General features: G+C 72.1%; 54 protein-coding genes and 1 pseudogene (2 of these 55 only partly in view). 32 read left to right on the plus strand and 23 right to left on the minus strand.

What is annotated here, in order from left to right; genetic code table 11:
• The 7 genes from ACIPYQ_RS07095 to ACIPYQ_RS07125 form a co-directional block, all read left to right on the plus strand.
• Nucleotides 1-1,009 carry the 3' portion of an ABC transporter ATP-binding protein gene (locus tag ACIPYQ_RS07095; protein ID WP_401247690.1) on the plus strand. It extends 650 nt beyond the left edge of the window, so the window shows 1,009 of its 1,659 coding nt (coding positions 651-1,659); its start codon lies off the left edge, out of view; it ends in the stop codon at nucleotides 1,007-1,009.
• Complete coding sequence (locus ACIPYQ_RS07100; protein WP_401246974.1) at nucleotides 1,006-2,121, plus strand: ABC transporter permease; 1,116 nt, start codon at nucleotides 1,006-1,008, stop codon at nucleotides 2,119-2,121. The genes ACIPYQ_RS07095 and ACIPYQ_RS07100 overlap by 4 nt, the downstream gene beginning before the upstream one ends.
• Nucleotides 2,118-3,383 carry an ABC transporter permease gene (locus ACIPYQ_RS07105; protein ID WP_401246976.1) on the plus strand — a complete coding sequence of 422 codons (1,266 nt, stop codon included), beginning with the start codon at nucleotides 2,118-2,120 and terminating at the stop codon, nucleotides 3,381-3,383. The genes ACIPYQ_RS07100 and ACIPYQ_RS07105 overlap by 4 nt, the downstream gene beginning before the upstream one ends.
• A complete protein-coding gene (locus tag ACIPYQ_RS07110; protein ID WP_319724002.1) occupies nucleotides 3,380-3,778 on the plus strand; it encodes a cytidine deaminase in 399 nt (132 codons plus the stop codon). The genes ACIPYQ_RS07105 and ACIPYQ_RS07110 overlap by 4 nt, the downstream gene beginning before the upstream one ends.
• A gap of 88 nt (nucleotides 3,779-3,866) precedes the next feature.
• Nucleotides 3,867-5,144, plus strand: coding sequence for a thymidine phosphorylase (locus ACIPYQ_RS07115; protein WP_401246979.1), 1,278 nt, complete (start codon nucleotides 3,867-3,869; stop codon nucleotides 5,142-5,144).
• A 95-nt stretch (nucleotides 5,145-5,239) separates the two neighbouring features.
• Nucleotides 5,240-5,830 carry a Uma2 family endonuclease gene (locus ACIPYQ_RS07120; RefSeq protein ID WP_401246982.1) on the plus strand — a complete coding sequence of 197 codons (591 nt, stop codon included), beginning with the start codon at nucleotides 5,240-5,242 and terminating at the stop codon, nucleotides 5,828-5,830.
• Nucleotides 5,831-5,878: 48 nt separating this feature from the next.
• The gene (locus ACIPYQ_RS07125; protein WP_401246985.1) at nucleotides 5,879-6,250 is read left to right on the plus strand and encodes an STAS domain-containing protein; all 372 of its coding nucleotides are present in this window, start codon (nucleotides 5,879-5,881) and stop codon (nucleotides 6,248-6,250) included.
• Here the strand turns inward: ACIPYQ_RS07125 and ACIPYQ_RS07130 are convergent.
• A complete protein-coding gene (locus ACIPYQ_RS07130; RefSeq protein ID WP_401246988.1) occupies nucleotides 6,137-7,141 on the minus strand; it encodes a sigma-70 family RNA polymerase sigma factor in 1,005 nt (334 codons plus the stop codon). The genes ACIPYQ_RS07125 and ACIPYQ_RS07130 overlap by 114 nt on opposite strands.
• A gap of 169 nt (nucleotides 7,142-7,310) precedes the next feature.
• Here ACIPYQ_RS07130 and ACIPYQ_RS07135 point away from each other — a divergent pair, with 169 nt between their 5' ends.
• Nucleotides 7,311-8,681, plus strand: coding sequence for an MFS transporter (locus ACIPYQ_RS07135; protein ID WP_401246991.1), 1,371 nt, complete (start codon nucleotides 7,311-7,313; stop codon nucleotides 8,679-8,681).
• A gap of 4 nt (nucleotides 8,682-8,685) precedes the next feature.
• On the opposite strand, the gene ACIPYQ_RS07140 is transcribed toward ACIPYQ_RS07135, so the two are convergent.
• Together ACIPYQ_RS07140 and ACIPYQ_RS07145 are read right to left on the minus strand one after the other, a co-directional pair.
• Nucleotides 8,686-9,399, minus strand: coding sequence for a L,D-transpeptidase family protein (locus ACIPYQ_RS07140; protein ID WP_401246994.1), 714 nt, complete (start codon nucleotides 9,397-9,399; stop codon nucleotides 8,686-8,688).
• A gap of 91 nt (nucleotides 9,400-9,490) precedes the next feature.
• Nucleotides 9,491-10,825 carry an MFS transporter gene (locus ACIPYQ_RS07145; RefSeq protein WP_401246997.1) on the minus strand — a complete coding sequence of 445 codons (1,335 nt, stop codon included), beginning with the start codon at nucleotides 10,823-10,825 and terminating at the stop codon, nucleotides 9,491-9,493.
• Nucleotides 10,826-10,923: 98 nt separating this feature from the next.
• Here ACIPYQ_RS07145 and ACIPYQ_RS07150 point away from each other — a divergent pair, with 98 nt between their 5' ends.
• Both ACIPYQ_RS07150 and ACIPYQ_RS07155 read left to right on the plus strand, forming a co-directional pair.
• On the plus strand, nucleotides 10,924-11,865 hold the full coding sequence (locus ACIPYQ_RS07150) for a LysR family transcriptional regulator (protein WP_401247000.1): 942 nt from the start codon (nucleotides 10,924-10,926) through the stop codon (nucleotides 11,863-11,865).
• Nucleotides 11,866-11,957: 92 nt separating this feature from the next.
• Nucleotides 11,958-12,995, plus strand: coding sequence for a hypothetical protein (locus tag ACIPYQ_RS07155; protein ID WP_401247693.1), 1,038 nt, complete (start codon nucleotides 11,958-11,960; stop codon nucleotides 12,993-12,995).
• Between the two features lie 49 nt (nucleotides 12,996-13,044).
• Here ACIPYQ_RS07155 and ACIPYQ_RS07160 read toward each other — a convergent pair whose 3' ends face one another.
• Nucleotides 13,045-14,124, minus strand: a complete 1,080-nt coding sequence (locus ACIPYQ_RS07160; protein WP_401247002.1) for a LuxR C-terminal-related transcriptional regulator — start codon at nucleotides 14,122-14,124, stop codon at nucleotides 13,045-13,047.
• Nucleotides 14,125-14,324: 200 nt separating this feature from the next.
• On the opposite strand from ACIPYQ_RS07160, the gene ACIPYQ_RS07165 reads away from it, so the two are divergent.
• The gene (locus tag ACIPYQ_RS07165) at nucleotides 14,325-15,569 is read left to right on the plus strand and encodes an ATP-grasp domain-containing protein (RefSeq protein WP_401247005.1); all 1,245 of its coding nucleotides are present in this window, start codon (nucleotides 14,325-14,327) and stop codon (nucleotides 15,567-15,569) included.
• Here ACIPYQ_RS07165 and ACIPYQ_RS07170 read toward each other — a convergent pair.
• The gene (locus tag ACIPYQ_RS07170) at nucleotides 15,539-15,907 is read right to left on the minus strand and encodes a cupin domain-containing protein (protein ID WP_401247695.1); all 369 of its coding nucleotides are present in this window, start codon (nucleotides 15,905-15,907) and stop codon (nucleotides 15,539-15,541) included. The two genes, ACIPYQ_RS07165 and ACIPYQ_RS07170, sit on opposite strands and share 31 nt — an antisense overlap.
• A gap of 73 nt (nucleotides 15,908-15,980) precedes the next feature.
• Nucleotides 15,981-16,715 carry an alpha/beta hydrolase gene (locus ACIPYQ_RS07175; RefSeq protein WP_401247007.1) on the minus strand — a complete coding sequence of 245 codons (735 nt, stop codon included), beginning with the start codon at nucleotides 16,713-16,715 and terminating at the stop codon, nucleotides 15,981-15,983.
• Nucleotides 16,716-16,829: 114 nt separating this feature from the next.
• Between ACIPYQ_RS07175 and ACIPYQ_RS07180 the strand changes: the two genes are divergently transcribed.
• The 3 genes from ACIPYQ_RS07180 (at nucleotide 16,830) to ACIPYQ_RS07190 (ending at nucleotide 19,283) form a co-directional block, all read left to right on the plus strand.
• On the plus strand, nucleotides 16,830-17,978 hold the full coding sequence (locus ACIPYQ_RS07180; RefSeq protein ID WP_361757735.1) for an adenosine deaminase: 1,149 nt from the start codon (nucleotides 16,830-16,832) through the stop codon (nucleotides 17,976-17,978).
• 139 nt (nucleotides 17,979-18,117) lie between these two features.
• Nucleotides 18,118-18,381, plus strand: coding sequence for a hypothetical protein (locus ACIPYQ_RS07185; RefSeq protein ID WP_361757732.1), 264 nt, complete (start codon nucleotides 18,118-18,120; stop codon nucleotides 18,379-18,381).
• Between the two features lie 146 nt (nucleotides 18,382-18,527).
• Nucleotides 18,528-19,283: a hypothetical protein gene (locus ACIPYQ_RS07190; RefSeq protein ID WP_401247010.1), complete on the plus strand. Its 756-nt coding sequence runs from the start codon at nucleotides 18,528-18,530 to the stop codon at nucleotides 19,281-19,283.
• 37 nt (nucleotides 19,284-19,320) lie between these two features.
• Here the strand turns inward: ACIPYQ_RS07190 and ACIPYQ_RS07195 are convergent, their stop codons facing one another.
• The 6 genes from ACIPYQ_RS07195 to ACIPYQ_RS07220 form a co-directional block, all read right to left on the minus strand.
• Nucleotides 19,321-19,521 (minus strand): PspC domain-containing protein, encoded by a 201-nt coding sequence (locus tag ACIPYQ_RS07195; protein ID WP_030027611.1) that lies wholly within the window; start codon nucleotides 19,519-19,521, stop codon nucleotides 19,321-19,323.
• A 56-nt stretch (nucleotides 19,522-19,577) separates the two neighbouring features.
• Nucleotides 19,578-20,156 (minus strand): VanZ family protein, encoded by a 579-nt coding sequence (locus tag ACIPYQ_RS07200; protein ID WP_401247014.1) that lies wholly within the window; start codon nucleotides 20,154-20,156, stop codon nucleotides 19,578-19,580.
• Between the two features lie 85 nt (nucleotides 20,157-20,241).
• Nucleotides 20,242-20,880 carry a PH domain-containing protein gene (locus ACIPYQ_RS07205; protein ID WP_361757723.1) on the minus strand — a complete coding sequence of 213 codons (639 nt, stop codon included), beginning with the start codon at nucleotides 20,878-20,880 and terminating at the stop codon, nucleotides 20,242-20,244.
• A gap of 25 nt (nucleotides 20,881-20,905) precedes the next feature.
• Nucleotides 20,906-21,529 carry a class F sortase gene (locus ACIPYQ_RS07210; protein WP_362236779.1) on the minus strand — a complete coding sequence of 208 codons (624 nt, stop codon included), beginning with the start codon at nucleotides 21,527-21,529 and terminating at the stop codon, nucleotides 20,906-20,908.
• An 84-nt stretch (nucleotides 21,530-21,613) separates the two neighbouring features.
• The gene (locus ACIPYQ_RS07215; protein WP_401247017.1) at nucleotides 21,614-22,582 is read right to left on the minus strand and encodes a hypothetical protein; all 969 of its coding nucleotides are present in this window, start codon (nucleotides 22,580-22,582) and stop codon (nucleotides 21,614-21,616) included.
• A 355-nt stretch (nucleotides 22,583-22,937) separates the two neighbouring features.
• Nucleotides 22,938-23,894: a hypothetical protein gene (locus tag ACIPYQ_RS07220; RefSeq protein WP_401247020.1), complete on the minus strand. Its 957-nt coding sequence runs from the start codon at nucleotides 23,892-23,894 to the stop codon at nucleotides 22,938-22,940.
• A gap of 243 nt (nucleotides 23,895-24,137) precedes the next feature.
• On the opposite strand from ACIPYQ_RS07220, the gene deoC reads away from it, so the two are divergent.
• From deoC to ACIPYQ_RS07235, 3 genes are read left to right on the plus strand one after another with little or no spacing between them, the layout of a single operon-like run.
• Complete coding sequence (gene deoC / locus ACIPYQ_RS07225; RefSeq protein WP_401247698.1) at nucleotides 24,138-25,100, plus strand: deoxyribose-phosphate aldolase; 963 nt, start codon at nucleotides 24,138-24,140, stop codon at nucleotides 25,098-25,100.
• 5 nt (nucleotides 25,101-25,105) lie between these two features.
• On the plus strand, nucleotides 25,106-26,542 hold the full coding sequence (locus tag ACIPYQ_RS07230) for an aldehyde dehydrogenase family protein (RefSeq protein ID WP_361757711.1): 1,437 nt from the start codon (nucleotides 25,106-25,108) through the stop codon (nucleotides 26,540-26,542).
• Entirely contained in the window at nucleotides 26,535-27,428 is an 894-nt protein-coding gene (locus tag ACIPYQ_RS07235) for an aldehyde dehydrogenase family protein (RefSeq protein ID WP_401247024.1), read from the plus strand. The genes ACIPYQ_RS07230 and ACIPYQ_RS07235 overlap by 8 nt, the downstream gene beginning before the upstream one ends.
• Nucleotides 27,429-27,542: 114 nt before the next feature.
• On the opposite strand, the gene ACIPYQ_RS07240 is transcribed toward ACIPYQ_RS07235, so the two are convergent.
• Nucleotides 27,543-27,896, minus strand: a complete 354-nt coding sequence (locus ACIPYQ_RS07240) for a hypothetical protein (protein WP_361757705.1) — start codon at nucleotides 27,894-27,896, stop codon at nucleotides 27,543-27,545.
• 170 nt (nucleotides 27,897-28,066) lie between these two features.
• On the opposite strand from ACIPYQ_RS07240, the pseudogene ACIPYQ_RS07245 reads away from it, so the two are divergent.
• Together ACIPYQ_RS07245 and ACIPYQ_RS07250 are read left to right on the plus strand one after the other, a co-directional pair.
• Nucleotides 28,067-29,169 (plus strand): annotated as a pseudogene (locus ACIPYQ_RS07245) (RNA-guided endonuclease InsQ/TnpB family protein).
• Nucleotides 29,170-29,222: 53 nt separating this feature from the next.
• Nucleotides 29,223-29,855, plus strand: a complete 633-nt coding sequence (locus ACIPYQ_RS07250; protein ID WP_401247027.1) for a uridine kinase — start codon at nucleotides 29,223-29,225, stop codon at nucleotides 29,853-29,855.
• A 14-nt stretch (nucleotides 29,856-29,869) separates the two neighbouring features.
• On the opposite strand, the gene ACIPYQ_RS07255 is transcribed toward ACIPYQ_RS07250, so the two are convergent.
• A complete protein-coding gene (locus ACIPYQ_RS07255) occupies nucleotides 29,870-30,766 on the minus strand; it encodes a hypothetical protein (RefSeq protein ID WP_401247030.1) in 897 nt (298 codons plus the stop codon).
• A gap of 193 nt (nucleotides 30,767-30,959) precedes the next feature.
• Between ACIPYQ_RS07255 and ACIPYQ_RS07260 the strand changes: the two genes are divergently transcribed.
• The 4 genes from ACIPYQ_RS07260 to ACIPYQ_RS07275 are packed head-to-tail and all read left to right on the plus strand — an operon-like array spanning nucleotide 30,960 to nucleotide 36,548.
• Nucleotides 30,960-33,305 (plus strand): HAMP domain-containing protein, encoded by a 2,346-nt coding sequence (locus tag ACIPYQ_RS07260; RefSeq protein ID WP_401247033.1) that lies wholly within the window; start codon nucleotides 30,960-30,962, stop codon nucleotides 33,303-33,305.
• A 6-nt stretch (nucleotides 33,306-33,311) separates the two neighbouring features.
• Entirely contained in the window at nucleotides 33,312-34,949 is a 1,638-nt protein-coding gene (gene pgsB, locus ACIPYQ_RS07265) for a poly-gamma-glutamate synthase PgsB (RefSeq protein WP_401247036.1), read from the plus strand.
• The gene (locus ACIPYQ_RS07270; protein WP_030009641.1) at nucleotides 34,946-35,428 is read left to right on the plus strand and encodes a poly-gamma-glutamate biosynthesis protein PgsC/CapC; all 483 of its coding nucleotides are present in this window, start codon (nucleotides 34,946-34,948) and stop codon (nucleotides 35,426-35,428) included. Before pgsB ends, ACIPYQ_RS07270 begins: the two co-directional genes overlap by 4 nt.
• Before the next feature lie 49 nt (nucleotides 35,429-35,477).
• A complete protein-coding gene (locus ACIPYQ_RS07275) occupies nucleotides 35,478-36,548 on the plus strand; it encodes a C40 family peptidase (protein WP_401247040.1) in 1,071 nt (356 codons plus the stop codon).
• 152 nt (nucleotides 36,549-36,700) lie between these two features.
• On the opposite strand, the gene ACIPYQ_RS07280 is transcribed toward ACIPYQ_RS07275, so the two are convergent.
• A complete protein-coding gene (locus ACIPYQ_RS07280; protein ID WP_401247042.1) occupies nucleotides 36,701-37,405 on the minus strand; it encodes a SigE family RNA polymerase sigma factor in 705 nt (234 codons plus the stop codon).
• 177 nt (nucleotides 37,406-37,582) lie between these two features.
• Between ACIPYQ_RS07280 and afsQ1 the strand changes: the two genes are divergently transcribed.
• From afsQ1 to ACIPYQ_RS07295, 3 genes are read left to right on the plus strand one after another with little or no spacing between them, the layout of a single operon-like run.
• The gene (gene afsQ1, locus ACIPYQ_RS07285) at nucleotides 37,583-38,260 is read left to right on the plus strand and encodes a two-component system response regulator AfsQ1 (protein ID WP_063754818.1); all 678 of its coding nucleotides are present in this window, start codon (nucleotides 37,583-37,585) and stop codon (nucleotides 38,258-38,260) included.
• Complete coding sequence (locus tag ACIPYQ_RS07290) at nucleotides 38,158-39,744, plus strand: sensor histidine kinase (protein ID WP_401247701.1); 1,587 nt, start codon at nucleotides 38,158-38,160, stop codon at nucleotides 39,742-39,744. Before afsQ1 ends, ACIPYQ_RS07290 begins: the two co-directional genes overlap by 103 nt.
• On the plus strand, nucleotides 39,737-40,375 hold the full coding sequence (locus ACIPYQ_RS07295) for a hypothetical protein (RefSeq protein ID WP_361757684.1): 639 nt from the start codon (nucleotides 39,737-39,739) through the stop codon (nucleotides 40,373-40,375). Before ACIPYQ_RS07290 ends, ACIPYQ_RS07295 begins: the two co-directional genes overlap by 8 nt.
• A gap of 257 nt (nucleotides 40,376-40,632) precedes the next feature.
• Here the strand turns inward: ACIPYQ_RS07295 and ACIPYQ_RS07300 are convergent, their stop codons facing one another.
• The 3 genes from ACIPYQ_RS07300 to ACIPYQ_RS07310 form a co-directional block, all read right to left on the minus strand.
• Nucleotides 40,633-42,279 (minus strand): phospho-sugar mutase, encoded by a 1,647-nt coding sequence (locus tag ACIPYQ_RS07300; protein ID WP_401247046.1) that lies wholly within the window; start codon nucleotides 42,277-42,279, stop codon nucleotides 40,633-40,635.
• Nucleotides 42,280-42,307: 28 nt separating this feature from the next.
• A complete protein-coding gene (locus tag ACIPYQ_RS07305) occupies nucleotides 42,308-43,114 on the minus strand; it encodes a purine-nucleoside phosphorylase (RefSeq protein ID WP_319731847.1) in 807 nt (268 codons plus the stop codon).
• 350 nt (nucleotides 43,115-43,464) lie between these two features.
• A complete protein-coding gene (locus ACIPYQ_RS07310) occupies nucleotides 43,465-43,902 on the minus strand; it encodes a gamma-glutamylcyclotransferase (RefSeq protein ID WP_030290800.1) in 438 nt (145 codons plus the stop codon).
• A gap of 184 nt (nucleotides 43,903-44,086) precedes the next feature.
• Here ACIPYQ_RS07310 and ACIPYQ_RS07315 point away from each other — a divergent pair, with 184 nt between their 5' ends.
• Both ACIPYQ_RS07315 and ACIPYQ_RS07320 read left to right on the plus strand, forming a co-directional pair.
• Nucleotides 44,087-45,526, plus strand: coding sequence for an NAD(P)H-quinone dehydrogenase (locus tag ACIPYQ_RS07315; protein WP_319731852.1), 1,440 nt, complete (start codon nucleotides 44,087-44,089; stop codon nucleotides 45,524-45,526).
• Nucleotides 45,527-45,701: 175 nt separating this feature from the next.
• Nucleotides 45,702-46,652: a DeoR/GlpR family DNA-binding transcription regulator gene (locus tag ACIPYQ_RS07320; RefSeq protein WP_362232874.1), complete on the plus strand. Its 951-nt coding sequence runs from the start codon at nucleotides 45,702-45,704 to the stop codon at nucleotides 46,650-46,652.
• A gap of 210 nt (nucleotides 46,653-46,862) precedes the next feature.
• On the opposite strand, the gene ACIPYQ_RS07325 is transcribed toward ACIPYQ_RS07320, so the two are convergent.
• The gene (locus tag ACIPYQ_RS07325) at nucleotides 46,863-48,626 is read right to left on the minus strand and encodes an acetyl/propionyl/methylcrotonyl-CoA carboxylase subunit alpha (RefSeq protein WP_401247051.1); all 1,764 of its coding nucleotides are present in this window, start codon (nucleotides 48,624-48,626) and stop codon (nucleotides 46,863-46,865) included.
• Between the two features lie 551 nt (nucleotides 48,627-49,177).
• On the opposite strand from ACIPYQ_RS07325, the gene ACIPYQ_RS07330 reads away from it, so the two are divergent.
• A complete protein-coding gene (locus ACIPYQ_RS07330; RefSeq protein ID WP_401247054.1) occupies nucleotides 49,178-49,651 on the plus strand; it encodes a hypothetical protein in 474 nt (157 codons plus the stop codon).
• On the opposite strand, the gene ACIPYQ_RS07335 is transcribed toward ACIPYQ_RS07330, so the two are convergent.
• From ACIPYQ_RS07335 to ACIPYQ_RS07350, 4 genes are all read right to left on the minus strand, one after another.
• The gene (locus tag ACIPYQ_RS07335; protein ID WP_383565426.1) at nucleotides 49,632-50,261 is read right to left on the minus strand and encodes a nucleoside triphosphate pyrophosphatase; all 630 of its coding nucleotides are present in this window, start codon (nucleotides 50,259-50,261) and stop codon (nucleotides 49,632-49,634) included. The genes ACIPYQ_RS07330 and ACIPYQ_RS07335 overlap by 20 nt on opposite strands.
• Before the next feature lie 43 nt (nucleotides 50,262-50,304).
• Entirely contained in the window at nucleotides 50,305-50,439 is a 135-nt protein-coding gene (gene mmpB, locus ACIPYQ_RS07340; RefSeq protein ID WP_319725117.1) for a morphogenic membrane protein MmpB, read from the minus strand.
• A gap of 81 nt (nucleotides 50,440-50,520) precedes the next feature.
• Complete coding sequence (locus ACIPYQ_RS07345; RefSeq protein WP_319725115.1) at nucleotides 50,521-50,730, minus strand: acyl-CoA carboxylase epsilon subunit; 210 nt, start codon at nucleotides 50,728-50,730, stop codon at nucleotides 50,521-50,523.
• Nucleotides 50,731-50,748: 18 nt separating this feature from the next.
• Nucleotides 50,749-52,341, minus strand: coding sequence for an acyl-CoA carboxylase subunit beta (locus ACIPYQ_RS07350; protein WP_362232881.1), 1,593 nt, complete (start codon nucleotides 52,339-52,341; stop codon nucleotides 50,749-50,751).
• A gap of 131 nt (nucleotides 52,342-52,472) precedes the next feature.
• Between ACIPYQ_RS07350 and ACIPYQ_RS07355 the strand changes: the two genes are divergently transcribed.
• The 3 genes from ACIPYQ_RS07355 to ACIPYQ_RS07365 all read left to right on the plus strand — a co-directional run.
• Nucleotides 52,473-53,339, plus strand: coding sequence for a biotin--[acetyl-CoA-carboxylase] ligase (locus tag ACIPYQ_RS07355; RefSeq protein ID WP_401247059.1), 867 nt, complete (start codon nucleotides 52,473-52,475; stop codon nucleotides 53,337-53,339).
• 229 nt (nucleotides 53,340-53,568) lie between these two features.
• Nucleotides 53,569-54,735: an adenylate/guanylate cyclase domain-containing protein gene (locus ACIPYQ_RS07360; protein WP_401247062.1), complete on the plus strand. Its 1,167-nt coding sequence runs from the start codon at nucleotides 53,569-53,571 to the stop codon at nucleotides 54,733-54,735.
• Nucleotides 54,736-54,925: 190 nt separating this feature from the next.
• Nucleotides 54,926-55,345, plus strand: the 5' portion of a protein-coding gene (locus tag ACIPYQ_RS07365; RefSeq protein WP_361770138.1) for an enoyl-CoA hydratase-related protein. 381 nt of this gene lie beyond the right edge of the window; the window shows 420 of its 801 coding nt (coding positions 1-420); it begins with the start codon at nucleotides 54,926-54,928; its stop codon lies beyond the right edge, outside the window.

Raw genomic sequence — 55,345 nt, forward strand, 5'->3', positions numbered from 1 at the left:
CGGCACCACGGTCGGCACCGCCGACCCGAAGACCGCCACCACCAAGCAGCTCGCCGAGCTGATGGTCGGTGCGGAGCTGCCGTCGCCGGAGACCCGCGAGTCGACCGTGACCGACGTCCCGATGCTGCAGGTGGCCAACCTGACCCTCGCCGCGAGCGACGTCGTCGTCGCCGAGCCGGAGGTCCTGGTCCCCGCGGGCGCCGCGGACTCCGCGACCGTGGAGCACGTCGAGACCGGCCGCCTCCTGCTGGACGACATCAGCCTCGCGATCCACAAGGGCGAGATCCTCGGCATCGCCGGTGTCGAGGGCAACGGCCAGACCGAGCTGATCGAAGCCCTCATGGGCATGGCCGCCGCCGACTCGGGCGTGATCACGCTGGACGGCAAGGACATCACCAAGACCTCGGTGCGCAAGCGCCGCGAGGGCGGCATCGGGTACATCCCCGAGGACCGCCACCGCCACGGCCTGCTGCTGGAGTCCCCGCTCTGGGAGAACCGGATCCTCGGCCACGTCACCGAGGCGCCCAACTCCAAGCGAGGCATCCTCGACCCGAAGGCGGCCCGCAAGGACACCGAGCGGATCGTGCGCGAGTACGACGTCCGCACGCCCGGCATCGAGGTCACCGCGGCCTCGCTCTCCGGCGGCAACCAGCAGAAGCTGATCGTCGGCCGCGAGATGAGCCACAACCCGAAGTTCCTCATCGCCGCCCACCCCACCCGTGGTGTGGACGTCGGTGCGCAGGCGCAGATCTGGGACGCGATCCGCGAGGCCCGCCGCGAGGGCCTGGCCGTCCTGCTCATCTCCGCGGACCTGGACGAGCTCATCGGCCTGTCCGACACCCTGCGCGTGATCTACCGCGGCCGCCTGGTCGCGGACGCCGACCCCGCGACCGTCACCCCCGAAGAGCTCGGCACCGCCATGACGGGCGCCGCCTCGGGGCACCTGGAAGCAACCGACAATCACTCCGCCGCTGCCGACGGTGACACGACGGAGGACGAGGCCCGATGAAGAAATTCGACAAGGACCGGCTGCTCCTCGGCTTCGCCGGGCCCGTGCTCGCCCTGGTCAGCGCCTTCCTGCTGACCATGATCGTGCTGGCCGCGACGGGCATCGACCCGATCGAGCCGCTGCGCCTCATGGTGGAGAACGCCGGCTACGAGGACGTCCAGGTCCTCATCGTGAACCAGGCCGGTACGTACTACCTGGCGGCCCTGGCCGTGGCCATCGGCTTCCGGATGAACCTCTTCAACATCGGCGTCGACGGCCAGTACCGCCTCGCGGCGATGCTCTCCGCCGTGGTCGGTGCGGCCGTGACCCTGCCGGGCCCGCTGCACCTGCTGCTGATCGTCCTCGTGGCGATGCTCGTCGGTGCCTTCTGGTCCGGTATCGCCGGTGTCCTCAAGGCCAAGCGCGGGGTGAGCGAGGTCGTCTCCACGATCATGCTGAACGCCATCGCGACCAGCCTCATCGCCTGGCTGATGCTGACGAAGAACCTCGGCGTCCAGATCGAGGGCTCCAACGACCTGACGACCGGCGACATCGCCGAGTCGGGCTGGTTCCCGGCCGTGTCCCTCGGCGAGGGGCTGGAGCTCTACGGCTTCACCTTCGTGGCCTTCGCCCTCGGCATCGTCTACTGGTTCGCGCTCAACCGGACCCGCTTCGGCTTCGACCTGCGCGCCACCGGTGCCAGTGAGTCCGCCGCTCAGGCCTCCGGCGTCGACGCCAAGAAGATGATCATCACCTCGATGCTCATCTCCGGTGCGGTCGCGGGTCTCGCCGGCATGCCGCAGCTGCTGGGCGAGACGCACACGTACAACCTGGCCTTCCCGGTCGGTGTCGGCTTCACCGGCATCACCATCGCGCTGCTCGGCCGCAACAGCCCGGTCGGCATGCTCTTCGCCGCGTTCCTGATGGCCTTCATCGACAAGGCCTCGGCCTCGCTCGACCAGGCCGGGTACGCGAAGGAGATCGGCACGATCATGAAGGGCCTGATCGTGATCGCGGTCGTCGTCTCGTACGAACTCGTCGGCCGCTACGGCATCAAGCGTCAGCAGCAGAAGGTCGGCGAGGAGCTCGCCGCCGGGCACGCCATCAAGACCGACAAGGAGGTCGCGGCGTGAGCACCAGTACTGTCTCCGCGACGGCTGCCGCCCCGAAGAAGTCCGGCGGCCGCAAGAAGCTCACCCTGCCCTGGATCATGCTGATCATCGCGGGCGGGCTCGCGCTGGTCTCCCTGGTCCGCCTGATCAGCGGCGCGAACGACCTGACCTCGATCGGCCAGGTCTCCGGCGCCCTCTCGCTCGCCGTGCCGATCGGCCTCGCCGGCCTCGGCGGCCTGTGGGCCGAGCGCGCGGGCGTCGTCAACATCGGCCTCGAAGGCATGATGATCCTCGGCACCTGGTTCGGTGCCTGGGCCGGCTACCAGTGGGGTCCGTGGACCGGCGTCATGGCCGGCATCATCGGCGGCGCCATCGGCGGCCTGCTGCACGCGATCATCACGATCACCTTCAACGTCAACCACATCGTCTCCGGTGTGGCCGTCAACATCCTGGCGCTGGGCTTCACCCAGTACCTGTCGAACTTCACCTTCGCGGACGCGCCGGGCGGCTCCTCCAAGCAGTCGCCGCAGGTCGAACCGATCTACAAGATCACCGTGCCAGGGTTGTCCGACTGGATGACCGAGCTCCAGGCCAAGCACTGGTTCTTCGTCTCGGACCTCGCCGGCGTCATCGGCGGCCTGGTCACCGAGCTGTCGCTGCTGACCGTCGTCGCCCTGCTGCTGATCCCGGCCACCTGGTGGATCCTGTGGCGGACCACCTTCGGTCTGCGGCTGCGCTCCTGCGGTGAGAACCCGATCGCCGCCGAGTCGCTGGGCGTCAACGTCTACAAGTACAAGTACATCGCCGTGATCGTCTCGGGCGGCCTGGCCGGCCTCGGCGGCGCGTTCCTGTCGATCGTCGCCAGCCCGATCTACCAGGAGGGCCAGACCGGCGGCCGCGGCTACATCGGTCTCGCCGCGATGATCTTCGGTAACTGGATGCCGGGCGGCATGGCGCTGGGCGCGGGCCTGTTCGGCTTCATCGACAGCCTCAAGCTGCGCGGTGGCGCCACGAACGTCCACGCGATGCTGCTGCTGATCGCCATCGTGCTGGTGCTCGTCTGCGCCTGGCAGATCTACAAGAAGAAGTACCTGCAGGCCGGCATCTCGGCGGCATGCGCCGCGCTGCTGTTCGTCTGGTACGCGATGACCGACTCGGTGCCCAGCCAGTTCGTGGACGCGGCGCCGTACGTGACCACGCTGCTGGTGCTCGCCCTGTCCGCGCAGCGCCTGCGGATGCCCAAGGCGGACGGCATGCCGTACCGCAAGGGCCAGGGCAAGTGACCCCGGCCCACGCCGTGGACTGGGAAGCCCTGAGGACGGCCGCCCGGGACGCCATGTCCCGGGCGTACGCCCCGTACTCGGGCTTCTCGGTCGGGGTCGCCGCCCTCGTGGACGACGGCCGTACCGTCGTAGGCTGCAACGTGGAGAACGCGAGCTACGGACTCAGCCTGTGCGCCGAGTGCGGCCTGGTCTCCTCCCTCCAGGCCACCGGCGGTGGCCGCCTCACGCACTTCACGTGCGTCGACGGCCGGGGCGAGATCCTCGTGCCGTGCGGCCGCTGCCGCCAGCTGCTCTTCGAATTCGGCGGACCGGACCTGCTGGTGGAGACCCCGAAGGGGATCCTTCCGCTGGCGGAGATGCTGCCCCAGGCCTTCGGGCCCGACCACTTGAGATAGCCGTGCCGACGGCCCTTCGCCCCCGGGGGCGGAGGGCCGTCGTACTTCCGCAAACCCCTCTCTCTATGCGCGTAGAAGGAAGCACCACATGGACGTCATCTCCGTCATCCGTACGAAGCGGGACCGAGGCGAGCTGAGCCCGGAGCAGATCGACTGGGTCATCGACGCGTACACGCGCGGTGTCGTCGCCGACGAGCAGATGTCGGCGCTGGCGATGGCCATCCTGCTGAACGGCATGAACCGCACCGAGATCGCCCGCTGGACCGCGGCGATGATCGCCTCCGGCGAGCGGATGAACTTCGACTCCCTCTCCCGCCCCACCGCCGACAAGCACTCCACCGGCGGCGTGGGCGACAAGATCACCCTGCCCCTGGCCCCGCTCGTCGCCGCCTGCGGCGCGGCCGTCCCACAGCTCTCGGGCCGCGGTCTCGGCCACACCGGCGGCACCCTCGACAAGCTGGAGTCCATCCCCGGCTGGCGCGCGCTGCTCTCCAACGAGGAGATGCTGCACGTCCTCGACACCACGGGCGCCGTCATCTGCGCGGCCGGCGACGGCCTGGCCCCGGCGGACAAGAAGCTCTACGCGCTGCGTGACGTCACCGGCACCGTCGAGGCCATCCCGCTGATCGCCTCCTCGATCATGTCCAAGAAGATCGCCGAGGGCACCGGCTCGCTCGTCCTGGACGTGAAGGTCGGCACCGGCGCCTTCATGAAGAACCTCGCGGACGCGCAGGAGCTGGCCCACACGATGGTCGGCCTCGGCACGGACAGCGGCGTCAAGACCGTCGCGCTCCTCACCGACATGTCCACGCCGCTCGGCCTGACCGCCGGCAACGCCCTCGAAGTCCGCGAGTCGGTCGAGGTCCTCGCCGGCGGCGGCCCCGCCGACGTCGTCGAACTGACCATCGCGCTGGCCAAGGAGATGCTGGACGCGGCGGGCATCAAGGACGCCGACCCGGCGAAGGCCCTGGCCGACGGCTCCGCGATGGACCACTGGCGCCGGATGATCGCGGCCCAGGGCGGCGACCCGGACGCGACCCTGCCGGTGGCCCGCGAGCAGCACGTGGTCACCGCCCCGGCCTCGGGCATCCTGACCCGCCTCGACGCGTACGGGGTCGGCGTCGCCGCCTGGCGCCTCGGCGCCGGCCGCGCCCGCAAGGAGGACCCGGTGCAGGCGGGCGCGGGCGTCGAGCTCCACGCGAAGCCGGGCGACACCGTCACCGCCGGCCAGCCGCTGATGACCCTGCACACGGACACCCCGGAGAAGTTCGACTACGCCCTCGCCTCCCTGGCGGGCACGTACGACATTGCCCCGGCGGGCACGGCCTTCTCCGCCACGCCGATCGTCCTGGACCGCATCGCCTGACCCGTACTCACTCGTGCGGCTGAACGGGACCGGTGGACGCCCACCGGTCCCGTTCGTCATGCTGGGATCGGTGCCAACAGCTTGAGGAGCACACCATGAGCGCACTCACCGTCCAGCACGAGCCGGCATACGGCGACAGCTGGGAGGGCCTCGTCCGTCTCTGGGAGGAGACGGACGCGCCGGAGGGCTGCAAGGTGGAGATCATCGAGGGGATCATCACCGTGGCGCCACCGCCCGTCAACGACCACAACTTGATCGCGGAGTCCGTGCAGCGCCGCCTGTACACGGTCATTCCCGAAGACTGGGGCGTCCACCAGACCCTCAACGTGGCCGTCCCGAGCCGCCCCGGTCTCTACATCCCGGACCTCGTGGTCGTGCCGAGGGAAGAGGTCCCGGAAGGGGAGAGCTACGTTCCCGCGGGCGCCGCCGAGCTCGTCGTCGAAGTCACCTCCAAGTCGAATGCCGTCAACGACCGCGTGTCCAAACTCAAGGGATACGCCGCGGCGGGCATCCCGTTCTACCTGCTCATCGACCCGCACGCCACGGGCAGCCCCACCATCCACCTGTATGGCGAGCCCAGCGACGGCAAGTACCGCCTTCTGCACGCGGGCAAGTTCGGCGAGGCCGTCCATCTCCCCGAGCCGTTCGACCTCGTCCTCGACACCTTCGCTTTCCCTCGCCCCTGACTTCGGAGCCGCGGCGGGACCTCACCGGGCCATGGTGCGGACCCGCCGATGAGTTCCGGCGGGTCCGGCAGTCATCCCCTCGTGGAGATCAGACGACTCGTGCTGCCCGGACCCGGACCGACCCGGCGGGATGCCGCGCGGCTGTGCGCGCGGCTGGCCCGGCTGTACGAGGGCGGGGCGACGGCCGTGGAGTGCGATGCCGGGGCCGTCACCGCGCCGGACCTGGCCGCGGTCGAGGTGCTGGCCCGGCTGCGGCTGACCGCCCGGGGGCGCGGGGGCTTCACCGTGACGGGCGCGGGCCCCGCCCTACGCGTGCTGCTGGACCTCGTAGGACTCGTCGAGCTGCTCGGGGAGCCCGAAGAGCGGGAACCAGCGGGCAGTGTCCAGGAAGGCGTTGAGCCCGACGATCCTGCCCCCTGAGATCTCCAGGACCTGGAGCGCCCACGGGGTGTGGCCCTTCCCGTCGGCGGCCGGCCGGTACTGCCCGAAGGCCGGCATGCCGTTCGCCGTCGTCGGGACCAGCCGCGAGCCCTTGCAGCCGATGCCCTGGTTGAGGTGCCAGGCCGCGATGTCCTCGTGGCCGCGCAGCCACAGGTCGAACGGCGGCATCGACAGCACCGCGTCCTCGTGCAGCAGCGTGGTGAGCCGCGTGATGTCGTACGCCTCGAAGGCGGACAGGTACCGCTCCAGCAGCTTCGCCTGGTCCGGGTCCAGCGGGTCCGCCGGATCACTGTCGCGGATGCCCTGCGAGGCGAGCGTGGCCCGCGCCCGCTGCAGCGCGCTGTTCACCGAGGCCACCGTGGTCTCCAGCAGCTGCGCGACCTCGTCGGCCTTCCAGGCCAGCACCTCGCGCAGGATCAGCACCGCCCGCTGCTTCGCCGGCAGGTGCTGCAGCGCCGCGACGAAGGCCAGCCGTACGGACTCCTTCGCCAGCGCCATCTCGGCCGGATCGGCGGTCTGCGGCAGCACCCGGCCGTCCGGGACGGGCTCCAGCCAGGTCACCTCGGGCCGCTCGTTGAGCACGGCGGAGGCCTGGTGCTGCGGGGCGGTCAGGTCCATCGGGCGGGCCCGCTTGTTCCCCGCGTTCAGCAGGTCCAGGCAGACGTTGGTGGCGATCCGGTACAGCCAGGACCGCAGCGAGGAGCGGCCCTCGAACTTCTCGTAGCTCCGCCAGGCGCGGATGTACGTGTCCTGCACGGCGTCCTCGGCGTCGAAGGAGGAGCCGAGCATCCGGTAGCAGTAGCCGGTGAGCTCGACCCGGTACCGGTCCATCGCCGCGTCGAGGTCCGTACTGGTGGCGAGGTCGCTCATGTCCGTTCATCCCCCTGCTGGTTCGGCTACTCCCGAAACTATCGGAGGCCTCTGACAACGGCAGCCGGAAGCGCCCGTCCGCCCAGGTCTATCGATATCAAGTATCTTGACGTCAAGATTAAAGTGGGGCAGGCTGCCGCATGTATCTCGACGTCGAGATACATGGACGGTGGATGCGGGGGCTGGGATGCGGCGCGGCGGGGAGATCCGGAAGGCACGGCGGGGGGAAGCCGGGCTGCTGGCGCAGGTGCGCCGGCCGCCGGGCGGCCGGGACGCGCGGATCATGCTGCTCGCCCAGCTGCTGGACCGCGCCGGCACCGGCGTGTGGGCCGCGTCCTCCGTCCTCTACTTCACCTTCGTCGTCGGCCTCGACGCCGGGCGGATCGGCCTGCTGCTCGGCGCGGCCGGAGTGGCGGGCATCGCCGGATCGCCGCTCGCCGGCCACCTCGCCGACCGCTTCCCGGTCCGCGCCCTGCTGATCGGCTGCCACCTGGTCCGCCTCGGCACCCTCTGCGCGCTGCTCGTCGTCACCGACTTCGCGGTGCTGCTGACCGTCTTCGCCGTCACCCACCTGGGAGACCGCGCGGCCAAGACGCTGGAGATGCTCTTCGCCACCAGGGTCGCGGGCGAGCGGCGCGCCACCTACCAGGCGCTGTCGCGCAGTTCGGCCAACGCCGGCTACGCCCTCGGCGCCGGCCTCGCCGCCATCGGCCTCGCCGTCGGCACCCGCGGCGCCTACCAGGTGCTGATCCTGGCCAACGCCCTCTCGTTCCTCGTGGCCGCGGTCCTCGTGTGGCGCACCCGCGAGCCGCGCGGCCGCGGGCTCGTGGCCGCACCCCCCGGCGGCGCCGCGCCGGGCCCGGCCGAGGGCGCGGCCCCGGACCCCGCGGCCGGTTCGGGGACCAGCGCCTGGCGGGACCGCGGCTACCTCAAGTTCGTCCTGCTGGACATCCCGATGAACCTGGACGACTCGATCCTGGGCGTCGGCCTGCCGCTGTGGCTCGTCGGCCACACCACGGCGCCGCACGCCCTGATCCCGGCCTTCCTGGTCGTCAACACCGTGCTCGTCGTCGTCCTGCAGCTGCGCGTCTCGGCGAGGTTCCAGGGCGCCCGCGCCGCGACGCGCGCGGTCGCCCTCTACGGGGTGACGACGCTCGTGTGCTGCGTCCTGCTGGCCGCCGCGGCCGGCGGCGGGATCCTGCTCGCCTCCGCGGCCCTGCTCGCCGCAGCGGTGCTGGCCACCGCGGCGGAGCTGATGCGCTCGGTGAGCTCCTGGGAACTGGCGGTCTCCCTCGCACCCCCGCAGGCGCGGGCCTCGTACCTCGGCGTCGCCGGCATGGCCCAGTCCGTCCAGAAGGCCGCCGGCCCGCTGCTGCTCACCGGCGCGGTCATGACGGCGGGCCCCGCGGGCTGGCTGGTCCTCGGGGCCGCGGTGGCCGGCCTGTCCCTCGTACAACGGCGGGCCGGCCTGCGGCGGTTGGACGAGCTGAGGGCGGCGGCCGACGAGCGCGCCGAAGCCGAGCCCGCGCCCGCGCGGTGAGGCATCAGGTGCCGGGCTTGCGGCCGTACACGTAGACGTCCTCGCCCTTCCCCAGCAGGTTCCAGTACGCCTTGGCGTCGGCGAGCCGCATGTTCACGCAGCCGCCCGAACCGGGCGGGTTCCACATGCTCTTGGTCGTCGAGTGGAAGGCGATGCCGCCGTCGAAGAACTGCGCGTACGGCATCGAGACGTTGTAGAGCGTCGACCAGTGGTCGATGCTGCGGTAGTAGATCTTCTTCAGGCCGGTCCGGGTCTCCGTACCGTCCTTGCCGGTGCGGACCGGGACGGGACCGTACTTCAGCGCCGCGCCGTCCTGGATCCAGCTGAGCTGCCGCGTCAGGTCGACGCAGGCGATCCGCCCCCGGTTCACCGGGCAGTCGCCCGCCCTGTTCGGGGTGCTGCCCGCGGCCCGCTGGGCCAGCATCGTGCTCATCGTCTGCCAGGTCAGCGGGCCGGCGTACCCCTGCGTCGGGGTGATCCCGTGGGCCGCCTGGAACGACCTGATCGCCGTGCAGTCCGCCGCGGACTGCTTCCCGTCCACGGGCCGCCCCAGGAACTGCTCCACCTGCCGCTGGTACGGCCCGGTGGTGAGATTGCAGGAGGCGGCCGCCCGCGCCGTCCCGCCTCCCGCGACCACCAGCGGCAGCGCCAGCGCCACCACCCCGCCCAGTACCGTCGCCCGCCGCTTCACGCACACGCGTGCCGTCAGCGTCCCCATCCGGTCCTCCCCTGCTCGCACCGCTTTCGTTCTCCGTGTTGAATGCCCGGAAAACACGCAGGGGTTGCCTCGTGCGGGAGCGTAGTTTTCGTCAGCGCGCGGCCATGGCCGACGCCGGCATGCGCCGTTCCACGCGGGCCGCGTGCGACCCGTACAGGGTGATCGACACGACGCCCAGCACCGCCAGCAGCGCGATCCCGACCGTGGCCGCCCACCCGGCCCCGTGGTACGCGAGGGCGCCCAGGGTGCCGCCGGCACTGGAACCGAGGTAGTACGCCGACTGGTAGAGCGCCGAGGCCTGCGCACGGCCCGTCTTCGCCGTCCGGCTCACCGCGGCGGAGGCCACCGCGTGCCCGGCGAAGAAGCCCGCCGTGATCAGGACCAGCCCGATCAGGACCGCCGCCAGGGACTCGGCCAGCGAGAGCAGCAGCCCCAGCGCCGTGGTCGTCACGGCCAGGTACAGCGCGCCGCGCCGCCCCGTACGGGCCACCAGCTTGCCGGCGGCGGCCGAGGAGACCGTGCCCACCAGGTAGATCAGGAAGATCGACCCGATCACGCCCTGCCCGAGCGAGAACGGCTCGTCCACCAGGCGGTAGCCGATGACCGTGTACACCGCGCCGAAGACCGTCATGAACAGCGCGCCGATCCCGTACAGCCGCAGCAGCAGCGGATCGCGCAGATGACCGACGACCGTACGGCCCACCGCCCGCGGGTTCAGCGACGCCGGGCGGAAGAACCGCGCCCGGGGCAGCAGCACCAGGAACGCCACCGCGCAGACCAGCGACATCAGCGCGACCGCGCCCAGCCCCGCCCGCCAGCCCCACACCTGCGCCGCCCAGCCGGTGACCAGGCGGCCGCTCATGCCGCCGATGGAGTTCCCCGCCACGAACAGGCCGATCGCGCCCACCAGGGCCTTCGGCTTGACCTCCTCCGCCAGGTACGCCATCGCGGAGGCCGGGATCCCGGCGATCGCCGCGCCCTGGACGGCGCGCAGCACCACCAGCCACTCCAGGTTCGGCGCGAACGGCACCAGCAGGCCCACGCCCACGGCCACCGCCATCGACCAGGTCATCATCCGGGTGCGCCCGAACCGCTCGGACAGCGCGCTGAGCGGCAGGACGAACAGGGCGAGCGCGCCGGTGGCCGCGGACACCGTCCAGCTGGCCTGACCCGCGGTCACCCCGAACCCGTCGGAGATCGCGGGCAGCAGCGCCTGGGTTGAGTAGAGGAGGGCGAAGGTCGCGAGTCCGGCGGCGAAGAGCGCGAGGCTCATCCGGCGGTAGCCGGGGCGGCCGGGGGCCCGGAGCTCGGGGGCTCGGAGCTCGGGGGCGTCGGACTGCGGAAACGACGGGGTGGAGGCGCACGGGATTGGGGGCACCGCCCAGCGGTAGCTGGGGGAGGGTGCCCCGGTATGAACGGGAGGCATGTATCGAAGGTAGGCCGGTGTTTTTGATGCGTCCAATGCACAGAATCGAGATAATCGATCCACTCACGCATCAGCACAGCTCAGGGCGGCGTCTGTCAATGAACCGTTACGAAGAAGACATGGCTGTGACACGGCTGCTGGCGCCCCGGCTGGCCTACTTCGCCGCCGTCGCCCGGCACGAGCACGTCACCCGCGCCGCGCACGAACTGGGCGTACCGCAGTCCACCCTGTCGCGGGCCATGGTCCGCCTCGAACAGGACCTGGGCGTCACGCTGTTCGCCCGCAAGGGCCGCAACGTCGCCCTCACCACGGCGGGCCGCACCTTCCTGGCCTCCGCCGAACAGGCCCTGGACGGCATCGCCCGCGCCGCCGAGTCCGTCCAGCAGGACGCCGACCCGGCCTTCGGCAAGGTCGCCTTCGGCTTCCTCCACACCCTCGGCTCCGAGACCGTACCCGGCCTGATCCGCGCCTTCCGGGCCGACCACCCGCGCGTGCGCTTCTCCCTCGTGCAGAACTACGGCGAGGCCATGCTGGAGAAGCTCCGGGCCGGCGAGCTCGACCTCTGCCTCACCTCGCCCCTCCCCGACGCCCCCGACCTCGTCGCCCGCCGCCTCGACGAACAGCGCCTGCGCCTGGTCGTCCCCGAGGACCACCGCCTCGCCGTCCGCAAGCGCATCCGCCTCGCCGAGGCCGCGGAGGAAACCTTCGTGACCCTCGAACCCGGCTACGGCCTGCGCCGCATCACCGACGACCTGTGCGCGGAGGCCGGCTTCACCCCGCGCGTCGCCTTCGAGGGCGAGGAGGCCGAAACCCTGCGCGGCCTGGTCGCCGCCGGCCTCGGCGTGGCCCTCCTGCCGCCCCCGGCCGTGGCCCGCCCCGGGGTGGTCGAACTGACCGTCACCGCCCCGCGCGCCGTCCGCGAGATCGGCCTCGCCTGGCTCGACGGCCACCCCGACACCCCGCCGGTGGCGGAGTTCAAACGCTTCCTCCTCTCCAGGAGGGGGAACCTGATCCCCGCACTGGAGCCGCCCGCCGCGTGAGCCGGGCCGGCGGTCAGAAAACCGATGGCCCCCACCCGGCCCGACCGCGCAGAATCGCCGGGTACGGGGGACGAGGGGGATGCCGGTTGGACGTGTTCGTGTGCGCCGGGTGCGGTGCGGAACTGACGGCCCCGGTCTCCCGGGTCGCCCTTCCCGACCACACCCACTTCGGAGCCTGGGAGCAACTGCACCCGCCGCTGATGGAACGGGCGACGTACGCCGTCGACCCCCTGCCCTCCGGAGCGCCCTGGCGGCCGTGGGACGAGGTGGGGGAGGACCTCGCCGCCCGGCAGGGGGTCCACGCGCCGGTGTACTCCGTGTCCTTCGCGGCACGGGACAGGATCGTCATCGCGCCCGGCGACTCCCGGGACATGGTCCTGATCCCCGAGAAGTGCGCGGGCTACTGCATGGGCATCGACGGCCGCGACGGCCCCAACCTGGCGTGCGGGGGCTGCGGGAGCGCGGTGGCGACCCGGATGGACGACTGCGGGCTGTGGCAGGCGGTGTGGCTGGAACCCGACGCGGTCCGCCGCCTCCCCTCCGGCCTGCCCGCCGTCCCGACCCCCGACTGGGACGAGCTGGACCTGGAGTCGTACGTGGTCCCGCCCGTCGAACCCGACGGGTCCTGGAGCCGCCGCTGGGCGGCCGCGGTTCCGGTGGCGCTCGCCCACTTGGTGGTGGCCTGCGACGCCCGTGCGGTGGCGCTTCCCGGCCCCCTCGCCGAGCTGCTCGGCGACGCCGTCGCCGGCTACCTCCCCGCCGGGCCCCCGGAACTCACCGCGGGCCTCGCCGGACCGGGGGCGCCCGTGCTCCGTTCCGGCCACGACATCCTCCTCGTCCCCCGCCATCCGGTCACCGGGGAGCCGTGGCGGCCCCCGCACGGCACGGCGGCCGTCGTCCCGCTGGACATCGGGGTCTGGGCCCACCTCGCCCTCCCCGCGGAGACCTCGCCGCTGCCGGCGTCCGGCCGGCTGCCGGAGGGGGTCCTGCGCGACGACTACCCCCTGCCGCCGCACCCGGGGTGGGCCTTCCGGCCCCACCACAAGGCCTTCTCGCACACCCTCGTCCGGCTCCCCGCCATCCGCCGCCCGTCGCTGCACGCGTACTACGACCGGTACGCCGGGCCGTAGCGGGCCGTAGCGGGCCGTAGCGGGCCGTAGCGGGCCGAAGCGGGCCGCGCTAGGCCGTCCCTCCCGGATTCACCGGGGCCGGGGGCGGCGCAGGGGCCGGCGTCGCGGAGAGCAAGTACCCCGCCTGGAAGCGGGACTTGGCGCCCACCGCCCGCATGATCTCCGCGATGTGCCGCTGGCAGGTCCGCTCCGACATGCCGAGGCGGCGCGCGATCACCTTGTCCTCCAGCCCCTCCGACAGCAGCCGCACGATCGTCTGCCGCAGCTCGTCCGAGATCGACCGCGCCGCCTCCGGGCTCACCGAGGTCGGGAACGGCTCCGCCCCCAGCCAGGACCGCTCGAAGGCCGCCGTCATGAAGTGCACGACGCTCGGCTCCCGCACCACCAGCGCCGCCCCGGTCCGGTCCGGCACCGCCATCAGCCCCGTGCGCCCGTCGAAGACCAGCATCCGCATCAGTCCGTCGCCCAGCGTCCGTACCTGCGCGCCCAGGGCCGTCACCCGCTCGACGTACGCCGCCGTCGGCCGCGAGTACCGCGCCGTGTGCTGGTAGATCGTCCGCATCCGGACCCCGCGCGTCAGCAGCGATTCGTCCCGCCCGATCGACTCCTCCAGCGTCTCCAGCGGCCGCCCGCCGCCGGGCTGCGAGGTCAGCAGCTCCCGCTCGCACGAAGCGACCAGTTCGGCGATCAGCCCCCGTACCGCGCCGAGGTCCGTGACCAGCTCCAGGCGGCCCGACCCGCTCAGGTCCCGGTGCGCGGTCCCCGCCTCGTACGCCGGCACCAGCGTCTCCAGCCGCCCCCGCAGCCGGTCCATCTCGTCGTGGGTCTCCCGTACGAGGAGGGCCAGCGGGGCCAGCGCCCGGGCCGCCGCGGCCCGGGGCGCGACCGCGCTCCACCGCTCCGGCCCGCCGCCCGGTGCCCGCTGGAGCAGGTGCGCGGCGGCCAGCTCGGTGATCGCGGCGGCGGCGCGCACGCCCAGGGCCCCGGTGGCCTCGGCCGCGTCGAAGGCGTGCCGCTCGACGGCGTACGCGTACAGCCGCCGGGCCGCGGGACTCAGCTCCCCGGCGGCTCCGGCGGCTCCGGCAGCCCCTCCGGCCGCTCCGCCTGCTCCGGTCTCCTCTGCGGGCATATTCCCATTCGTCCCGTTGTGTGCATGTCTGTAAACCCCTCGTGTTCCCGCAAGGCGGCAAGACGACGCCTGACCCGGCGCGATCGGCATATGCCGAACCGGCACAGTGGTGGCACGGCGTGAGGGGGGAGCGCGGTATGCGGCAGCGGACGGCCTGGGGGCCCCTCCCAGCGGTAGCTGGGGGAGAGGGGCGGGGGCCCGTGGCCGTCCTGCTGAGCCCGCGACCAGCCGTGGTGGCGGCCGCCCGCCGTGCGGGCGCGCACACCGTGGTGGTCGCGCCGGGTCCATCGGTGCCATCCGACCGTGAGGGGGCGGAGCGGCGGGTACGGACGGACTGGCGCGACCACCGTCACCTCGTCGTGGCCATCGGTGGGATGGAGGCCGTCCGGCACGGCCGTGCCGCCGTCTTCGGCTTCGACGCCGCCGGAGCCCTCGCCGCCGCCCGCGCCAACGAGGAGCTGGGCCTGCCCGGCACCCCCACCGGGGCCGTCACCGCCCTCATGGACAAGGCCGCCCTGCGCGCCCGCTCCAATGCCCTGCACCCGCTCCGCCCGGTCTCCTTCGCCCGCTGCGGCCGCGCCGACACGCTCCCCTTCGTCACCGGTCTCATCGGCTACCCGTGCGTCGTCAAGCCCCGGGCGGGCGCCGACGGGGAAGGGGTCCGGCTGGTCCGCGACGAGGCCGAGGCGCGGGCCGCCGCCCACGGCTACCCCGAGGTCACCGACCTCCTCGTCGAGGAGTACCTCGAAGGCCCGGAGCTCACCGTCGAGGCCCATTCCAGGGCGGGCCGCCACCGCATCCTCGGCTGGGCCCGCCGGCTGACCGCCCCCGCCGCCCCGCACCCCGCCGCCACCGGCTTCGCGGCCACCGGCCACGGCCTGCCGGTGGCCCTGGCCCCCCGGACCGGCGAGGCCGTACGGGCCCTCGTACGCGCCGTCCTCGACCTCGCCCGCCACCGCGACGGCCCCTCGCACACCGGCGTCGTCCTCACCCCGCACGGCCCCCGCCTGGTCGAGGCGCACGCCCGCCCCGGCCCCGAGGAGTTCGCGGGGCTGCTGCGGCTCGCCCACGGCATCGACGTGCTCGGCCTCGCGCTCGCCGCCGGGCTCGGCCTGCCCGAACCGGTGCGCGCCCCCCGGCCGCGCGTCGCCCACGCCGGGCTGCGGTACGTGGACTTCCCGCCCGGCCGCCTCGACGGGGTCCGCGCGGCGCTCGCCGCGGCCCGGGCCGTGCCCGGCGTGGCCCGGGTCCAGCTGGAGATCCCGCCGGGCGCCCTGGTCCGCCGCGCCCCGACGGGCGCGCTGCACCACGCGTACGTCCTCGCCACCGGCCCGACGGCGGGCTCGCTGGCCCGCACCCTCGACCGGGCCGCCGGTCTGCTCGGGCAGGGCGCGCCGGGCGGTCTGCGGGGGCCTCAGCCGGAAGGCTTCGCGAAGTTCCCGTAGCCGGTCCAGTCCAGGACGACGCACGGTTCGTCGCCCACGACCCAGGCGTCGTGCCCGGGCGGGATCCGGACGTAGTCGCCCGCCGCGACCTCGATGCGACCGCCGTCGTTCATGACGATCTGCATGCGGCCCTGCACCACGTACCCGGTGTGGTCGGCCTGGCAGCTGTCCGTACCGGCCAGCGGCTTGATGTGCTCGGACCACTTCCAGCCCGGCTCGAAGACGGCGCGCCCGATCAGGCCGCCGTCCGTCTCCACCAGGTCCAGCCGACCCATGCCGTCCTCGAACGGCCGGGTCTCGTCCGCCTTGTCGAAGCTCTTGGACACCAGGCCGGCCATGGTCATCGCCTCCGTCGGAGAAGCCCGAGTCCTTGCTTTCACTCTACGCGCGGGCGCCCCCGGCGCCCTGTCCTCACCTGCGCAGCGACCTGCCGAAACCGGAGGCGAGCGGCATCCGCAGGCCCAGGGGCGGCGGCGCGGCCAGGGCGTCCGTCACCGGCCGCGAGTACCGCCCCGAGAACACCGCGCCGAGTACGAAGTCCACGGCCAGCGCCACCACTTCGGCCTGGTGCTCGCGCAGCCCGTGGCCGTCCGAATGCACTTCGAAGCGGCAGGTCGAACGATTCGCCTTCTTCGCCCGCGCCGCCAGCCGGAAGGAGGTCTCCGGGTCGCTGCGCGCGTCGTTGGTGCCGTGCACGATCAACACCTGTCGTCCCGACAGCTGTTTCACCGGTTCAGGGGAGTCCGGGGCGGCCGCCTCGGCTAAACAAGGGGCCATCGCCAGAACGGAGTTGACGGCAAGGTGCCCCGCGGCGCGCAGCGCGGCCAGACCCCCGGCGCCGTAGCCGGCCAGGCACACCGGCACGTCCCCGTACCGCCGCACCACCTCGTCCGCCGCCCACCCCGCCTGCTCCTCCCGCGAGGACTCCCCGCCGTGGATGACGGTGTGCGTGACCAGCCCGTCGGCCCCGCCCGCCCGGGCCAGCGCCCGCGCGAGCGGACGTAGTGGACCGGGGGAGAATCTGGACGCTCCGGGAAGCAGGAGCACCACCCCGTTGACCGGGCTTTCCGTCGAACCCGAGCCGGTTCTCGCGCCGGCCGCCCGCCCCAGGCGGGCCCCGCGCGCCGGCGGCGCATGCTGTGCCATGGCGGAACAGTCTCAGACCCTGAGGTGTACGCCATCCGTCCGCGCGGTCTCTGTTACATATCGACGCCCGTCGCGGACACCCCGCTCTACGCGCGTAGGAGTTAGAGTGCGCAGATGACGAGCGAGACCCCCAACCTGCCGACCCCGGATCAGATCCGCCGCTCCCCGAAGGTGCTGCTGCACGATCACCTCGACGGTGGACTGCGCCCCGGGACGATCATCGAGCTGGCCCGCGAGGTCGGCTACGAGAACCTCCCCGAGACCGACGCCGACAAGCTCGGCATCTGGTTCCGTGAAGCCGCCGACTCCGGCTCCCTCCCGCGCTACCTGGAGACCTTCGCGCACACCTGCGCGGTCATGCAGACGAAGGCGGCCCTCTTCCGGGTCGCCGCCGAGTGCGCCGAGGACCTGGCCGAGGACGGCGTCGTGTACGCCGAGATCCGCTACGCCCCCGAACAGCACCTGGAAGCCGGCCTGACCCTCGAAGAGGTCGTCGAGGCCGTGAACGACGGCTTCCGCGAGGGCGAGCGCCGCGCGAAGGCCAACGGCCACCGCATCCGGATCGGCGCCCTGCTGACCGCGATGCGCCACGCGGCCCGCGCGCTGGAGATCGCCGAGCTGGCGAACCGCTACCGCGACAACGGCGTGGTCGGCTTCGACATCGCCGGCGCCGAGGCCGGTTTCCCTCCCACTCGCCACCTCGACGCCTTCGAGTACCTCAAGCGCGAGAACAACCACTTCACCATCCACGCGGGCGAGGCCTTCGGCCTGCCGTCGATCTGGCAGGCCCTGCAGTGGTGCGGCGCCGACCGCCTCGGTCACGGCGTGAAGATCATCGACGACATCGAGGTCGCCGAGGACGGTTCGGTCAAGCTGGGCCGCCTGGCCTCGTACGTCCGGGACAAGCGCATCCCCCTGGAGATGTGCCCGACCTCGAACCTGCAGACGGCCGCGGCCGCCTCGTACGCCGAGCACCCGATCGGCCTGCTGCGGAAGCTGCACTTCAGGCTCACGGTCAACACCGACAACCGGCTGATGAGCGGCACCAGCATGAGCCGCGAGTTCGAGCACCTGGTGGACACCTTCGGCTACACGCTGGACGACATGCAGTGGTTCACCGTCAATGCGATGAAGTCCGCGTTCATTCCTTTCGATGAACGACTGGCCATGATCAACGAGGTCATCAAGCCCGGTTATGCGGAGCTGAAGTCGGAGTGGCTGTTCCAGCAGACCGCTTCCACCAGCGGTTCCGTCTCGGCCTAGGCCACGGCATGACGTACTGAAAGCGCCCGGGAGAGGCAATTCCCGGGCGCTTTCTCGTATTTAATGATGTTTGCGGGCGACGGTTTGAAGTGACTAGTTTGCGGAGCCGCTCAATTCCCCGTCGCAAGGAATACCTTTCATGAAGCAGTCAGCCGCCAAGACCCTCGGTGTCGCCGCTCTCGGTGCCGCCCTCGCCGCCGTCGCCGCCGGTACCGCTTCCGCCGCCCCGTCGGCCATCGGCCTCACCGACGCCCTGGGCACCGTCACCGGAGCCGCCCAGGGGCTCACCAGCCAGCAGCAGGTGAAGTCCGGGGAGGGCCAGCAGTCGAGCGACCCGGCCGCCGCGCTCGCCCCCGTCACCGGTCTGCTCGGCGGTCTGCCGACCAGCAACCTCGGTGGCTGATTCGCACCGGGAACCGTAGCCGGATTCGTACGCGTGCACGCGTGGCGCACACCCGAACGAGCAGGTGGGCGCCGCGTTGTGCCGTGTGCCACGATCACCACCAACTGCCCGCCGACGTAAGCGGTTTGAGGTCTTTGGTCATGCGCATGAAGGCACGAGCGACGATGGTCGCGCTGGTCCCCGCCCTGCTCATCGCGGCGGTGGGGTGCAGCAGCGGCACCCCCGCCACGGGCAAGGACCCGGACCCCAAGGGCTCCTCCGGCGCGCCCGGCGCCCCGGCACCGTCCGCCGGCTCGGCGGGAGCACCGGCATCCGCCACGCCGAAGACGGGCGGCACCCGGCTGGACCGCTCCGCGCTGGAACAGGGCGACCTGCCCGGCTACCAGATCTCCGCCCAGGGCAAGAACCCCAATGCCCCGGACGGTCAGCCGCAGGCCGACCGCAAGGCCTGCCAGCCACTGGCCGACATCATGGGCGACAAGCCGGACCCGGCCGCGCGCCAGACCCTCAACCGCGGCGTCGGCTCCCAGAAGCAGATGGGGCTCGCCGTGTCCGCCTCCGTCAGCTCCTACGCCGAGCGCGACGCCAAGGCGCTGATCGCCCGGCTCAAGGCCGCCGTGGCCGCCTGCGGCACGGGCTTCTCCGCCACCGTCGAGAAGCAGACCGGAAGCTACCGGGAGGTGCGGGCCGCCGCCTACCGCACGAGCGGCGACGAGACCGTCAGCTGGACCACGACCGCGGCCGCCCAGGGCGTCTCGGCACCGGTCCACCTGGTCGTCGCACGCGAGGGCGACACCATCGTGCGGCTGATGGCCCTCAACGTGGCGGCGGCCGAGAAGAAGGCCCAGGTACCCCAGGAAGTGGCCGACAAGCAGCTGGAGAAGGTCCGGAAGGCCGGCTGACCAGGCCGGCCCGGCGGTCGCCGACCGCGGCCGCCGGTCACCAGGCGGTGGAGGCGGACTTCTCGTTCGGCAGCAGCACCCACAGCGCGATGTAGACCAGGAACTGCGGGCCGGGCAGCAGGCACGAGACGGCGAAAATGGCGCGCATCGTGTTCGCGGAAATTCCGAAACGCCTGGCCAGTCCGGCGCACACTCCACCGATCCAGCGGCCGTCACGGGGGCGGACAAGGGCGCTCATGGGGTTCTCCTTCGTCAGGATCGCGGTTTCGAAGACCAGCACGGCCTTGCGATGACTCAATACTCCCGCTGGACCGCTGACAGAACGTCGGTCCAGGGACCGAGCCCGACCCTGGAAATCTTCGGGGTGTCCCCCTGATAAGGGGTGTGTGAACGCCGCAGCCGGGCCCGCAGCACCGGTACGACGGCCACGTGCGCGAACAGCACGCCGGCGGTGTTCAGCAGCACCGAATCCACGTCGACGACCTGGCCCGGGACGGCGGTCTGGAGCATCTCGATGCTCAGCGAGACCAGCGCGCCCGCGGCGGCGGTCCGGGCCACGGAGGACCACGCGGACAGCGTCGACAGCGCGAGCCGCCCGTTCACCAGCGGCAGCAGCACCCCCAGCGGGGCCAGCAGGGCCAGGCCCTCGCCGATCCGCCGGGCCGCCTCCAGCGGCCCGTAGGCGAGGTCCGTCCGGATCCCCTCCAGGGGGGTCAGATTGGCGGCCGCGGCCCAGGGCACGTCGAGCGGCCGAAGGGTCAGCCAGCCGACGACCACGAGATGGGCGACGAGCAGGACCCCGGCCAGGAGTCGGAGCCGGAGAGGGATCGCGGTGGCGGTGGCGGCGCTGCCGCCGGCCTCAAGACGCTGCACACCTGCGAGGACGCACCACCCGGTAGGCCCGGTTCCGCCCTGACGGGGGGTGTGGCCGGGAGCACCCGGAGCCGCTCCGCGCAGGTCAGCGCGTGGCGATGAGGACGATCAGCGCCAGCGCACCGACCACGGCCGGCGCGATGATCTCGTACGACCAGTGGACGCGCACGCTGCCCTGGGCACCGGCCCGCTCGGCGCCGCGTTCGGCCATCCGCTGCAGCTCGTCCACGATCCGGTCCGCCGTCGCCCGCATCGGCTCGGCCGGCATCCGGGGCTTCTCGCCGGGGCTCCGCTGCTCCCGGTCCTGGAGCCCCTCGTAGCGCAGCCGCTGCCGGTTCGCCTTCTTCCGCTCGCGCAGCGACACGGGCACCGACCACAGCTGGTACTTCGACCCCTCGGCCAGCACCTCCGCCGAGTAACCGGAGCGCACCGCGTCCACGGCCGCCCAGGGCAGCTCGATGATCCGGAAGGGGTTGCGCACGCGCATCCGGTCGTCGTTGGCGAAGACGGCCGGGCGGATCGTGAACGCCACGATCAGCGGTACGGCGCACAGCGCCACGGCCACCGCGATCCAGGGAGCGTTCCCCGAGCCGCGCAGTACGGCGTCACCGCAGAGCCACACGGTCAGTGCGAGCAGCAGTACCCCCGAGACAACGCCCATGGTGGAGCGGTAGACCCGGTCCTTGTAGACCGGCTCATCGGTCGGCTGCTGCTGGCTGCTCATGGGGTCGATTCTGCCCCACGCCCTCTCAGCCCACGAGATCGGCGTACAGGATGATGTTGTCGGGCCGGTGGCCGTCGGTGATCTCGCCGCCGCAGGTGATGATGCGCAGCTCGGGACGCGTGGTGTCCCCGTACACCTTGGCGGTCGGGAACTTCTTCTTGTCCACCTGCTCCAGCTCGCGGACGCGGAAGACGGCGGTGCTGCCGTCCGCACGGGAGACCGTGATCTCCTCGCCGACGCGCACGCGCGCGACGTCCTTCAGCACGGCCGGGCCGCGCGCGGTGTCGAAGTGGCCGATCAGCACGGCGGGACCGGTCTCGCCGGGGGTGACGCCCTTGGTGTACCAGCCGATCTTGTCCCCGTCGGCCACGGAGGGCACCTCCACGGTGCCGTCGGCGGCCAGCCCGAGCCGCAGCAGCGGCGAGGCGTCCACACCGGCCGCCGGGATCCGTACGCGTACGGGCGCGGAGGCGGGCAGTGGCGCGGCCACCGCGGGGGCCGCGGGGGCGGTGGTCGGCGTGACCGAGGGCGGGGCGGCGGAGGGGGCGGTCGCCCCGGGCGCGGGTGCGCCGGCGGTGGCCGCGCCGCAGCCGGTCAGGGCGGCGGCGAGGAGGACGGCGGCGAGCAGCGGGCGGACGCGGTGGGCCATGGAGGACTCCGGAGACGGCTTTCGGCGGGCCACCGGGTGGGTGGCCCGCCGGAGGAGGGCAGGAGAGCGGGGGACTAGGGCGCGTCAGCCCCGGGTGGCGCGGCGGCGGCGCAGGACCACGCTGGCACCCAGGGCGCCGAAGGCGGCGATCAGGGCGGCGCCGGCCGTCATGGTGGCGGTGGTGCCGTTGTCCGCGGCGGTCTCGACCGGGAGCTCGGCGCCCGCGGCGACCGGTCCCTTCGGGACCACCGAGGTCTGGCCCACGGTCTGCGGCTTCACCGGGGCGGGGGTGGCGGTGGGGGCGGGGGTGGTGGGCTTCGTCACCGGCTTGTCGTCGGTGAACTTGTAGCTCGGCTTGCACCCCTTGGGGAACGCGGGGAACGCGACGCGGCCGATCTGGTCGTTGCCGCCCTGCGTCTTCCACTCGAAGACGGGCTTGGCGCCGCTCGGGTTCACGATCCGGGCGATGATGCCCGCGGACTCGGGCAGGGAGGGGTTGGTGCGGTCCAGCTGGGCGAAGCCGCGGCCGCCGTCGCCGGCCTCGAAGAGCACCACCTTCGGGCCCAGCTCGCTGATGTAGAGCTCGGCCGACATGCCCGCGCCGATCTCCTGTCCCACCGGACCGACCCGGCAGTCCGTGCTGGCCTGGCCCGCGGGCAGCGGGTAGGACTTGGCGGTCCCGTCCGCGGCGGTGACGACGAGCACGGGGTGGGCGCTCGCGGCCTTGGTGAGTTCGAGGTCCAGGCCCTTGGCCTTGTCGTGGGGCTGGGTCCGGTCCAGCTTCGTCACGACGTGGACCATGTAGGTGTCGCCGGGCTTCCAGTCGGTGCCGACCTCCCGGATCCACGCCTCGGGACCCTCCTCCTTGTTGCGCAGCACCGCGACCAGGCCCTCGCCGATGTAGACGGGCTTGCCCTCGTAGCGGCTGTTGTCCGAGGCCGCGGCCGACTGCGGGGCCGTGGCGGGCGCGGCGAACGCGGCGCCGGCAGCCGGGACGAGCATCGCGCCGGCGAGGGCGACGGTGACTATCGAGGTGCGGAGGGCGGTACGCATAACGACTCCTGAGGCGTGGTCGGCAGGAAGGTGGAGGAGAGTCGCATGCCGCGTTGCGTCTGTTTCGGTCTGGTTCACCGGGTCAGGTGTGGCGGGCTGCTGAAGACAAATCTATGGATCTTGTGCGGCCGGACGATCCGCCTCCTGTCATGGCCGTGTAACGGGCGAACGCGTGTCGGAATGGAGGCGCCCATTCCATAGTGGATCCCCCGAAAACGGACCGCCGCCCGCCGGGATCCGCAGGCACACGAAAACAGCCCCGGCGGGCCACCGCGTGGTGGCCCGCCGGGGCGAGAAGTGTGACCGGGGCGAGAGGGGTGCACCCGCCCCGGGAAGGGGTGTGACCGGGGCCGGATCAGCCCTGGGTGCGGGAGCGGCGGCGCAGCAGCACGGCGGCTGCGAAGGCCCCGAGGCCGGCGACGAGGCCGGCCCCGGCGGCGTAGGCGGTGTGGTGGGAGGTGTCGGCCGGGATCTCGGCACCCGCGGCGACTGCGCCCTTGGGCACGACGCTCGTCTGGCCGGAGGTCTGCGCCTGCACCTTCGCCGGGGACGAGGGGGACGGCTTCGGTGCGGGCTTGCCGTCCGACCCCTCCGTGACCTTGTAGTCGAGCTTGCAGCCCTTGGGGAGCGCGGGGAAGTAGGCCTTTCCGGCCGGCACGTCGTTACCGCCCTGGGTCTTCCACTCCAGGAACGGGTGGGCGCCGCTCGGGTTCACGATGCGCACGGAGTGGTCGGAGGGCCCCTGGGGGTGCGTGCGGTCCAGCGTCTGCGACCAGCTGCCGGCCGGGTCGGAGTTGTGCAGGACGGCCTTCGGCCCCTTCGAGGACATGGTCAGGTCGACGAGCAGGCCGCCGCCCGCCTCCACCTGCTGGACCTCCGAGACGCAGGTCGTGGGGGCCTCCGTGGCCTTGGGCAGCGGGTACGGGGTGGTGACGCCGTTCAGGAACACGGTGAGCACCGGCGCGGCCGTGTCCGCCTTGGTGAGGTTGAAGATCACCCCCTGCTTGGACACCTGGGTGTGCGCACGGTCGAGGGTCGCGACGATGCCCGGCCGGGTCTCGCCGTCGATGACGACGCGGACCTCGACGCGCGGCCCCTGAGCCGCGGAGTTGCCCATGTGTGCGACCAGGTTCCCGCCGAGGTCGACCTTCACGACGCCGGAGGCGGTGGCGCCCGTCGCCACGACCCCCTGCTCGGCGACCGGGCCGGCGCCCGGCGTGCCGGACGCGGCGAACGCCGTGCCTGCGGCAGGGGCCAGGAGCGCGCCGGCGAGGGCGGCCGTGACGATGGAGGTGCGGAGGGCGGTACGCATAACGACTCCTGAAGCGTGGATGAGGAGAGTGGAGGAGAGTCGCATGCCGCGTTGCGTCTGGTCGGTCTGGTTCACCGGGTCAGGTGTGGCGGGCTGCTGAAGAGAAAACTACGGATCACGTGCGCGTGGATGATCTTGCTCCTGTCATGGCCGCGTAACAGCAAACGGGGCCCTCGGTTCCGAATGAATCCGAGGGTGGGGGTGACAGGTCGCTACGCGCGTAGATATGCTCATGTGGTGACCATGCCCACCACCCTCACCGCATTCGCTGACGTGACGACGTCCGACAGTGCGCTGCGCCGCTTCCTGCACGGGCTGCCCGGCGTCGACACTGTCGGCCTGGAGGCCCGCGCGGCCTCCCTCGGCACCCGTTCGATCAAGACGACGGCCAAGGCGTACGCCATCGACCTGGCCATCTCGATGATCGACCTGACGACGCTCGAAGGCGCGGACACCCCGGGCAAGGTCCGGGCGCTCTCCGCCAAGGCCGTCAATCCCGATCCGACCGACCGTACGACGCCCATGACCGCCGCGGTCTGCGTCTACCCCGACATGGTGGCCACCGCCAAGGCGGCGCTGAACGGCGCCGACGTCAAGGTCGCCTCCGTCGCCACCGCCTTCCCGGCAGGCCGCGCCGCGCTGCCCGTCAAGCTCGCGGACACCCGCGACGCCGTCGCCGCCGGCGCCGACGAGATCGACATGGTCATCGACCGTGGCGCCTTCCTCGCCGGCCGCTACCTGGAGACGTACGAGCTGATCAGGGCCATCAAGGAGGCCTGCGTCCGCCCCGACGGCACCGCGGCCCGCCTCAAGGTCATCTTCGAGACCGGCGAGCTGTCGACCTACGACAACATCCGCCGCGCCTCCTGGATCGGCATGCTCGCGGGCGCCGACTTCATCAAGACGTCGACCGGCAAGGTGGGCGTCAACGCCACCCCCGCGAACACCCTGCTCATGCTCGAAGCCGTCCGCGACTTCCGGGAGCAGACTGGAATCCAGATCGGCGTGAAGCCGGCCGGCGGCATCCGCACCACCAAGGACGCGATCAAGTTCCTGGTCCTGGTCAACGAGACCGTGGGCGAGGACTGGCTGAGCAACCACTGGTTCCGCTTCGGCGCCTCCAGCCTGCTCAACGACCTGCTGATGCAGCGCCAGAAGCTGAGCACCGGCCGTTACTCCGGTCCCGACTACGTGACGGTGGACTGATCACCATGGCATCTGTATTCGAGTACGCACCGGCTCCCGAGTCCCGCTCGGTCGTCGACATCGCCCCCTCCTACGGGCTCTTCATCGACGGCGAGTTCACCGACGCCGCCGACGGCAAGGTCTTCAAGACCGTCTCGCCGAGCAGCGAAGAGGTCCTGGCCGAGATCGCCCAGGCGGGCGCCGCCGACGTGGACCGTGCCGTCAAGGCCGCCCGCAAGGCCTTCGAGAAGTGGTCCGCGCTGCCGGGCTCCGAGCGCGCCAAGTACCTCTTCCGCATCGCGCGGATCATCCAGGAGCGCAGCCGTGAGCTCGCCGTCCTGGAGACCCTGGACAACGGCAAGCCGATCAAGGAGACCCGCGACGCGGACCTCCCGCTGGTCGCCGCGCACTTCTTCTACTACGCGGGCTGGGCCGACAAGCTCGACCACGCGGGCTACGGCGCCAACCCGCGCCCCCTCGGCGTGGCCGGCCAGGTCATCCCGTGGAACTTCCCGCTCCTGATGCTCGCGTGGAAGATCGCCCCGGCGCTCGCCACCGGCAACACGGTCGTGCTGAAGCCGGCGGAGACGACCCCCCTCTCCGCGCTGTTCTTCGCGGACATCTGCCGCCAGGCGGGCCTGCCCAAGGGCGTCGTCAACATCCTCACCGGCTACGGCGACGCGGGCGCGGCCCTCGTCGAGCACCCGGACGTCAACAAGGTCGCCTTCACCGGCTCGACCGCCGTGGGCAAGAAGATCGCCCGCCACGTCGCCGGCACCGACAAGAAGGTCACCCTGGAGCTGGGCGGCAAGGGCGCCAACATCGTCTTCGACGACGCCCCCATCGACCAGGCCGTCGAGGGCATCGTCAACGGCATCTTCTTCAACCAGGGCCAGGTCTGCTGCGCGGGCTCCCGCCTGCTGGTCCAGGAGTCGATCCACGACGAGCTGCTGGACAGCCTCAAGCGCCGCCTCTCCACCCTGCGCCTGGGCGACCCGCTCGACAAGAACACCGACATCGGCGCGATCAACTCCGCCGAGCAGCTCGCCCGGATCACCGCGCTCGCGGAGACCGGCGAGGCCGAGGGCGCCGAGCGCTGGTCCCCGGCGTGCGAGCTGCCGTCCGCCGGCTACTGGTTCGCCCCGACGCTCTTCACGAACGTCACCCAGGCGCACACCGTCGCCCGCGACGAGATCTTCGGCCCGGTGCTGTCCGTGCTGACCTTCCGCACGCCCGACGAGGCCGTCGCGAAGGCCAACAACAGCCAGTACGGCCTGTCCGCCGGCATCTGGACGGAGAAGGGCAGCCGCATCCTCGCGGTCGCGAACAAGCTCCGCGCGGGCGTCGTCTGGGCCAACACGTTCAACAAGTTCGACCCGACCTCGCCCTTCGGCGGCTACAAGGAGTCGGGCTTCGGCCGCGAGGGCGGCCGCCACGGCCTGGAGGGCTACCTCGATGTCTGAGTCGACCCGTCTGAACGTCTTCAAGACCTACAAGCTGTACGTCGGGGGCAAGTTCCCCCGCTCCGAGAGCGGCCGGGTGTACGAGGTGAGCGACTCCAAGGGCAACTGGCTGGCCAATGCTCCGCTGTCCTCCCGCAAGGACGCGCGTGACGCGGTCGTCGCTGCCCGCAAGGCCTTCGGCGGCTGGTCGGGCGCGACCGCGTACAACCGCGGCCAGATCCTCTACCGCATCGCCGAGATGCTGGAGGGCCGCCGGGAGCAGTTCGTCCGCGAGGTCGGCGAGGCCGAGGGGCTGTCCAAGTCGAAGGCCGGCGCCGTCGTGGACGCGGCCATCGACCGCTGGGTCTGGTACGCGGGCTGGACCGACAAGATCGGCCAGATCGTGGGCGGGGCCAACCCGGTCGCGGGCCCGTTCTTCAACCTCTCCACCCCGGAGCCGACCGGCGTCGTGACCGTGATCGCCCCCCAGGACTCGTCCTTCCTGGGCCTGATCTCGGTGATCGCCCCGGTCATCGCGACCGGCAACACGGCGGTCGTCATCACCTCCGAGAAGTCCCCGTTGCCGGCCCTCTCCCTGGGCGAGGTGCTCGCCACCTCCGACCTGCCCGGCGGCGTGGTCAACATCCTGTCCGGCAAGGCCGCCGAGATGGGCCCGCACCTGGCGTCCCACCAGGACGTCAACGCGATCGACCTGGCCGGGGCCGATGCGGCGCTGGCCAAGGAGCTGGAGATCGCGGCGGCCGACAACCTCAAGCGCGTCCTGCGTCCACAGCCTGTGGACGACTGGACCGCCGACCCGGGCACGTCGCGCATGACGGCGTTCCTGGAGACCAAGACGGTCTGGCACCCGACGGGGTCGCTGGGCTCGGGCGGATCCTCGTACTAGGAGCCCCTCGCGAACCGGCCCCGGCAGCGTCCCTCCCCCAGCTACCGCTGGGAGGTGCCCCCAACGCTGCCGGGGCCTTCCCGTACCCGCCCGCGTACCCGCTTCCCTACGCCTTCACTTCTTCGGCAGGACCGGCCCGAGCAGCGAGGAGACGGCGGCGGTGGGCAGCTCGCCGACGGACGGCCCCTGGGTCAGTACCCCGGTGACCATGCCGGTGCCGACGGCGGGGAAGTCCGCGACCTTGGTGGCCACGCCGTTGTCCAGCGGGTCCACGCCGGTGTGGGCGAGCGGGTTCACCTTGAGGTTCGCCACCGGATCGGTGACCCCGGCGAGAGCCGCCGGCACATCGAGCTCACCGGCCTGAGCACCCCCCGCGGCCATGGCGAGCGCGGCGCCCGCCATGGAAACCGTCAGACCCGCGGAACGGAGCCGGCTGCTTGCGGAGGAGGCTGCTGCGTGGCGTGCCATGGGAGTCCCACCCTGTGGTCGTGGTCGATCGTAGTCATGTGCGCACGCAGCGTAGTGGGGCGGTGCTCCTCGAGACCAGCGGGCAGGTCCCCGGGCCGATGACATCACTCGTTCGTGGAGGCCGCCGGGAATTGGGGCAGGGCGGCGAGCCCGGGCGATACGTTCGCACCATGACGAGACCGACCGATGCCGGGGAGCCTGGGTACGCCAGGTACACCTTCCGGCTCCGTGTGTCGTCTGCCGCACTCGCCGCCCTGTCGGGCGAGTGGGAGCGGTGCGTGCCCGCCACGAGTGGCTGCGCGAGGGTGGCAGCGTGCCGCAGCAGCAGGTCATCCGTGACTTCGCCAAGGCACGTACCAAGGCCTTGAAGGACATCAACGACCGGTTGCCGGTGCGGCAGCGGGCCGGGATGCCTCGCTTCAAGAAGAAGAGCCGGTCCGACCCGACGCTCAACTACACCCGTCGTGGATTCCGCCTGAAGAGCGGCCGTCTTCACCTGGCGGGTGGGGTGTCGCTGACGGTCGTGTGGTCGCGGGAGCTGCCGTCCGACCCGTCCAGTGTCCGCATCCATCGGGACGGCCTCGGCCACTGGTACGCGTCCTTCGTCGTCCAGGTGGAAGTCGAACCGCTCCCCGCGACCGGATCGGTGATCGGGATCGACTGGGGTGTGAAGGAGACCGCGACCACCACGAGCGACCAGTACGACCTTCCGCACGGCGAGTTCGGGAAGAAGGCGGCGGGGAAACTCGTCGGATACCAGCGAATGATGGCCCGCCGGAAGCCCGCGTGCGGCAGGGCCGCCTCGAAGGGCTACCGCGCGGCGAAGCGGCAGGCCGCGAAGGCGCACAAGAAGGTCGCCCGGCAGCGTCAGGACACCGCTCGGAAGTGGGCCAAGCGCGTCGTGACGGACTTCGACCGGATCGCGGTGGAGGACTTCCGGCCGAAGTTCCTCGCCAAGTCCAGCATGGCCAGGAAGGCGGCCGATGCGGCGCTTTCCGCCACCAAGCGCGAATTGATCAACATGGCGCGCAAGCACGGCCGGGATCTGCGGCTCGTGCACCCCGCGTACACCACCATGGACTGCGGACGGTGCGGAGCGAGAGCCAAGCACGCGCTGCCGCTGTCGGAACGCATCTACACCTGCACCGCATGCGGAGCCGTCTCACCACGGGACAAGAATTCCGCGTACGTGATGTTGGTCCGGGCTGGTCTCAACCCGGCTGGCGCCGATCGCGGAAGACCTGACAGCCAGCAGGGCTGCCGGGCTGCGTGAGTCAGGAATCCCCTTTTTGTCTTTTCGCGGGGGAGGATTCAAACTGGTGTCCCGTGAGCTCCTCCTCTCCTTTGCCTACGCGTGTCGTCCTTCTGACCGGACCCTCGGGATCCGGCAAGTCCTCGCTGGCGGCCCGTTCGGGGCTGCCCGTGCTGCGGCTGGACGACTTCTACAAGGAGGGTGACGACCCGACCCTCCCGCTGGTCGAGGGCAGTGCGGACATCGACTGGGACTCCCCGCTGTCCTGGGACGCGGACACCGCCGTGGCGGCGATCGAGGAGCTGTGCGCGGTGGGTCGCACCGAGGTTCCGGTGTACGACATCGCGACCTCCTCGCGGACCGGGGCGGAGGCGCTGGACATCTCGCGCACGCCGCTGTTCATCGCCGAGGGGATCTTCGCGGCGGACATCGTCTCCCGCTGCCAGGAACTGGGGCTGCTCGCGGACGCGATCTGTCTGCGCGGGCGGCCGTCCACCACCTTCCGCCGCCGGCTGGCGCGCGATCTGCGGGAGGGGCGCAAGTCGGTGCTGTTCCTGCTGCGGCGCGGCCTTCGGCTGATGCGGGCGGAGCGGGGCATCGTGGCGCGCCACATCACGCTGGGCGCGCACGCGTGCGGCCGTGACGAGGCCCTCGGACGCCTCGCCGCGGCCGCCGCCGGGCGCCACCGTACGACGACCCCGGCGTAGTCGCCGGGCCTCCGTCACCGGCGTGACCAGCGGTCCGTCAGGGTGGTGAGCGCGGTCGCGGCCCGGTCGAGGCCGTGGTCGTCACCGCGGAGCGTCTTGTTCAGCTCGACGTGAAGGAAGCGGGACTGCCGGTCGGCGGCGTTCCGGCCCTGTTCGTTCTCCCGGCCGGCGAGCTTGCAGCGCGCGGAGTACGCCGTGCAGACCTCCAGGCCGTCGCGCCGCAGCGCGGCGGTCAGCTCTTCCGCGTCCGCCAGGGCGCTGTCTCCGGCTCCCGTGGAGACCACCGCGTCGCGCCCGCGGAACGACTCGTCGGCGAACCCGTGCAGCTGGACCCCCGGCAGGTTCCGCCGCGCCAGCTCCTCCACCACGCCGTGGAAGACCGAGTCCGCGCGGTGTGCCACGTCCGCCGCCCCGTCCTCGCCCGCGTCGCGGTGGGCGCCCGCGAGCACCAGCACCCCGCCGGGTGCGCCGCGCAGCACCCGCGCTCCGAGGAGTTCGGTGCGGGCGTCGGCGACGGGGTGGGGGACCTGGACCGACCAGCGTGCGGGCCGGTCCAGGTCGACGTACACCCGGCCCCAGCCGCGGCCGGTGTGGCCCGATTCACTCACCGCGTCCGCCACTTCGGCGTACCGGCGTCCGTCGGCGCCGTCCGTGACCGTGCGGAGGGTGAAGTCGATCTCGGAGAAGCCGGTCCGCGCCGCTTCCGGATCGCCGTCGAGCAGGTGGGCGAACGCCCTGGTGAACGCGAGTCGTTCCTGGTCCGTGGGGGTGCGGTACCCCCCGTGTTCGCTGAAGCCGGCGGTGAAGCGGGCGATCCGCTGCTCCAGGCCGGGGTCGGCGGAGCGCTGGGGAGCGGGGCCGGCCGGGCGGGCCGGCGGAGCGCTTCCCGCGCTCGCCGCCCGAAGTGCCAAAACGGCACAAAGGGCGATGAAGGCGCCGCACAGAACCGCAATCGTTATTCGCCTGGTCAGTGGAGCGCTCATAGTCATACGAAAATAACGGAGTGATGCCCTCCGCTTCTCGCCTCCGAGCTCTGTAAGCACCAGATCATCGCACTCTCCAGGCCGCACCGGCTCCAGGACAAGAAACGAAGAGGAGCCCGCGTTGGCCGCGTCGCGATCGAAGCGGCGGCACCGGACCCGCCGTCGGGCTGACATGTCGCTGCTGGGCGGCATCCGTCCGCCCATCGCGGCCCTGTCCGCCCTGCTGCTGGCCCTCGCCGCCCTCACCGCGTTCCAGCTCGGCCACGTGGGCAGGCAGACCGTACCGCCGGCCGTCCTCACCTCTCAGCAGTACTTCGCCGAGGACGGCGCCATCGCCCTGCGCGCCTCCCTGGACGAGAGCATCACGGACATCGGCAGGACCGCCTCCCTGTTCAGCTCCGGCGAACCGGTCTCGCCCGACTCCGTCCTCGACAAGCTCGGCAGCGTCTACCAGAAGTGGCGCGGCACGGCCGTGATCGAGATCAAGTCGGGCCGACTGGAGGCGCAGCGCGGCGAGAACCTCCCGCTGACCGCCCTCGACCTGACCGCCCTCGACGGGGAGTCCGGCCTCGCCCCCCGCATGGTCCGGCTGGAGAACGGCGAGACCCGCCTGCTCACCCTCGCCCTGCTGTCCTGGCCCGACCGCCCCCAGCAGCTCCTGGTCGCCTCCAGCAGCCTGAAGGTCCCGGGCATCAGCCTGGGCCGGTCCCGCGCCATCGCCGTCCTCGACTCCTCCGGCCAGGTCCTCGGCAGCGACGGCGTCGGCGGTTCCGGGCAGGAGAAGAAGCAGCTCGCGAAGTTCGCGAAGACCGTCGCCCAGAAGGCCGCGCGCCACCCCCTGCAGGCCAAGGAGCCCGGCTCGGGCGGCTTCGCGGGCGTCAGCGGCAGCCTGCTCGGGGACTCCAGGGACGGTCGCCGCTCCGTGGCCGGCTACGCGAAGCTCACCGGTTCGCAGCCCGGTGTGGGCACCGACGCGACCGCCCTCGGCCTCACCGTCGTCTCGTTCGTCGGCGTCGCCGAGGAACGTTCCGCCGCCGTCGACTCCTTCTTCTGGATCGCCGCGTCCGCCGCCCTGCTCGTGCTCGGGGCACTGGCCGTGGCCCTGCTCGTCACCACCGTGCAGCGCCCGCTGCTCCGGCTGTTCCTGGAGAGCCGCCGGATCGGCCGCGGCGACCTGAACCGGCCGGTCACCGTCCCGAAGTACGGCGAGGCCGCCCGCATCGGCGCCGCGCTCGACCGGCTGCGCCGACAGCTCCTCGGAGAGCCGGGAGCGGAGACCGAGGTCCCCCGCGGGGGCCGCCGCGCCCGGATCGGGACCCGCGCCCTCCTCGGGGTGTGCGGGATCCTGCTCCTGGTGTGGTCGGCGCCGCTCCTGCTGACGCTCAACCGCGCGGGGGCCTCCGTCGCCGTACCGAAGACCATCGTCGACGACCAGCGCGAACGCACCGACACCGTGGCCGACCGGGTACGCCGCGCCCTCAACGAAGGACACGCCGACCTCACCTCCGTCGCGTCCGTCATCAGCGACAGGACCACCCCCGCCGAGCTGACCAAGCTGCTGGAGCGCACCCGGAACCAGCACGGACGCTACGAGTCCCTCTACGTCATGAAGGCCGACGGCACCGTCCTGGCCCGCGCCGGCGGCAAGCCCCACCACCCCGCCGGCAAGGGCCCCTCGAAGCAGCCCGTGACCCTGGTCGACAGCGGCAACCGGCCGGTCATCACCGAGTACGCCGAGACCCCCGGCCTGGCCGGCGCGGCCGTCGTCGGCGAGCTGGGCATCGACTTCCTCAACGCCCTGCTCAAGCGGCCCGGCCTGGGCGAGGTCCGCGTCGTCGACGCCAAGCACCGGGTGATCGGCGGCAACAACGGCTACCTGGCCTTCGAGCCGCTGTCGGACGCCAAGCTCGACGCCCTGGTGAGCTCCGCCAACGAGAAGAGCGGCACCGACGAGAAGAGCTCCGCCGACGAGCAGAGCGGCGCGAACGAGCAGAGCGGCGCGGACGAGAAGGCGGACAAGGGCCCGCGCGCCAAGAGCGCCCTGCTCCGCGACGGCGCCGTCTCCGTCGCCGCCGCCGCGCCGATGACCGGCGGAGGCGTGGCCCAGCCCCTGGACTGGACCGTCGTCACCTGGCAGCCGGCCAAGGGCCTGGAGATCCCCGCGTACACCGCGCAGAACCGCACCGTCCTGGCCGGACTGCTCGGCCTCACGGGCGCCGTGGCCTGCCTCGGCTGGATCCACATCGTCGTGGTGCGGCCGCTGCGCGACCTCGCCCGGCGTGCGGAGGCCCTGGCCGACGGCGACCGCCGCACCGTCGTCTACCCGACCCACCACGACGAGGTCGGCGCCGTCACCCGCAGCCTCGAAGTCATCCGCCTACGGCTGCTGGAGCAGCGCAAACGGGACGCCGCCGGCGCCGGCACCGGCCGGACGCCCGACCGAGCCACCCCGGCCGGAAGGAACTGATCCACCGTGCTCTTCCTCTACTGCGTACTGCTCTTCTGCTGCCTGGTCATGCTCGTCGCGGGCGTCGTCGAGCAGCGCCGGCACTACGCCAACCTCGCGCACATACCGAACCGGGTGCTGGTCAACGGCATCCGCGGCAAGAGCTCCATCACCCGGCTGTGCGCGGGAGCCCTGCGCGGCGGCGGCCTGGTGACGGTCGCCAAGACCACCGGCACCGCGGCCCGCTTCATCCACCCGGACGCCACCGAGGAGCCCGTCTACCGGAAGTTCGGCATCGCCAACGTCGTCGAACAGATCGGCATCGTCCGGCGCGCCGCCGCCTACCGGCCGCACGTACTGGTCATGGAGTGCATGGCGGTCATGCCCGCACTCCAGGAGATCAACCAGTCGAAGCTGATCCAGTCGACCATCGGCGTGCTGTGCAACGTCCGCGAGGACCACGTCGCCGAGATGGGCCCCACCCTCGACGACATCGCGCGCTCCCTGTCCCGCTCGATGCCGCACGGCGGAATCTGCGTCACCGCCGAGAAGGAGCGCTTCCACGTGCTCCAGGAGGAGGCCGACGCGAGGAACTGCACGCTCGTCTACGCCGACCCCGACACGGTCAGCGACGACGAGCTGCGCGGCTTCAGCTGGTTCACCTTCAAGGAGAACGTCGCCATCGCGCTCACCGTCGCCGAGCTCCTCGGCGTCGACCGCGAGACCGCCCTCCAGGGGATGTACGACGCCCCGCCGGACCCCGGCGTGCTCTCCGTCGAGCGGTACGTGGCCCCCGGCGGCAAGCGGGTGCGCTTCGCCAACGTCTTCGCCGCCAACGACCCCGAGTCGACGCTGATGAACATCAACCAGCTCCTCGACCTCGGCGCCGTCGACCGCCCCCTCAACGTCGTGATCAACTGCCGCCCGGACCGCGTCGAGCGCAACGGCCAGATGGGCGCGATCATCCCGGACCTGATGCCCGACAAGGTCTTCGTGATCGGGCACCCGGCCAAGAGCGCCATCGACGCGATCCCGGCCGAGTGGCGCGGGCGCGCCGTCGACCTCGGCGGCGACCAGCGCGACGGCGAGGAGTTCATGAACGAGCTGCTCGGCCACCTGGGCGAGAGCTCCTCGCTGGTCGCCATCGGCAACATCCACGGCCAGGGCGAGATCCTCCTGGAACACCTGGCGGAACTCCCCGGCTTCGAGGACGAGCCCGACCGGGAGGAGCCCCCCGCGGCGGCCCCGGACCGCGAGCCGGCCGTACCCCGGCAGGCCGCCCCCGCGCAGCCGCCGCTGTACGTTCCGCACCTCGACCCGTACGCCGACCTCACCGCCGCCCAGGAAGCCCGGTACGTGCAGCCCCCCGTACCGCGGCAGTACGTCCACCCGCCGCGGCAGTACGTTCAGCCCGCCCCCCAGGGCCGGCCGCCGTACGAGGGGCAGGGCACGTACCCGCAGCAGCCGGACGGGCCGTGGCACCAGGGCCCCTACCCGCAGCAGCAGCAACCGCACGGGCAGCCCGGGCCGCCCCACCCGTACGAGCCCGACCCGTACGAGCCGCGTCCGTACGCGCCCCGCCCGTACGAGCCGCATCCGTACGAGCCCCATCCGTACGAGCCCAACCCGAACCAGCAGTGGCAGAGCCCAGGAGACCCCCGTTGATCCCCGCAGTCCTCACCCCCGAGATCGCCGCGATCGGCATCGCGCTGGGCCTGCTGTTCTCCCTCCTGTGCTACCTGACCACGAACCTCTCGCCCGGCGGCATGATCACCCCCGGCTGGCTCGCACTCACCCTCATCGAGGACCTGCAGCGTGCCGCGCTCGTCGTCGGCATCACCGCCCTGACGTACGCGCTCACCCTCGTCACCCAGAAGTTCGTCATCCTGTACGGCAAGCGTCTGTTCGCGGCCGTCGTCCTCATCGGAGTGCTCCTCCAGGCCACGGTGGTGATCGTGCTCCAGATGAAGTTCCCCCTGCTGTACGCGAACCAGACCCTCGGCTTCATCGTCCCCGGACTGATCGCCTACCAGCTCGTCCGCCAGCCCAAGGGCGCCACGCTGCTCGCCACCGGCTCCGCGACCCTCATGACGTACGTCGTCCTGACCTCGGGCATCCTGCTCGGCTTCATGCCGCACGCCTGACCGACGCCTGACCGACGCCGCGACCACCCGCACCGCCCGGAGCACACCGATGACCGCCAAGCCCGCCCGTCGCACCCGCCCCGTCCTGCACGCCGCCGTCGTGGGGCTCCTGCTGGCCGGCAGCGCGTACTTCACCTACGAGCTGCGCAAGGAGGAGCAGGCCAAGGCCCCCGAGGTGCTGCGCGTCACCGACGTGGCGCAGAAGGGCGGCGCCCAGGAGGGCGCCCAGAAGTGGGAGCGGCTGAAGAACCCGGAGCGCTCGGTCCTCAGGGGCGCGGACGGCGCGGTCCTCGCCACCTTCACGGACGGCGCGCGCACCGCGACGCTCACCGGCAAGAGCCGTACCTTCACCGAGCCGGCCACCACCACGACCCGCGTCGTCACCGACAACTGGGTCCGCCTGCTGCCGGAGAGCTGGCGCAGCGGCGCCGAGCGCGAGCAGTGGTTCCAGGACTGGTTCAAGAAGTACTACGGGAGCGAGGAGGACGACCTCTTCGCCATCGCCTTCCAGTACGGGGACCAGGCACCGGTCAAGAAGGACGCGGCCGGCGTCCAGTACGCGGGCGACGCGGCCTTCGGCCCGCTCAACCCGAAGGGCTCCGAGGGCAACGACCTCCGCCTGGAACAGTCGGACTTCTACGACTACCTCGGCATCCCGTACACCTTCCGCAACGGCACCACGGAACAGCCCGAGAAGGCCAAGCACCGGTCCCTGGACTGCTCCGGCTTCATCCGCACGGTCTTCGGCTACCGCGGCCGCTTCCCCCTGATGGCCTCCGACACCGGCGGCAACGGACTGCCGCGCACCGCCAACGCCATGGCCCGCGCGAAGGCCGGCGTGGACGTCCTGGCCCTCAAGGGCACCGGCCCGCAGGACCGGCCGGCCTCCATCGACGTCCTCCAGCCGGGTGACCTGGTGTTCTTCAAGCTCGACGCGCGCACCGGCGACCGTCTGGACCACACCGGCATGTACCTCGGCAACGACAGCGAGGGGCACAAGATCTTCATATCGAGCCGTGAGGAGGCCAACGGCCCCACCATCGGCGACAAGGGCGGCGCCTCCCGCCTCGACGGCAACGGCTACTACGCCGCCGCCCTGCGCAGCGCCAAGCGCCTCTGAGCCATATGTCCGGTACGCCTGCGGGCGTACCGGACATATGAAAAGGCGGGATCAGGCGGACCCCCGTCCGCTCGATCCCGCCTTTTCCCCCCGCGGCCCCCGCCCCACCCCCGTAGGACGGGCCCCCTGGCCCGATGGTCTTGTGTGCCGCGTTACGCGACGAGCTCCTCGAAGGACTCCGCCTCGTCACGGCCGAAGCTCAGCGCCTCGTCCTCCCGCAGGCGGCGCAGCGAGCGCCAGATGCTCGACTTCACCGTGCCGACGCTGATGCCGAGGATCTCCGCGATCTCCGGGTCCGTGCGGCCCTCGTAGTAGCGCAGCACCAGCATGGTGCGCTGCGGCTCCGGGATCCGGGTCAGCGCCTGCCACAGCACCGCGCGCAGCTCCGTACCGCGCATCGCGTCCGTGTCGGAGGCCGTCTCCGGCAGCTCCTCGGTCGGGTACTCGTTCAGCTTCCGCCGGCGCCACGCGCTGATGTGCAGGTTCGTCATCGTGCGGCGCAGGTAGCCGCCGACGGCCGCCTTGTCGCTGATCCGGTCCCAGGCGCGGTACGTGGAGAACAGCGCGCTCTGCAGCAGGTCCTCGGCTTCGTAGCGGTCGCCGGTGAGGTGGAAGGCCGTCGCGTACAGCGCGGCCCGCCGCTCCTGGACGTACGCCGTGAACTCGGCCTCCGAGGTGGAGGAAGAGGAAGGAGTCTGCTCGGCGGCGGGAACCGCCTGGTACTGGTTTGCGTCAATGGCTACGACGTGGGCCGGCCGGGGACGGGCGACCGCCACCGTACGGACACCCGCCCGGCGGTTCACATCGTGCAGCCGCGTGACAACCGCGCTGGTGTTGGTGCTGTGCAGCGTGTTCATCTCGCGCCCCCCGTCGTGGAGTGTCTCTGCTTCGGTCCGTTGTGCGTTGATAGAAGACTGCCCCCCCGACTTAACCGGGGTGTCCGTCGACTGTCACAGCACTGTCACAGCGACCTCCGCAGGATCACCTCGCTCCGACGGTCGAACTCCCGACTGTCGATGGGACAGAATGAGCCCGTGCCTTTCCTGTTGCTGATCGAGGACGACGACGCCATCCGCACGGCCCTCGAACTCTCCCTGTCTCGCCAGGGCCACCGTGTGGCCACCGCGGCGACGGGCGAGGACGGCCTGAAACTGCTGCGCGAGCAGCGGCCGGATCTGATCGTGCTGGACGTCATGCTGCCCGGGATCGACGGTTTCGAGGTGTGCCGGCGCATCCGGCGCACCGACCAGCTGCCGATCATCCTGCTCACCGCGCGCAGCGATGACATCGACGTGGTCGTCGGCCTGGAGTCCGGCGCCGACGACTACGTGGTCAAGCCCGTCCAGGGGCGGGTGCTCGACGCCCGCATCCGGGCGGTCCTGCGCCGCGGCGAGCGCGAGTCGAGCGACTCGGCGAGCTTCGGCTCCCTCGTCATCGACCGGGCCGCCATGACGGTCACCAAGAACGGCGAGGACCTCCAGCTCACCCCGACCGAACTGCGGCTGCTGCTCGAACTGAGCCGCAGGCCCGGGCAGGCGCTCTCCCGCCAGCAGTTGCTGCGGCTGGTCTGGGAGCACGACTACCTCGGTGACTCGCGGCTCGTCGACGCCTGCGTCCAGCGACTGCGCGCCAAGGTCGAGGACGTGCCGTCCTCGCCCACCCTGATCCGTACGGTCCGCGGCGTCGGCTACCGCCTGGACTCCCCGCAGTGATCCGCGCGTTGCTCGCGGGCCGGCGCTGGACCAGCCTGCGGCTGCGGCTCCTCATCGTCTTCGCCCTGGTCGCCCTGACGGCCGCGGTCTCCGCGTCCGGCATCGCGTACTGGCTCAACCGCGAGGCCGTGCTCACGCGCGTCCAGGACGCCGCCCTCGGCGACTTCCGGCAGGAGATGCAGAACCGTGCCGCCGCGCTGCCCGTCGACCCGACGCCGGAGGAGATGCAGCGCACCGCCGAGCTGATGGCGGGCAGCAGCCCCGGCTACAGCGTGCTGCTCGTGCACGAGCGCAAGGACCGCCGTGAGGTGTTCGGCGCGGCCGGTCCCGACTCCTTCGGGCTGCAGGACGTGCCGAAGTCCCTCCAGAACGCCGTGAACGACGAGCAGAAGACGACCGCGGCGAACGACGCCGAGTACCACATGTACTGGCAGCGGACGAAGCCGAACGGCAACCCGTACCTGGTCGGCGGCACCCGGATCGTGGGCGGCGGGCCGACCGGCTACATGTACAAGTCGCTCGCCCAGGAGCGGGACGACCTGAACGCGCTCGCCTGGTCGCTGACGATCGCCACCGGTCTGGCGCTGCTCGGCTCCGCACTGCTCGCGCAGGCGGCGGCCCGTACGGTGCTCAAGCCCGTGCAGCGGCTCGGAGACGCGGCTCGGCGGCTCGGCGAGGGGGAGCTGGACCACCGCCTCGACGTATCGGGTACGGACGAACTCGCCGACCTGTCGCACACCTTCAACAAGACGGCCGAGGCGCTGGAGAAGAAGGTCGCCGACATGAGCGCGCGGGAGGAGTCGAGCCGGCGCTTCGTCGCGGACATGTCCCACGAACTGCGCACGCCGCTGACCGCGTTGACGGCGGTGGCGGAGGTGCTGGAGGAAGAGGTCGACGACCTCGATCCGATGATCGCACCGGCGGTGGCGCTGGTCGTCAGCGAGACGCGGCGGCTCAACGACCTCGTGGAGAACCTCATGGAGGTCACCCGCTTCGACGCCGGAACGGCCCGCCTGGTGCTGGACGACGTGAACGTCGCCGACCAGGTCACGGCCTGCATCGACGCCCGGGCCTGGCTCGACGCGGTCGAACTCGACGCCGAACGGGACATCGTGGCCCGGCTCGACCCGCGCCGCCTCGACGTCATCCTGGCCAACCTGATCGGCAACGCGCTCAAGCACGGCGGCTCGCCGGTGCGGGTGTCGGTGACCGTGGACGGGGAATGGCTGGTGATCGCGGTCCGGGACAACGGTCCGGGCATCCCCGAAGAGGTCCTGCCGCACGTCTTCGACCGGTTCTACAAGGCGAGCGCGTCCCGGCCGAAGTCGGACGGGAGCGGGCTGGGCCTGTCGATCGCCGTGGAGAACGCACACATCCACGGCGGCGACATCACCGCCGCCAACGCGGAGGGGGGCGGAGCCCTGTTCACGCTGCGGCTGCCGGTGGACGTGGGGAGGGTGATCGCGGGTGACGTGGATGCGTAGGGCTCTGCCGGTGGTGCCGGCCGTGGTGGTCCCGCTGGTGGCGATCGCCCTGCTCGCGACGTCGGGCTGCGGGATCCGGGCGACGACCGTTCCGGTGGACGTGGGCCCGGCCCCGTCACGGGTGTCGTGCGACACCCCGGAGGCGCCCGCCGGGCAGAGCGGGGTGCAGGGCTTCCGGGCCACGATCGAACTGGTCTGCGGATCGCAGCTGGTGGGCGTGGAGCGAGTGGTTCCGGTGCCCGAGAAGATGCCCGTACGGGAGCCCGTGGGCCTCGTCGCGCAGGCCCTGCTGGAGGCGCTGGAGCAGACGCCGAGCGGGGACGAGCGGGACGCCGGCTTCACGACCGGGGTGCCGGACGGGCTCTCGGTGTCCGCGCCGCGTGCGGGGGACCCGGCGGGCACGGTGCGGCTCAGCCGCAAGCCGGAGGATCTGCCGCCGGTGGCCCTGTCGCAGGTCGTGTGCACGCTGGCGGGCAGCGACGCGGTGTCGGCGGGGCCGGGGCCGGTGGTTCTGGGCGGGCCGGACGAGGATCCGCCGCGGGCGTGGGAGTGCACGGACGCGGTGCGGACCCGTCCGGAGTCGGTGCCAACCCTGGGCGAAATCGTCCGCCCGTCGCCTTCCCCTTCCTGACGCGCCGCTCAAACGCCGCCGGGGCTTAAAGATCGGGGCTCCGCCCCGGACCCCCGCGCCTCAAACGCCGGCGGGGCTAAATTTCAGCCTCGCCGGCGTTTGAGGCGCGGGGTCGGGGGCGGAGCCCCCGGGAACGGCGACGGCCCCCGCGCGGAGTCCGGCGAGGGAATCAGGTGCCGGTGGCTGCGGAAAGGCGACGGCCCCCCGGGCCGGACGGGGCTCGGGGGGCCGTCGCTGTCGAGGGGCGCGGGAAGGGGTCAGATGCCCGCTGCCGCCGCGAGGTCCTTCTTGATCGCGTCCAGGATCTCCTGGCCGCGGGTGCGGGCCGGGGTGAGGTCGGAGGCCTCGGCGACCGGGACCACCACCTCCAGGTAGCACTTCAGCTTCGGCTCCGTGCCCGAGGGCCGGACGATCACCCGGGCCTTGTAGTCGCCCTCCAGGTAGTAGCGCAGGCCGTCCGTGGGCGGGAGGGTCTCCGTGCCCTTGGTCAGGTCCTCCGCCGAGACGACCCGCAGCCCCGCCAGGGACACCGGCGGCTCCGCCCGCAGCGCGGCCATCGCCGAGGCGATGACCGACAGGTCCGAGACGCGGACCGACAGCTGGTCGGTGGCGTGCAGCCCGTGGGCCATCGCCAGGTCGTCCAACAGGTCCGTCAGGGTGCGGCCCTGCTCCTTGAGCTCCGAGGCCAGCTCCGCCACCAGCAGCGCGGCGGTGACGCCGTCCTTGTCGCGGACGCCCTCGGGGTCCACGCAGTAGCCGAGCGCCTCCTCGTAGCCGTAGCGCAGGCCCTCGACGCGGGCGATCCACTTGAAGCCCGTGAGGGTCTCCTCGTAGCCGACGCCCGCCGCCTCCGCGATCCGGCCCAGCAGGCTGGAGGAGACGATGGACTCGGCGAAGACGCCGGTCGCGCCCTTGTGGACCAGGTGCGCCGCCAGCAGCGCGCCGACCTCGTCGCCGCGCAGCATCCGCCAGCCGTCGGCGGTGGGGACGGCCACCGCGCAACGGTCCGCGTCGGGGTCGTTCGCGATCACGATGTCCGGCTGGACCTCGGCGGCCCTGGCGAAGGCCAGGTCCATCGCGCCCGGCTCCTCCGGGTTGGGGAAGGCCACCGTCGGGAAGGCCGGGTCCGGCTCGGCCTGCTCGGCCACCAGCACCGGGGCCGGGAAGCCGGCCCGGGCGAAGGCCGCCATGACGACGTCCTTGCCGACGCCGTGCATGGCCGTGTAGACGGTCCGCACGCCCCGGGCGGACCCGGGGGTCAGGACGGCGTCCGTACGGGCCAGGTAGGCCTCCAGGACCTCGTCGCCGAGGTCCTCCCAGCCGGACTCCGGGCGGGGGACCGAGGCGAGCGTGTCGACGCGGGCGATCTCCGCCGCGATCTCCGTGTCCGCCGGGGAGACGATCTGCGAGCCGTCGCCGAGGTAGACCTTGTAGCCGTTGTCCCGGGGAGGGTTGTGGCTCGCGGTCACCTCGACGCCGGCGACGGCCCCCAGGTGCCTTATGGCGTACGCGAGGACGGGCGTCGGCAGCGGGCGGGGCAGGACGGCGGCGCGCAGCCCGGCACCGGTCATGACGGCCGCGGTGTCGCGGGCGAAGTCCGCCGACTTGTAGCGGGCGTCGTAGCCGACGACGACCAGGCCGCCGGCGTGGCCCTGGGCCTTCAGGTAGGCCGCGAGGCCCGCCGCGGCCCGGATGACCACGCTGCGGTTCATCCGCATCGGGCCCGCGCCGATCTCACCGCGCAGTCCGGCGGTGCCGAACTGGAGGGTGCCGGCGAAGCGGTCCGCGAGCTCCGCGGTGTCGCCCGCGTCGATGAGCGCCGCGAGCTCGGTTGCCGTCTCCGGGTCCGGGTCCTCCGCCAGCCAGGCCTGGGCCCGGGTGATCAGGTCGTCCTGTTCCTGCACTACTTCCGCCTTACCTCTCGTACGTCGATCAGATGCGGGCGAGGACCTGCGTCAGCAGCGTGCCCATGCGGGCGGCCGAGTCGCGGCCGGCCTGGAGGACCTCTTCGTGGTTCAGCGGCTCGCCGGAGAGGCCCGCCGCCAGGTTGGTGACGAGGGAGATGCCCAGCACGTCGGCGCCGGCCTCACGGGCGGCGATGGCCTCCAGCACGGTGGACATGCCGACCAGGTCGGCGCCCATGACGCGGATCATGTTGATCTCGGCCGGGGTCTCGTAGTGCGGGCCGGGGAACTGGACGTAGACGCCCTCTTCCAGGCTCGGGTCGATCTCCTTGCACATCGCGCGCAGCTTCGGCGAGTACAGGTTCGTCAGGTCCACGAAGTTCGCGCCGACGATCGGCGAGGTGGCCGTGAGGTTGAGGTGGTCGCTGATCAGCACGGGCTGACCGGGCTTCATGCCCTCGCGCAGACCGCCACAGCCGTTGGTGAGGACCACGGTCTTGCAGCCGGCGGCGACGGCGGTGCGCACGCCGTGGGCGACGGCGGCGACGCCGCGGCCCTCGTAGTAGTGGGTCCGGCCGAGGAAGAGCAGCGCGCGCTTGTCGCCGATCTTGTACGAGCGGATCTTGCCGCCGTGGCCCTCGACGGCGGGCGGCGGGAATCCGGGCAGCTCGGTGACCGGGAACTCGAATTCGGGGGCGCCGAGCGCTTCGGCGGCGGGGGCCCAGCCGGAGCCCATGACGAGCGCGACATCGTGGGAATCGACGCCGGTCAGCTCGCGCAGGCGGGCGGCTGCGGCGTCGGCGGCGGCGAAGGGGTCGGTAACAGATGCGTTCACGCAGACGAGCGTAGCCGCTCCTGGCCTACGCGCGTAGATGGCACAGCTCACGGTGTTCGGATCGTTGCCTTGTCGTTTCCGCCGAATCGTCCCCGTGGGGGTTGCGGGGGCGGTGGCGGGGCCTTGCGGGCCGGGTGCGGCGCCGCCGTCGGGACTCCGCCCGGGGTCTCGCGCCGGGGCATCGGCGGGGCCGAAAGATCGGGGCTCCGCCCCGGACCTCCCCCGGACTCCGTCCGGGGGGACCCCCAGCGTCTCGAACGCCGGCGGGGCTGGGGGTGGGGCTCCGCACGGGGCCCGCGCCTTGGGACGTCCCGGGTTGGCCGAGCGGCCCCGCAGGGGGCAGCAGGGGGTCAGCAGGGGCGCTTGCGGAGTTCCATCACGTAGTCGTGCGGGGCGCCCGCGGACTCGGCGGCGTCGGCGAGCTCGCCGAGGTAGCGCGCCGAGGGCAGGCCGCCCTCGTAGCCGTTGAGCACGTAGCACCAGGCGGCCTCTTCGCCGTCCAGGGTGTGCACCCGGATCCGCATGCGGCGGTAGATGTCGAGCCCGACGCCCTCCCAGCGGTCCATCGAGTCCTCGTCGAGCGGCGCGATGTCGTACAGGGCGACGAAGACCTGGTGGCGCGGGGCCTCGACGATCGTGGCGAGGGCGCCCTCCCAGCCCATCTGCTCGCCGCCGAAGGTCAGCCGCCAGTCGTTGATCCAGCCCGTTCCGCGCAGCGGCGAATGGGGAGCGCGGCGCGTCATCAGCCGCGGGTCGAGGTTGCCGGCGTACGCGGCGTAGAGCGACATGAGGTCGAGGGTACGGGAGGGGTGGCCGTGACCGCGTGCCCGGATGGCGCACGGATGACGGGACCGGGCGCGAAGCACCTTGAACCGTGCGGGACAATGGGGCACGGAATGCATCCCCCGGGGAGACCCCCCGGAACACCGGCCGGGGCGGCAGCCGGCCGGGTAGACGTGAGGCGGACTTTTCGTGACCCGGATCGTGATCATCGGCGGCGGACCCGGCGGGTATGAGGCTGCGCTGGTAGGGGCCCAGCTCGGCGCGGAGGTGACCGTCGTGGACTGCGACGGCCTGGGCGGGGCCTCGGTCCTGACCGACTGCGTACCCTCCAAGACTCTGATCGCGACCGCCGAGGTGATGACCACCTTCGATTCGTCGTACGAAGAGCTCGGCATCGTCGTCGCGGACGACACCCCGCACATCGAGCAGGCCGCGCGCGTCGTCGGCGTGGACCTCGGCAAGGTGAACCGGCGCGTCAAGCGCCTCGCGCTCGCCCAGTCGCACGACATCACCGCCTCCGTCACCCGGGCCGGCGCCCGCGTGGTGCGCGGCCGCGGCAAGCTCGGCGGGCCGCAGGGCATCGACGGCACCCGGGACGTCATCGTCACCGCGGCCGACGGCTCGGAGACGATCCTGACGGCGGACGCCGTGCTGATCGCCACAGGCGGCACCCCGCGCGAGATCCCGGACGCGATGCCCGACGGCGAGCGGATCCTGAACTGGACCCAGGTCTACGACCTCGACGAGCTCCCGGAGGAGCTCATCGTGGTCGGCTCCGGTGTGACCGGCGCCGAGTTCGCCGGCGCCTACCAGGCCCTCGGCTCCCGGGTGACCCTCGTGTCCTCCCGCGACCGCGTGCTGCCCGGCGAGGACCCGGACGCCGCCGCCGTGCTGGAGGACGTCTTCCGGCGCCGCGGCATGAACGTGGTCGGCCGCTCCCGCGCCGAGTCCGCCAAGCGGGTGGGCGACCGGGTCGAGGTCACCCTCTCCGACGGCCGCGTCCTGACCGGTACGCACTGCCTGATGGCGGTCGGCGCGATCCCCAACACCAAGAACATGAACCTGGAGGAGTCCGGGGTCCGGCTCAAGGACTCGGGGCACATCTGGACCGACAAGGTGTCGCGCACCTCCGCGCCCGGCGTGTACGCGGCGGGCGACGTCACCGGGATCTTCGCGCTCGCGTCGGTCGCGGCGATGCAGGGCCGCATCGCGATGTACCACTTCCTCGGTGACGCGGTGGCCCCGCTGAACCTCAAGACGGTGTCCTCGAACGTCTTCACCGACCCCGAGATCGCCACCGTCGGCTACACCCAGGCGGACGTGGACGCCGGCAAGATCGACGCCCGCGTGGTGAAGCTCCCGCTGCTGCGCAACCCGCGCGCCAAGATGCAGGGGATCCGGGACGGCTTCGTGAAGCTGTTCTGCCGTCCGGGCACCGGCATCGTCGTCGGCGGCGTGGTCGTCTCCCCGCGCGCGAGCGAGCTCATCCACCCCATCTCGATCGCCGTCGACAACAACCTGACGGTGGAGCAGATCGCAAACGCGTTCACCGTGTACCCCTCGCTGTCGGGCTCGATCGCCGAGGTGGCGCGCCAGCTGCACACGCGGAAGGCCGCCGGGGAGGCGTGACCGGCCCCAACCGCCCCACACCGCAAGGGTGTTGGGGCGGTACGCTGCCGCGTGGCCGGACGTTCACCCAGACCTCGGGCCGCGTATACCACTAGTCGCCCTGCCATATGGACAACTTCGGTATTCCGGCGCAAAGAGCTGAAACCAGACGGTCGTTGGGGTTACTGTCAGTTTCGTGTTCGCTGCAGAACGTCGCCAATTGATCCTCGAAATGGTGCGGGCCAACGGAGCGGTATCGCTCCGGGAGCTCGCCCGCGTCGTCCAGACCTCCGAAGTGACCGTACGGCGGGACGTGCGGGCACTGGAGGCCGAAGGACTCCTCGACCGCCGACACGGCGGTGCGGTCTTGCCGGGCGGTTTCACGCGGGAGTCCGGCTTTCCGCAAAAGTCCCATCTCGCGACGGCGGAGAAGACCGCCATCGCCGATGTCGCGGCCTCCCTCGTGGAAGAGGGCGAGGCCGTCGTCGTCGGCGCGGGCACCACGACGCAGGAGCTGGCCCGCCGGCTCGCCCGCGTGCCCGGACTGACCGTCGTCACCAACTCGCTGCTCGTCGCCCAGGCGCTGGCGCATGCCAACCGGGTGGAGGTGGTGATGACCGGCGGCACCCTGCGCGGGTCCAACTACGCCCTCGTGGGCAGCGGAGCCGAACAGTCCCTCCAGGGGCTCCGGGTCTCCCGCGCCTTCCTCTCGGGCAGCGGCCTGACGGCGGAGCGGGGCCTGTCCACGTCCAACATGCTCAGCGCGAGCGTGGACCGGGCGCTGGTGCAGGCGGCGGCGGAGGTGGTCGTCCTCGCGGACCACACGAAGCTCGGCACGGACACCATGTTCCAGACCGTGCCGACGGACGTGATGACCCGCCTGGTCACGGACGAGCCCCCGCCGCACGACGACCGCGCGGCGACGGAGCTCCAGGCCCTGGCGGACCAGGGCGTCCAGATCACGGTGGCGGGCGCCGCGGTGGGCTCCGGCGGCGGGGACGGGGTGATCGGGCGGCGGCCGCGGCGCGACTCGCCGCTGCCGGTACAGCGGCGCGGCGGGCCGACCGCGCAGCTGCGGAGTGCACCCGGCGGGATGCTGGAGCAGCAGGCCGAGCGGGCCCGCGTGGCCGATATGCGCCGCCGCTAGCCCCTGCGGGCCGCCTGCCGGGGCGCCGCCCCGGACGCTCCCCCAGACTCCGTCCGGGGGGATCCCCACGCCTCAAACGCCGGCGGGGCTGGATGTTTCAGCCCCGCCGGCGTTTCAGGCGCGGGGGTGCGGGGGCAGCGCCCCGGAGCGGCGCCGCACATGGAAAACGGGGCCCCGGGGCGGAAGCCCCGGGAACCCCGTTGAAGGACGTCAGTCCTTGATCTCGCAGATCGTCGCGCCCGAGGTGACCGAGGCGCCGACCTCGGCCGTGAGGCCGACGATGGTGCCGGAGCGGTGCGCGTTCAGCGGCTGCTCCATCTTCATGGCCTCCAGTACGACGATCAGCTCGCCCTCGGTGACCTGCTGGCCCTCCTCGACCGCGACCTTGACGATCGTGCCCTGCATCGGGGAGGCGAGGGTGTCGCCGGAGGCGGCCGGGCCGGACTTCTTGGCCGCGCGGCGCTTCGGCTTGGCGCCGCCCGCGGCGGCCGTGCGGGCCAGGGTCATGCCCAGGGACGACGGCAGGGAGACCTCGAGGCGCTTGCCGCCGACCTCGACGACCACCGTCTCGCGGCCCGGCTCGTCCTCGGTGTCCTCCGCGGCCGGAGCCGTGAACGCCGGGATCTCGTTGACGAACTCGGTCTCGATCCACCGGGTGTAGACGGTGAAGGGGCTGCCGTCCGTGGGGGCGAACGCCGGGTCGACGACGACCGCACGGTGGAAGGGGATGGCCGTGGCCATGCCCTCGACCTCGAACTCGGCCAGGGCGCGCGCCGCGCGCTGGAGGGCCTGCTCGCGGGTGGCGCCGGTGACGATGAGCTTGGCCAGGAGCGAGTCCCAGGCCGGGCCGATCACGGAGCCGGACTCGACGCCCGCGTCCAGGCGGACACCGGGGCCGCTGGGGGCGTTGAACTTGGTGACCGTGCCGGGGGCCGGGAGGAAGCCGCGGCCCGGGTCCTCGCCGTTGATGCGGAACTCGATGGAGTGACCGCGCAGGACCGGGTCGCCGTAACCGAGGGCCTCGCCGTCGGCGATGCGGAACATCTCGCGGACCAGGTCGATGCCGGCGACCTCTTCGGTGACCGGGTGCTCGACCTGGAGGCGCGTGTTGACCTCCAGGAAGGAGATCAGGCCGTCGGCGGAGACGAGGAACTCGACGGTGCCGGCGCCGACGTAACCGGCTTCCTTCAGGATGGCCTTGGAGGCGGCGTACAGCTCCGCGTTCTGAGCCTCGGTCAGGAACGGCGCGGGGGCCTCCTCCACCAGCTTCTGGTGGCGGCGCTGCAGGGAGCAGTCACGGGTCGAGACGACGACCACGTTGCCGTGCGAGTCGGCCAGGCACTGGGTCTCGACGTGGCGCGGCTTGTCGAGGTAGCGCTCGACGAAGCACTCGCCGCGGCCGAAGGCGGCGACGGCCTCACGGACGGCGGAGTCGTAGAGCTCCGGCACCTCTTCGAGGGTGCGGGCGACCTTCAGACCGCGACCGCCACCGCCGAAGGCGGCCTTGATGGCGATCGGCAGGCCGTGCTCCTTGGCGAAGGCGACGACCTCGTCGGCCCCGGAGACCGGGTCCGGCGTACCGGCGACCAGCGGGGCACCGGCGCGCTGGGCGATGTGACGGGCGGCCACCTTGTCGCCGAGGTCGCGGATGGCCTGCGGCGGCGGACCGATCCAGGTCAGGCCGGCGTCGAGCACGGCCTGGGCGAAGTCGGCGTTCTCGGAGAGGAAGCCGTATCCGGGATGGATGGCGTCCGCACCGGAGTCGGCTGCGGCCTGGAGGACCTTGGAGAAGTCCAGGTAGCTGGCGGCCGGGGTGTCACCGCCCAACGCGAAAGCTTCGTCGGCCGCGCGGACGTGCAGAGCGTCCCGGTCCGGATCGGCGTAGACGGCTACGCTCGCGATCCCGGCGTCCCGGCAGGCCCGAGCAACGCGGACAGCGATTTCGCCACGGTTGGCGATGAGCACCTTGCGCACGATGGCTCCCTCCTTGAAACAAGCTGAGTTTAGGGACAGCCCACACGGCCTTTCGACCCTTCCCAGGTGGTGACCTTGCCCACACAGAGTGTGATGCGAGGTCCGAACCGCCCGAGAACCCTTGTGGCGCCCCAGGTCAGGGGGATCCCCGACTGCACAGTAACCCCGTCATGTATCCAAGGTCTCTGTCCCCCCGGTCAGCGGCCCCGGGTGATTCTTTGTCGAGTCCCTACGAACGGCCCACATTTTCTTTGCCGGCGGAACCGGAGTTGTCCACTTGTTTACTGATTGGTAGCCCCGGCGTCCCGCAGGACGAACCGGGACAACACCGTACCCACCGCGCTTCCCGTCCCCGCGGAGGAGCCGCGCTCCCGGCGGTGCGCCCCGGAGGGACGGCCCGGGCGGCGCCCACCGGTGGCCCGGGGAGGGCGGGTTGACGACCCGTTGACGGCCCGCCGAACCCGGGTGGGCGGATGTCTTGCCCACCGCTCTACCCGTTAGTAGCCTCCAGGCGTCGAACGGGCTCGTGACGTGTGGGAGGTGGGGACGTCGTGCTGCGAAGACTCGTGGCCGGACTGGCCGCGATCGTGCTTGTCGCGGAAGCGGCGGTGCTCGTGCTCGTCCACCTCGTGCTGGGCCGGACCACGGCGAACCAGTCCATGTCCATAGCGGGCAGTGATCCGGACGTCATGTCCAAGGCGACCTACGCCATGGGGGCGGGCATGGGCGCCTTCCTCGTGCTGTGCGCCGTCCTCGCCGCCGTCGCCGCGCTCCGCGACCGCCCCCCGGGCCGCTTCGCCCGCGTCGCGCTCATCACCGCGGCCGTCACCCACGGGCTGCTCGGCGTCCTCGCCGTCGTCCTGGTCGGCTGGCCCGCCTTCGTGGCGACGACGCTGATCCTGTGCCTCCTGGTGCTGACCCTGACGCTCTACGCCGCCCCGCGGGACGGCGACGGCGACGGCGAAGGCGACGTACAGCCCCCGCCCCCGCCCGCGTTCGGGGAGCTCAAGCCCACAGGTCCGTGATGGACACGTCCAGTTCGCCCAGCAGGGAGCGCAGCAGCGGCAGCGACAGGCCGATCACGTTGCCGTGATCCCCGTCGATGCCGTCGATGAACGGCGCCGACAGCCCGTCCAGGGTGAACGCCCCCGCCACGTGCAGCGGCTCGCCGCTCGCCACGTACGCCGCGACCTCGGCGTCCGTCGGCTCGCCGAACCGGACCGTCGTGGACGCCGTGGCCGAGACCTGGCGGCCGTCCGCCGTGTCGATCACGCAGTGCCCGGTGCGCAGTACGCCCGCCCGTCCGCGCATCGACTTCCAGCGCGCGGTGGCCTCCTCGGCGTCGGCGGGCTTGCCCAGCGCCTCGCCGTCCAGCTCCAGCACGGAGTCGCAGCCGATCACCAGGGCGCCCGCGGCCTCGTCCAGGCCCGCCACGACCGCCGCCTTCGCCTCGGCCAGCGCCAGGGCCAGCGCGGCGGGCTCGTCGTGGTTCAGCGTGTCCTCGTCGAAACCGCTGACGATGACGTGCGGGGCGAGCCCGGCCTGGCGCAGCAGGTTCAGCCGGGCGGGGGAGGCGGAGGCGAGGACGAGCTTGCGCGGGTTCGCGGGCTGGGGCGTGGCAGTCATGCCCGCCATCGTAGGCGCGCCGGCGACACCCCGGAACACGCCCGGAGAGGGCCTAGAAGTGGCCCACGCCGAGGACGTAGACCACGACGAGCATGGCGAGGGCGAGGACCACGCTCAGCCGTCGGATCATCGCCTGCGCGTCGCGCATGTCCTTGGGCGGCTCGTTCTTCGGGTCGGACCAGAGCATGCTCCGATCCTGGCCCCGGGAACGGGTGCGGCGCCTGAGTACGGGTACTCAGGCGCCACCTTTCGTTCACATCATCTTCGGCTAACCCGGCCAGTACGTACGGCCCCACGCGCGCGGCCCCGGCTGCGGCAGCCGCCGCCGTGCCACCCGGGCCGGCGTCGACCACTCGTCCGCGACCGGCGGGGCGCCCGACGGTGCCGAGGCCAGCACCGCCGCGCGCGCTTGGACCACCGCCAGTGCGGCGGCCAGCTCCTCCGGGGTCGGATTGCCCTTGACGACCTTGATCACCACAGTGACCTCCTGGAGGGGCTAGAGGGGGATGTTGCCGTGCTTCTTCGGCGGCAGGGACTCCCGCTTGGTGCGCAGCTGCCGCAGCCCCTTCACCACGTGCGCCCGGGTCTCGGACGGCATGCTCACCGCGTCGATGTAACCGCGCTCGGCGGCCGTGTACGGGTTGAGCAGCGCGTCCTCGTACTCGGCGATGAGCCGGGCCCGGGTCTCCTCCACCTCCTCGGGAGCGGCCTCGGCGAGGGTGCGGCGGTGCAGGATGTTCACCGCGCCCTGCGCGCCCATGACGGCGATCTGCGCGGTCGGCCAGGCCAGGTTCAGGTCCGCGCCGAGGTGCTTGGAGCCCATCACGTCGTAGGCGCCGCCGAAGGCCTTGCGGGTGATGACGGTGATCAGCGGAACGGTGGCCTCGGCGTACGCGTAGATCAGCTTGGCGCCGCGCCGGATGATTCCGTTGTACTCCTGGTCGGTGCCCGGAAGGAAGCCCGGGACGTCGACGAAGGTCAGCACCGGGATGTTGAAGGCGTCGCAGGTCCGCACGAAGCGGGCCGCCTTCTCGGAGGCGTCGATGTCCAGGCAGCCGGCGAACTGCATCGGCTGGTTGGCGACGACGCCCACCGGGTGGCCCTCGACCCGGCCGAAACCGGTGAGGATGTTCGGCGCGAAGAGCGCCTGCGTCTCCAGGAACTCCGCGTCGTCCAGCACGTGCTCGATCACGGTGTGCATGTCGTACGGCTGGTTCGCGCTGTCCGGGATCAGCACGTCGAGCTCGCGGTCGACGTCGGAGACCTCGGTGTCCGCCTCCTCCGGGAAGGCGGGCGGCTCGGAGAGGTTGTTCGACGGCAGGTACGCGAGGAGCGACTTCACGTACTCGATGGCGTCCTTCTCGTCGCCCGCCATGTGGTGGGCCACGCCGGACGTGCTGTTGTGGGTGCGCGCCCCGCCCAGCTCCTCGAAGCCGACGTCCTCGCCGGTGACCGTCTTGATGACGTCCGGGCCGGTGATGAACATGTGCGAGGTCTGGTCGACCATGACCGTGAAGTCGGTGATGGCGGGCGAGTACACGGCGCCGCCCGCGCAGGGCCCGACGATCAGGCTGATCTGCGGGATGACGCCGGAGGCGTGGACGTTGCGGCGGAAGATCTCGCCGTACATGCCCAGCGCGCTGACGCCCTCCTGGATGCGGGCGCCGCCGGAGTCGTTGATGCCGACGAGCGGGCAGCCCGTCTTCAGCGCGAAGTCCATGACCTTCATGATCTTCTGGCCGTAGGTCTCGCCGAGGGCACCGCCGAAGACGGTGAAGTCCTGCGAGAACACGGCCACCGGGCGGCCGTCCACCGTGCCGTAGCCGGTGACGACGCCGTCGCCGTAGGGGCGGGTCTTCTCCAGGCCGAAGCTGGTGGAGCGGTGCCGGGCGAACTCGTCCAGCTCGACGAAGGACCCTTCGTCCAGCAGCAGGGCAACCCGCTCACGCGCCGTCAGCTTGCCCTTGGCGTGCTGCTTCTCCACGGCACGGGCGGAACCGGCGTGGGTGGCTTCGTCGATGCGGCGCTGCAGATCCGCGATCTTGCCCGCGGTGGTGTGCATGTCGATCGGCTCTGACGGATGTGACATCGGGGTCGCGGCTCCCTGCATGGTGTCAACTGCCTGGTCAATTGATTGACTACTGCTGGCTACTGGTGCGTAGCGTATCGGCGGGCATGGCGCTCGGCAGTGCGGCGTTTGACACACCTACTGTGGGTTGCATGACGCCATCAGATGCATCAGCAGGAGCTTCCGCAGGTCGTTGGTCGAGTCTGGAGAGGCCGCCCCTGAACGCCGAGGGGCTGCGGCGGGCCCTCGTCACCGGGGGAGGGCTGTGGACCTCCCTTGACGTGGTCGCCACCACCGGTTCCACCAACACCGACCTCGCCGCCCGGGCGCCCGGGCTGCCCGAGGGGGCCGTGCTCGTCGCCGAGGAGCAGAGTGCCGGGCGCGGGCGGCTGGACCGGAGCTGGGTCGCGCCGGCCCGGTCCGGGCTGTTCTTCTCCGTCCTGTTCAAGCCGGGCGACGCGGTGCCGCAGGAGCGGTGGGGGTGGCTGACCCTGCTGGCCGGGGTGGCCACCGCGACCGGGCTGTCCCGCGCGGCGGGCGTGGACACCGCCCTCAAATGGCCCAACGACCTGCTGGTCACCGTGGACGGCGAGGAGCGCAAGACCGGCGGGATCCTCGCCGAGCGGGTCGAGGACGGCGTGGTCGTCGGGATCGGGCTCAACGTCAGCCTCACCGAGGACGAGCTGCCCGTACCGGCCGCGGGCTCGCTCGCGCTGGCCAAGGCCGCCGTGACCGACCGGGACCCGCTGCTGAGGGCCGTACTGCGGTCCCTGGAGGAGTGGTACGGGAACTGGCGCGCGGCGGGCGGCGACCCCGCCGCCAGCGGCCTCCAGGAGACCTACGCCGCGGGCTGCGCCACCCTCGGCCGCCACGTCCGCGCGGAGCTCCCGGGCGGCCGCACTCTCACCGGAACGGCCGAAGCGGTGGACACCGATGGCCGCCTGGTGATCCGTACGGCCGAGGGACAGCACGAGGCGGTGGGGGCGGGGGACGTCGTCCACCTGCGCTCCGTGCACTGACGGGGCACGACGGGGATGGGGCCGGGCGCGCGGAGAAATGTCGGGAAACGGCATTTCCGGCGGGTACGGCCTCATGGGCTGCCCGGGCGCCCCGGAGGCGGACCGCTTCCCAAAAAGGGGAGGGGGAGTGAGCTACGGCACACCTGCCGTATGGTTTAGGCGATCCCGGTGCTCGTGGTGATCAACCGGTTCGCAGGGCAGTGCGCACGGAATGGACAGGAGGCGGCCCTTGACCGTCGACGACTCTACGTCCAGCGCGTCCGCCGGAGCCGGCGGCTCCGCGTCCGGCCCGGTCACCCCGATCGGCCGTGACCAGCACACCCCGCACCACGAGGTCGACCACACGGCCCACCCGACGGCGGATCCCCTCGCCATCCGGCTGGAGCAGCTGATCCTCGGGGCCGAGCGCCGGTACACGCCGTTCCAGGCCGCCCGGAGCGCGGGCGTGTCCATGGAGCTCGCCTCCCGTTTCTGGCGGGCCATGGGCTTCGCCGACATCGGGCAGGCCAAGGCGCTGACCGAGGCCGACGTACTGGCGCTGCGCCGGCTCGCCGGTCTGGTGGAGGCCGGACTGCTGTCCGAGCCGATGGCGGTGCAGGTGGCCCGGTCCACCGGGCAGACCACGGCCCGGCTGGCCGAGTGGCAGATCGACTCCTTCCTGGAAGGGCTGACCGAGCCGCCGGAGCCGGGGATGACCCGTACGGAGGTCACGTACCCCCTGGTGGAGCTGCTCCTGCCCGAGCTGGAGGAATTCCTCGTCTACGTGTGGCGGCGGCAGCTGGCGGCCGCCACCGGGCGCGTGGTGCAGGTCGCGGACGACGACGAGATGGTCGACCGGCGGCTCGCGGTGGGCTTCGCCGACCTGGTGGGCTTCACGCGCCTCACGCGGCGGCTGGAGGAGGAGGAGCTCGGCGAGCTCGTCGAGTCCTTCGAGACGACCGCGGCGGACCTGGTGGCCGCGCACGGCGGCCGGCTGATCAAGACGCTCGGCGACGAGGTGCTGTACTGCGCCGACGACGCGGGGACGGCGGCCGAGATCGCGCTGCGGCTGATCGAGACGATGGAGCTCGACGCGCAGATGCCCGAGCTGCGGGTCGGGATCGCCTTCGGCACGGTGACGACCCGGATGGGCGACGTCTTCGGGACCACGGTGAACCTGGCCAGCCGGCTGACCTCCATAGCTCCCAAGGACGCGGTGCTGGTGGACGGGGCGATGGCCGAGGAGCTCTCCCGGACCGGGGCCGCGCCGGTGTCGGAGAAGGAGGCGGAGACCTCGCCCGACGAGGGGGCGTCCTACCGGTTCGCCCTCCAGCCGATGTGGCAGCGGCCGGTCCGAGGGCTGGGCGTGGTGGAGCCCTGGTCGCTCACCCGCAGGAAGCCCAAGAACCCCGCCTGACGCGCCTTCGGGCCCGGGCCCCTTGCCGACGGCCCGGCCCCCTGCGCGGCCCGGCCCCCTGCGCGGCCCGGCCCCCTTGCCGGCGGGCCGGGGCGCAGCCGTGCCGCCCGACCCCCGCGGCCTTGACCCGGTGGCCTCCCCGCGCACTAGAGTGCGCTGATAACGCTCGTTAACCGGGAGGGTCGCAGGCATGTCTGAGCAGCGCTTCGGAGAGTTCGTCGCGGTACGTCGGGAGGGCGACGGGCACGTCGCGGAGCTGGCGATGGACCGCCCCAAGGCGATGAACGCGGTGTCGACGGAGATGGCCCGGTCGATCGGCGCGGCCTGCGCGGCGCTCGCCGCGGACCCGTCGGTGCGCGTGGTCGTCCTCACCTCCACCGCCGAGCGGGCCTTCTGCGTCGGGGCGGACCTCAAGGAGCGGAACTCGCTGTCGGACGCCGAGCTGGTGCGCCAGCGGCCGACCACGCGGGGGGCGTACGGGGGTGTGCTGGAGCTTCCGGTGCCGACCATCGCGGCGGTGCACGGGTTCGCGCTGGGCGGCGGCTTCGAGCTGGCCCTGGCCTGCGACGTGATCGTGGCCGACGAGAGCGCGGTGGTCGGGCTGCCCGAG

The sequence above is a fragment of the Streptomyces sp. NPDC090045 genome (genome assembly GCF_044747975.1).
Lineage (GTDB): Bacteria > Actinomycetota > Actinomycetes > Streptomycetales > Streptomycetaceae > Streptomyces.

Bases quoted from the DNA above. Each gene is read 5' to 3' on its own strand.
- ACIPYQ_RS07100 (WP_401246974.1), top strand. From the start codon at position 1,006: ATGAAGAAATTCGACAAGGACCGGCTGCTCCTCGGCTTCGCCGGGCCC.
- ACIPYQ_RS07115 (WP_401246979.1), top strand. From the start codon at position 3,867: ATGGACGTCATCTCCGTCATCCGTACGAAGCGGGACCGAGGCGAGCTG.
- ACIPYQ_RS07120 (WP_401246982.1), top strand. From the start codon at position 5,240: ATGAGCGCACTCACCGTCCAGCACGAGCCGGCATACGGCGACAGCTGG.
- ACIPYQ_RS07125 (WP_401246985.1), top strand. From the start codon at position 5,879: ATGAGTTCCGGCGGGTCCGGCAGTCATCCCCTCGTGGAGATCAGACGA.
- ACIPYQ_RS07130 (WP_401246988.1), bottom strand. From the start codon at position 7,141: ATGAGCGACCTCGCCACCAGTACGGACCTCGACGCGGCGATGGACCGG.
- ACIPYQ_RS07140 (WP_401246994.1), bottom strand. From the start codon at position 9,399: ATGGGGACGCTGACGGCACGCGTGTGCGTGAAGCGGCGGGCGACGGTA.
- ACIPYQ_RS07145 (WP_401246997.1), bottom strand. From the start codon at position 10,825: ATGCCTCCCGTTCATACCGGGGCACCCTCCCCCAGCTACCGCTGGGCG.
- ACIPYQ_RS07150 (WP_401247000.1), top strand. From the start codon at position 10,924: ATGAACCGTTACGAAGAAGACATGGCTGTGACACGGCTGCTGGCGCCC.
- ACIPYQ_RS07160 (WP_401247002.1), bottom strand. From the start codon at position 14,124: ATGCCCGCAGAGGAGACCGGAGCAGGCGGAGCGGCCGGAGGGGCTGCC.
- ACIPYQ_RS07170 (WP_401247695.1), bottom strand. From the start codon at position 15,907: ATGGCCGGCCTGGTGTCCAAGAGCTTCGACAAGGCGGACGAGACCCGG.
- ACIPYQ_RS07175 (WP_401247007.1), bottom strand. From the start codon at position 16,715: ATGGCACAGCATGCGCCGCCGGCGCGCGGGGCCCGCCTGGGGCGGGCG.
- ACIPYQ_RS07180 (WP_361757735.1), top strand. From the start codon at position 16,830: ATGACGAGCGAGACCCCCAACCTGCCGACCCCGGATCAGATCCGCCGC.
- ACIPYQ_RS07185 (WP_361757732.1), top strand. From the start codon at position 18,118: ATGAAGCAGTCAGCCGCCAAGACCCTCGGTGTCGCCGCTCTCGGTGCC.
- ACIPYQ_RS07190 (WP_401247010.1), top strand. From the start codon at position 18,528: ATGAAGGCACGAGCGACGATGGTCGCGCTGGTCCCCGCCCTGCTCATC.
- ACIPYQ_RS07195 (WP_030027611.1), bottom strand. From the start codon at position 19,521: ATGAGCGCCCTTGTCCGCCCCCGTGACGGCCGCTGGATCGGTGGAGTG.
- ACIPYQ_RS07205 (WP_361757723.1), bottom strand. From the start codon at position 20,880: ATGAGCAGCCAGCAGCAGCCGACCGATGAGCCGGTCTACAAGGACCGG.
- ACIPYQ_RS07210 (WP_362236779.1), bottom strand. From the start codon at position 21,529: ATGGCCCACCGCGTCCGCCCGCTGCTCGCCGCCGTCCTCCTCGCCGCC.
- ACIPYQ_RS07215 (WP_401247017.1), bottom strand. From the start codon at position 22,582: ATGCGTACCGCCCTCCGCACCTCGATAGTCACCGTCGCCCTCGCCGGC.
- ACIPYQ_RS07220 (WP_401247020.1), bottom strand. From the start codon at position 23,894: ATGCGTACCGCCCTCCGCACCTCCATCGTCACGGCCGCCCTCGCCGGC.
- deoC (WP_401247698.1), top strand. From the start codon at position 24,138: ATGCCCACCACCCTCACCGCATTCGCTGACGTGACGACGTCCGACAGT.
- ACIPYQ_RS07230 (WP_361757711.1), top strand. From the start codon at position 25,106: ATGGCATCTGTATTCGAGTACGCACCGGCTCCCGAGTCCCGCTCGGTC.
- ACIPYQ_RS07235 (WP_401247024.1), top strand. From the start codon at position 26,535: ATGTCTGAGTCGACCCGTCTGAACGTCTTCAAGACCTACAAGCTGTAC.
- ACIPYQ_RS07240 (WP_361757705.1), bottom strand. From the start codon at position 27,896: ATGGCACGCCACGCAGCAGCCTCCTCCGCAAGCAGCCGGCTCCGTTCC.
- ACIPYQ_RS07275 (WP_401247040.1), top strand. From the start codon at position 35,478: ATGACCGCCAAGCCCGCCCGTCGCACCCGCCCCGTCCTGCACGCCGCC.
- ACIPYQ_RS07280 (WP_401247042.1), bottom strand. From the start codon at position 37,405: ATGAACACGCTGCACAGCACCAACACCAGCGCGGTTGTCACGCGGCTG.
- ACIPYQ_RS07295 (WP_361757684.1), top strand. From the start codon at position 39,737: ATGCGTAGGGCTCTGCCGGTGGTGCCGGCCGTGGTGGTCCCGCTGGTG.
- ACIPYQ_RS07310 (WP_030290800.1), bottom strand. From the start codon at position 43,902: ATGTCGCTCTACGCCGCGTACGCCGGCAACCTCGACCCGCGGCTGATG.
- ACIPYQ_RS07335 (WP_383565426.1), bottom strand. From the start codon at position 50,261: ATGGCGGGCATGACTGCCACGCCCCAGCCCGCGAACCCGCGCAAGCTC.
- mmpB (WP_319725117.1), bottom strand. From the start codon at position 50,439: ATGCTCTGGTCCGACCCGAAGAACGAGCCGCCCAAGGACATGCGCGAC.
- ACIPYQ_RS07350 (WP_362232881.1), bottom strand. From the start codon at position 52,341: ATGTCACATCCGTCAGAGCCGATCGACATGCACACCACCGCGGGCAAG.
- ACIPYQ_RS07355 (WP_401247059.1), top strand. From the start codon at position 52,473: ATGACGCCATCAGATGCATCAGCAGGAGCTTCCGCAGGTCGTTGGTCG.